This window comes from Xylanimonas oleitrophica, assembly GCF_003244315.1.
Lineage (GTDB): Bacteria > Actinomycetota > Actinomycetes > Actinomycetales > Cellulomonadaceae > Xylanimonas_A > Xylanimonas_A oleitrophica.
Genome location: NZ_QKWH01000012.1, coordinates 1 through 57,506, shown reverse-complemented (window position 1 = coordinate 57,506; position 57,506 = coordinate 1). Strand labels below are relative to the sequence as shown.

General features: G+C 74.8%; 48 protein-coding genes, 2 tRNA genes, 1 other RNA gene, 1 pseudogene and 1 riboswitch (1 of these 53 running past the window's edge). Of the genes and pseudogenes, 33 read left to right on the top strand and 19 right to left on the bottom strand.

Going from position 1 to position 57,506, the window contains the following annotated elements; all coding sequences use genetic code 11:
• Positions 1-598, bottom strand: the 5' portion of a protein-coding gene (locus DNL40_RS13145; protein ID WP_245885915.1) for a hypothetical protein. It extends 167 nt beyond the left edge of the window; the window shows 598 of its 765 coding nt (coding positions 1-598); the start codon lies at positions 596-598; its stop codon lies off the left edge, out of view.
• Between the two features lie 172 nt (positions 599-770).
• On the opposite strand from DNL40_RS13145, the gene DNL40_RS13140 reads away from it, so the two are divergent.
• Entirely contained in the window at positions 771-5,009 is a 4,239-nt protein-coding gene (locus DNL40_RS13140) for a sigma-70 family RNA polymerase sigma factor (protein WP_111251711.1), read from the top strand.
• A gap of 127 nt (positions 5,010-5,136) precedes the next feature.
• Here the strand turns inward: DNL40_RS13140 and upp are convergent, their stop codons facing one another.
• A complete protein-coding gene (gene upp / locus DNL40_RS13135) occupies positions 5,137-5,772 on the bottom strand; it encodes a uracil phosphoribosyltransferase (protein ID WP_111251710.1) in 636 nt (211 codons plus the stop codon).
• Positions 5,773-5,981: 209 nt separating this feature from the next.
• Between upp and DNL40_RS13130 the strand changes: the two genes are divergently transcribed.
• Positions 5,982-6,413, top strand: a complete 432-nt coding sequence (locus tag DNL40_RS13130) for a nucleoside deaminase (protein WP_111251759.1) — start codon at positions 5,982-5,984, stop codon at positions 6,411-6,413.
• A 51-nt stretch (positions 6,414-6,464) separates the two neighbouring features.
• On the opposite strand, the gene DNL40_RS13125 is transcribed toward DNL40_RS13130, so the two are convergent.
• The gene (locus DNL40_RS13125; protein WP_111251709.1) at positions 6,465-7,973 is read right to left on the bottom strand and encodes a phytoene desaturase family protein; all 1,509 of its coding nucleotides are present in this window, start codon (positions 7,971-7,973) and stop codon (positions 6,465-6,467) included.
• Positions 7,974-8,119: 146 nt separating this feature from the next.
• On the opposite strand from DNL40_RS13125, the gene DNL40_RS13120 reads away from it, so the two are divergent.
• Complete coding sequence (locus tag DNL40_RS13120) at positions 8,120-8,593, top strand: hypothetical protein (RefSeq protein ID WP_111251708.1); 474 nt, start codon at positions 8,120-8,122, stop codon at positions 8,591-8,593.
• A complete protein-coding gene (locus tag DNL40_RS13115; RefSeq protein ID WP_179951080.1) occupies positions 8,590-9,603 on the top strand; it encodes a hypothetical protein in 1,014 nt (337 codons plus the stop codon). The genes DNL40_RS13120 and DNL40_RS13115 overlap by 4 nt, the downstream gene beginning before the upstream one ends.
• On the opposite strand, the gene DNL40_RS13110 is transcribed toward DNL40_RS13115, so the two are convergent.
• The gene (locus tag DNL40_RS13110; protein ID WP_425450783.1) at positions 9,572-10,399 is read right to left on the bottom strand and encodes an NAD-dependent protein deacetylase; all 828 of its coding nucleotides are present in this window, start codon (positions 10,397-10,399) and stop codon (positions 9,572-9,574) included. The two genes, DNL40_RS13115 and DNL40_RS13110, sit on opposite strands and share 32 nt — an antisense overlap.
• Before the next feature lie 224 nt (positions 10,400-10,623).
• Between DNL40_RS13110 and DNL40_RS13105 the strand changes: the two genes are divergently transcribed.
• The 3 genes and pseudogenes from DNL40_RS13105 to DNL40_RS16815 all read left to right on the top strand — a co-directional run bounded on the left by DNL40_RS13105 (position 10,624) and on the right by DNL40_RS16815 (position 11,358).
• Positions 10,624-10,710: transfer RNA gene (locus DNL40_RS13105), tRNA-Ser, on the top strand.
• Positions 10,711-10,747: 37 nt separating this feature from the next.
• Positions 10,748-11,071: pseudogene (locus DNL40_RS16820) on the top strand (RNA polymerase sigma factor); the annotation flags it as partial.
• A gap of 77 nt (positions 11,072-11,148) precedes the next feature.
• A complete protein-coding gene (locus DNL40_RS16815; RefSeq protein WP_245885930.1) occupies positions 11,149-11,358 on the top strand; it encodes a hypothetical protein in 210 nt (69 codons plus the stop codon).
• Positions 11,359-11,422: 64 nt separating this feature from the next.
• Here the strand turns inward: DNL40_RS16815 and DNL40_RS13095 are convergent, their stop codons facing one another.
• The gene (locus DNL40_RS13095; protein ID WP_111251706.1) at positions 11,423-12,202 is read right to left on the bottom strand and encodes an SDR family oxidoreductase; all 780 of its coding nucleotides are present in this window, start codon (positions 12,200-12,202) and stop codon (positions 11,423-11,425) included.
• A 140-nt stretch (positions 12,203-12,342) separates the two neighbouring features.
• Here DNL40_RS13095 and DNL40_RS13090 point away from each other — a divergent pair, with 140 nt between their 5' ends.
• The 5 genes from DNL40_RS13090 to DNL40_RS13070 all read left to right on the top strand — a co-directional run bounded on the left by DNL40_RS13090 (position 12,343) and on the right by DNL40_RS13070 (position 22,832).
• On the top strand, positions 12,343-13,245 hold the full coding sequence (locus tag DNL40_RS13090; protein ID WP_111251705.1) for a macrolide 2'-phosphotransferase: 903 nt from the start codon (positions 12,343-12,345) through the stop codon (positions 13,243-13,245).
• Positions 13,246-13,324: 79 nt separating this feature from the next.
• On the top strand, positions 13,325-13,627 hold the full coding sequence (locus DNL40_RS13085; protein WP_218926069.1) for a hypothetical protein: 303 nt from the start codon (positions 13,325-13,327) through the stop codon (positions 13,625-13,627).
• A gap of 243 nt (positions 13,628-13,870) precedes the next feature.
• On the top strand, positions 13,871-16,330 hold the full coding sequence (locus DNL40_RS13080) for an AAA family ATPase (RefSeq protein WP_218926068.1): 2,460 nt from the start codon (positions 13,871-13,873) through the stop codon (positions 16,328-16,330).
• A gap of 375 nt (positions 16,331-16,705) precedes the next feature.
• Complete coding sequence (locus DNL40_RS13075; protein ID WP_218926067.1) at positions 16,706-21,412, top strand: choice-of-anchor G family protein; 4,707 nt, start codon at positions 16,706-16,708, stop codon at positions 21,410-21,412.
• Between the two features lie 82 nt (positions 21,413-21,494).
• Positions 21,495-22,832, top strand: a complete 1,338-nt coding sequence (locus tag DNL40_RS13070; RefSeq protein ID WP_245885914.1) for a copper amine oxidase — start codon at positions 21,495-21,497, stop codon at positions 22,830-22,832.
• Here DNL40_RS13070 and DNL40_RS13065 read toward each other — a convergent pair.
• From DNL40_RS13065 to DNL40_RS13050, 4 genes are all read right to left on the bottom strand, one after another.
• A complete protein-coding gene (locus tag DNL40_RS13065; RefSeq protein ID WP_179951077.1) occupies positions 22,829-23,869 on the bottom strand; it encodes an SGNH/GDSL hydrolase family protein in 1,041 nt (346 codons plus the stop codon). The genes DNL40_RS13070 and DNL40_RS13065 overlap by 4 nt on opposite strands.
• A complete protein-coding gene (locus tag DNL40_RS13060; RefSeq protein ID WP_245885913.1) occupies positions 23,866-25,038 on the bottom strand; it encodes a glycosyltransferase in 1,173 nt (390 codons plus the stop codon). The genes DNL40_RS13065 and DNL40_RS13060 overlap by 4 nt, the downstream gene beginning before the upstream one ends.
• 7 nt (positions 25,039-25,045) lie before the next feature.
• Positions 25,046-26,188, bottom strand: coding sequence for a glycosyltransferase family 4 protein (locus DNL40_RS13055; protein ID WP_111251700.1), 1,143 nt, complete (start codon positions 26,186-26,188; stop codon positions 25,046-25,048).
• A 134-nt stretch (positions 26,189-26,322) separates the two neighbouring features.
• A complete protein-coding gene (locus DNL40_RS13050; RefSeq protein ID WP_245885912.1) occupies positions 26,323-27,687 on the bottom strand; it encodes a glycosyltransferase 87 family protein in 1,365 nt (454 codons plus the stop codon).
• A gap of 151 nt (positions 27,688-27,838) precedes the next feature.
• On the opposite strand from DNL40_RS13050, the gene DNL40_RS13045 reads away from it, so the two are divergent.
• The 3 genes from DNL40_RS13045 to DNL40_RS13035 all read left to right on the top strand — a co-directional run bounded on the left by DNL40_RS13045 (position 27,839) and on the right by DNL40_RS13035 (position 31,457).
• Positions 27,839-28,405, top strand: coding sequence for a hypothetical protein (locus DNL40_RS13045; protein ID WP_111251699.1), 567 nt, complete (start codon positions 27,839-27,841; stop codon positions 28,403-28,405).
• A gap of 87 nt (positions 28,406-28,492) precedes the next feature.
• Complete coding sequence (locus tag DNL40_RS13040; protein ID WP_218926066.1) at positions 28,493-30,151, top strand: metallophosphoesterase; 1,659 nt, start codon at positions 28,493-28,495, stop codon at positions 30,149-30,151.
• A gap of 49 nt (positions 30,152-30,200) precedes the next feature.
• Positions 30,201-31,457, top strand: a complete 1,257-nt coding sequence (locus DNL40_RS13035; RefSeq protein WP_111251698.1) for an acyl-CoA dehydrogenase family protein — start codon at positions 30,201-30,203, stop codon at positions 31,455-31,457.
• Between the two features lie 52 nt (positions 31,458-31,509).
• On the opposite strand, the gene DNL40_RS13030 is transcribed toward DNL40_RS13035, so the two are convergent.
• The 6 genes from DNL40_RS13030 to DNL40_RS13005 form a co-directional block, all read right to left on the bottom strand.
• A complete protein-coding gene (locus DNL40_RS13030) occupies positions 31,510-32,013 on the bottom strand; it encodes an NUDIX hydrolase (RefSeq protein WP_111251697.1) in 504 nt (167 codons plus the stop codon).
• 8 nt (positions 32,014-32,021) lie between these two features.
• A complete protein-coding gene (locus tag DNL40_RS13025) occupies positions 32,022-32,714 on the bottom strand; it encodes a GOLPH3/VPS74 family protein (protein ID WP_111251696.1) in 693 nt (230 codons plus the stop codon).
• Between the two features lie 91 nt (positions 32,715-32,805).
• Positions 32,806-33,984, bottom strand: coding sequence for a Gfo/Idh/MocA family protein (locus tag DNL40_RS13020; protein ID WP_111251695.1), 1,179 nt, complete (start codon positions 33,982-33,984; stop codon positions 32,806-32,808).
• Positions 33,985-34,081: 97 nt separating this feature from the next.
• Positions 34,082-34,795: a nicotinamide riboside transporter PnuC gene (pnuC, locus tag DNL40_RS13015; protein ID WP_111251694.1), complete on the bottom strand. Its 714-nt coding sequence runs from the start codon at positions 34,793-34,795 to the stop codon at positions 34,082-34,084.
• 134 nt (positions 34,796-34,929) lie between these two features.
• A riboswitch (FMN riboswitch) is annotated at positions 34,930-35,059 on the bottom strand.
• Between the two features lie 42 nt (positions 35,060-35,101).
• Complete coding sequence (locus tag DNL40_RS13010; protein WP_111251693.1) at positions 35,102-35,890, bottom strand: TetR/AcrR family transcriptional regulator; 789 nt, start codon at positions 35,888-35,890, stop codon at positions 35,102-35,104.
• A gap of 44 nt (positions 35,891-35,934) precedes the next feature.
• A complete protein-coding gene (locus tag DNL40_RS13005) occupies positions 35,935-36,132 on the bottom strand; it encodes a hypothetical protein (RefSeq protein ID WP_111251753.1) in 198 nt (65 codons plus the stop codon).
• A 22-nt stretch (positions 36,133-36,154) separates the two neighbouring features.
• Between DNL40_RS13005 and DNL40_RS13000 the strand changes: the two genes are divergently transcribed.
• The 3 genes from DNL40_RS13000 to DNL40_RS12990 all read left to right on the top strand — a co-directional run bounded on the left by DNL40_RS13000 (position 36,155) and on the right by DNL40_RS12990 (position 39,350).
• Entirely contained in the window at positions 36,155-36,808 is a 654-nt protein-coding gene (locus DNL40_RS13000) for a mycothiol-dependent nitroreductase Rv2466c family protein (protein WP_111251692.1), read from the top strand.
• A 68-nt stretch (positions 36,809-36,876) separates the two neighbouring features.
• Entirely contained in the window at positions 36,877-37,800 is a 924-nt protein-coding gene (locus DNL40_RS12995) for an LLM class F420-dependent oxidoreductase (protein WP_111251691.1), read from the top strand.
• Positions 37,801-37,988: 188 nt separating this feature from the next.
• Positions 37,989-39,350, top strand: coding sequence for a uracil-xanthine permease family protein (locus DNL40_RS12990; RefSeq protein ID WP_111251690.1), 1,362 nt, complete (start codon positions 37,989-37,991; stop codon positions 39,348-39,350).
• Positions 39,351-39,441: 91 nt separating this feature from the next.
• Here the strand turns inward: DNL40_RS12990 and DNL40_RS12985 are convergent, their stop codons facing one another.
• The 3 genes from DNL40_RS12985 to DNL40_RS12975 all read right to left on the bottom strand — a co-directional run bounded on the left by DNL40_RS12985 (position 39,442) and on the right by DNL40_RS12975 (position 40,761).
• Positions 39,442-40,122 carry a LytR C-terminal domain-containing protein gene (locus DNL40_RS12985; protein WP_111251689.1) on the bottom strand — a complete coding sequence of 227 codons (681 nt, stop codon included), beginning with the start codon at positions 40,120-40,122 and terminating at the stop codon, positions 39,442-39,444.
• A gap of 115 nt (positions 40,123-40,237) precedes the next feature.
• On the bottom strand, positions 40,238-40,534 hold the full coding sequence (locus DNL40_RS12980; RefSeq protein ID WP_111251752.1) for a type II toxin-antitoxin system VapB family antitoxin: 297 nt from the start codon (positions 40,532-40,534) through the stop codon (positions 40,238-40,240).
• A 142-nt stretch (positions 40,535-40,676) separates the two neighbouring features.
• Positions 40,677-40,761, bottom strand: a tRNA-Ser gene (locus DNL40_RS12975).
• A gap of 152 nt (positions 40,762-40,913) precedes the next feature.
• Between DNL40_RS12975 and ffs the strand changes: the two genes are divergently transcribed.
• From ffs to DNL40_RS12925, 10 genes are all read left to right on the top strand, one after another.
• Positions 40,914-41,010: signal recognition particle sRNA small type (ffs, locus tag DNL40_RS12970), an RNA gene on the top strand.
• Between the two features lie 614 nt (positions 41,011-41,624).
• Positions 41,625-42,527: a MetQ/NlpA family ABC transporter substrate-binding protein gene (locus DNL40_RS12965; protein ID WP_111251688.1), complete on the top strand. Its 903-nt coding sequence runs from the start codon at positions 41,625-41,627 to the stop codon at positions 42,525-42,527.
• Between the two features lie 76 nt (positions 42,528-42,603).
• Positions 42,604-43,881: an ATP-binding cassette domain-containing protein gene (locus tag DNL40_RS12960; protein ID WP_179951076.1), complete on the top strand. Its 1,278-nt coding sequence runs from the start codon at positions 42,604-42,606 to the stop codon at positions 43,879-43,881.
• A complete protein-coding gene (locus DNL40_RS12955; protein WP_111251686.1) occupies positions 43,878-44,540 on the top strand; it encodes a methionine ABC transporter permease in 663 nt (220 codons plus the stop codon). Before DNL40_RS12960 ends, DNL40_RS12955 begins: the two co-directional genes overlap by 4 nt.
• A gap of 243 nt (positions 44,541-44,783) precedes the next feature.
• Entirely contained in the window at positions 44,784-44,993 is a 210-nt protein-coding gene (locus tag DNL40_RS12950; RefSeq protein WP_111251685.1) for a hypothetical protein, read from the top strand.
• A gap of 167 nt (positions 44,994-45,160) precedes the next feature.
• Positions 45,161-48,031, top strand: coding sequence for a DNA polymerase III subunit gamma and tau (locus tag DNL40_RS12945; protein ID WP_111251684.1), 2,871 nt, complete (start codon positions 45,161-45,163; stop codon positions 48,029-48,031).
• On the top strand, positions 48,028-48,462 hold the full coding sequence (locus DNL40_RS12940; RefSeq protein ID WP_111251683.1) for an NUDIX hydrolase: 435 nt from the start codon (positions 48,028-48,030) through the stop codon (positions 48,460-48,462). Before DNL40_RS12945 ends, DNL40_RS12940 begins: the two co-directional genes overlap by 4 nt.
• Positions 48,459-48,908: a DUF3592 domain-containing protein gene (locus tag DNL40_RS12935; RefSeq protein ID WP_111251682.1), complete on the top strand. Its 450-nt coding sequence runs from the start codon at positions 48,459-48,461 to the stop codon at positions 48,906-48,908. Before DNL40_RS12940 ends, DNL40_RS12935 begins: the two co-directional genes overlap by 4 nt.
• A gap of 151 nt (positions 48,909-49,059) precedes the next feature.
• Complete coding sequence (locus tag DNL40_RS12930; RefSeq protein WP_342766650.1) at positions 49,060-50,457, top strand: AGE family epimerase/isomerase; 1,398 nt, start codon at positions 49,060-49,062, stop codon at positions 50,455-50,457.
• Complete coding sequence (locus tag DNL40_RS12925; protein WP_111251681.1) at positions 50,454-51,389, top strand: PfkB family carbohydrate kinase; 936 nt, start codon at positions 50,454-50,456, stop codon at positions 51,387-51,389. Before DNL40_RS12930 ends, DNL40_RS12925 begins: the two co-directional genes overlap by 4 nt.
• Positions 51,390-51,399: 10 nt before the next feature.
• Here the strand turns inward: DNL40_RS12925 and DNL40_RS12920 are convergent, their stop codons facing one another.
• Positions 51,400-51,912: an NUDIX hydrolase gene (locus DNL40_RS12920; protein WP_111251680.1), complete on the bottom strand. Its 513-nt coding sequence runs from the start codon at positions 51,910-51,912 to the stop codon at positions 51,400-51,402.
• Between the two features lie 456 nt (positions 51,913-52,368).
• Between DNL40_RS12920 and DNL40_RS12915 the strand changes: the two genes are divergently transcribed.
• The 5 genes from DNL40_RS12915 to DNL40_RS12895 all read left to right on the top strand — a co-directional run bounded on the left by DNL40_RS12915 (position 52,369) and on the right by DNL40_RS12895 (position 57,484).
• Positions 52,369-53,526, top strand: coding sequence for a magnesium and cobalt transport protein CorA (locus tag DNL40_RS12915; RefSeq protein ID WP_111251679.1), 1,158 nt, complete (start codon positions 52,369-52,371; stop codon positions 53,524-53,526).
• A 128-nt stretch (positions 53,527-53,654) separates the two neighbouring features.
• Positions 53,655-54,641: an ABC transporter ATP-binding protein gene (locus DNL40_RS12910; protein WP_111251678.1), complete on the top strand. Its 987-nt coding sequence runs from the start codon at positions 53,655-53,657 to the stop codon at positions 54,639-54,641.
• On the top strand, positions 54,638-55,498 hold the full coding sequence (locus DNL40_RS12905) for an ABC transporter permease (protein WP_111251677.1): 861 nt from the start codon (positions 54,638-54,640) through the stop codon (positions 55,496-55,498). The genes DNL40_RS12910 and DNL40_RS12905 overlap by 4 nt, the downstream gene beginning before the upstream one ends.
• Before the next feature lie 109 nt (positions 55,499-55,607).
• Complete coding sequence (locus tag DNL40_RS16910) at positions 55,608-56,882, top strand: sensor histidine kinase (RefSeq protein ID WP_111251676.1); 1,275 nt, start codon at positions 55,608-55,610, stop codon at positions 56,880-56,882.
• Complete coding sequence (locus tag DNL40_RS12895) at positions 56,879-57,484, top strand: response regulator transcription factor (protein ID WP_111251675.1); 606 nt, start codon at positions 56,879-56,881, stop codon at positions 57,482-57,484. Before DNL40_RS16910 ends, DNL40_RS12895 begins: the two co-directional genes overlap by 4 nt.
• Positions 57,485-57,506 lie beyond the last annotated feature (22 nt).

Below are 57,506 nucleotides of genomic sequence, written 5' to 3'. Positions count from 1 at the left end.
CGCGCGGGCACAGCACCGCGTACAGGCCGTCGGTCAGCACACCCATCGGGTGGCCGTCGCCGAACACCTGGTCCAGGGTGCGGCCCACGGTGGCCGAGCGGGCCATGCGGCGCCAGGCGTCCAGGTCGTCGAGCGCGACGTCGAGCACCACGAGGCAGTGGGTCTCCGGCACGTCGGCGCCCGAGCGCAGGGCCTCGCCGTACGTCTCGCGCAGGCGCTCGCCCAGGTAGTCGGCCGTGGGCAGGCCGGTCGCGGGGTCGCGCACCGCCGAGTGCACGGGCAGGGACTCGTGCCCCTCGACCCAGCCCACGGACAGAGCGCGCAGCGCCTGAGGGTCGGCGGAGCGGCCGAGGGCCCGGTACAGGCAGCTCAGGTCGTCCAGGGACTCCCCGATGCCGACGCCGGCCGCACCGCGCGCGGCACCGAGCCGCTGCGCCGCCGCATCGGGCGTGCGGTCCTCGCTGACGGCCTCGACGAGAGCGTCCACGGCGGGGTGGTACCAGTCGCCAGGGCGCAGCCACACCTCGGCCAGGCTCGTGGCGCGCCATTGTTCGCGCAGGTCAGCGGCGTGTGGCACACCGGCTGCGAACCGGCTCACGATAGGTTCTCCCCCATGGACGTCCATCATTCCGCAGGAATGGGCCGCCAGGCACCCCCAGAAGGGCTCCGAAACCGGCTTTCACCCCCGGTGACCGGGTGACTTCAGCGTATAGTGAACGCGCGCCTCAGGGGAACGGGGGGCGCCAGCCACGCCAGGAACGGCAGGGGTCGTGACAGACGTCTACATCGACTCGGGTGACCAGCTCCCCGGTCCGAGTGACGCGGAGCTCATCCTCGAGGTGCGCAGCGGCGACCTCGACGCCTACGGGGCTCTGTACGAGCGGCACGCTGCCGCTGCACGTCGCCTCGCACGCCAGTACGTGCAGGGTGCGGCCGACGCCGAGGACGTCGTGGCGGACGCCTTCGCCCGCGTGCTGCGCGTGCTCCAGCAGGGCGGCGGCCCGGACCAGATGTTCCGCGCCTACCTGTTCACCGTGGTCAAGAACGTGGCCGTCGAGGTCTCCAAGGGCCACCAGCGCACCACGGTCACCGACGACCAGACCACGTTCGAGGCGGCCCTGCGCGCCGGTGCGCAGTCCGAGGACCCGGCCGTCCAGGGCTTCGAGCGCACCGTGGTCTCCCGCGCCTACCGCGACCTGCCCGAGCGGTGGCAGGCCGTGCTCTGGTACACCGAGGTCGAGGGGTACACCCCCGCCCAGATCGCCCCCATCCTGGGGTTGTCGCCCAACGGCGTCTCCGCCCTCGCCTACCGTGCGCGCGAGGGCCTGCGGGTCGGCTACCTGCAGCAGCACCTGACGCAGTCGTCCGCCGACGGGTGCCGCACCGTCAACCCGCTGCTCGGCGGGTACGTGCGCGGCAGCCTCGCCAAGCGGGAGATCGGCAAGGTCGACGCCCACCTGAAGACGTGCGGCGACTGCCGCACCCTCGTGATCGAGCTGTCTGACGTCGCGCACGGCATGCGCGCCGTCGTCGCCCCGCTGGTGCTCGGCGCCGTCGGCATGGCCGTGCTCGGCGCGCTGCCCGTCGGGCTCGTCGCGGCCGCCGGTGCGGGGACGACGGCGGCTGCCGCTGCGGGGACGACGACCGCGGCTGCCGCTGCGGGCGCCGGCACCACCGGGGCCGCCGCCACCGCCGGAGCGACCGGTGCCGCGGGCGCGGGTGCCACGGCAGGCACCGCGACCGTCGGAGCCGCGGCAGGCTCGACGGCGGCGGGCGCGGCCGGTGCCGGTGCGGCGGCCGGTGCCGGCGCGGCAGGCGCGGCCGGGACGACGGCCGGTGCTGCCGGTGCCGCCGCGGGGGCGAGCGCTGCCGCCGGCTCGGCTGCCGCAGGCTCCGCCGTCGCCTCCTCGGTCGTGGCCACCGCTGCCGGTGCGGGCGCCGTCGTGGGCGGGACCGGCGTCGTCGCCGCCGCGGGGGCGGTGGCGGTCGCCGCCGTCGGTGTGGTCACCGTGCTGCAGGCGATGGGCCCGGCCGCCTCCGCCCCGCCGGCGCGTGAGCCCGTCTCCGCCACCGCTCCCGCGGCGCCCGGGCGGGGCGCGGTGCTGGCACAGCCGGCCGAGGAGTTCGCCGACCCGACCTCCCCGGCCAACACCGTGCTCGCCCCGCCCGCGGTCCTGGACGTGACGCCGCCCGCCAAGCTCTACGTGCAGCCCGTCACCACCCAGGTGCTCGAGCCGCGGGTCCCCCAGCGGGTGGTGCTGACCGTGGTCAACGACGGCGGCCGGCCGGCCCTGGGCGCCAAGGCGCGGTTCGAGCTGGAGGACGGCCTCGACCCGGCGCTGCCGACGTCCCGGGGCGGGATGACCTCGCCGTCCGGCTCGTTGCCGCTCTCGGCGGACTCGCTGCGCTGCGCCGTCCCGGCGGACGACCAGCGCTCGGTGGTCTGCGAGCTCGGTGACATCCCGGTGGGCGGCACGCGCACCGCCGCGTTCGACGTCGTCGCCCACAACGGGGGGCAGTACGCCATCGACGGCGAGGTGTGGGCCCAGGGCGTGAAGAAGACGCCGGTCGACGTGCCGCCCGCCGCCGTCGACCTCTTCGGCGCCGAGCTCACCGCGCGCCTGGGCGCCGTCGAGGCGCTGCAGAACCCGGGGGCCGCGCTCGTGCCCCTGGCGGTGAGCAACACCGGCGACCGGCTCGCCACCGCCGGCTGGAGCGTCGAGACCGTCCTGCCCGAGGGCCTGGCCCTGGCCGGAGCCGAGGGCGACCTCGGGTGCGCCCCGGCCGAGACTCCCGGCAGCATCACCTGCGCCCCGCGCGAGGACGTCGAGCTCGCCCCCGGCGAGGCGCTCGGCACGCAGCTGCGCGTGGTGGCCACCGCGACCGAGGCCGTGGGCCGCCAGGTCCTGCGGGCAGTGCCGCGTGCCGCCGACGACGTGCACGTCGTCTCCGGCAGCGGCGCCGTGACCGTGGAGCCGCTGTGGCAGGGCGTCGTGCCCGAGAGCAGCACCCTGCAGGCCCGGTGCGCGGCCACCGGTGGCGTCGGCCAGGCGGACGCCGTGGTGGTGGGCCGCTACACCAACGGCACCGGGCGCGTGGTCACCGTGCGTCTCGACGCCGCGGGCAGCAGCTCGATCACGCAGACCCTCAAGCCGGGCGAGGCGCGCACTTTCCGTGTGCACGACGGGCTGCGGGTGCCCGGCGGCAGCGGTACCTGGGTGGTCGGCACGACCGTCGCCGGGACGCCCTACACGACCACCGTCCCCGCCGGCACCTTCGGCGCCCAGGAGTGCTACGCGCCGTCGTGGGACGTGACGCCGTCCGTGCGCGCCGAGAACGTGGGCGGGCAGGTCCGCCTCGTCGGCACCCTCGTCAACCACGGCGACGAGGCGCTGCAGGTGAGCGTGCGCACCGGGGCGTTCGCCACCGAGCGCACCACCGTGGCCGCCGGAGGGACGGGCACGGTCGCCATCGACACCGGTGAGCGCCGCGTCGGCTCCGGGTCGCTCACGTTCGACCTCTCCCGCTGGGTGGTGGACGCCGACGGCGACGAGCCCACCGCCCGCGCCAGGCCGGAGCAGTCACCCACCGCGCGGTTCGACGACGTCGTCATCGCCCCGGCGCTCGACCGGTTCGGGCCCGAGGGTCGGTTCCTGGCGGGATGCGTCTACGACCCGGCCACCGAGGTCTCCACGCGGACGGCCCGCGTGCCGCTCGACAACCGCGCCTCGACCCTGCCCGCACGGTTCACCGTGGCCGGCACCACCACCGAGGTGGCGGCCGGCGAGCGCACCGTGGTCACCGTCCCGGTGAAGTTCGGGACGCGCACGCTCGACGTCCTCGCCGACGGCCGCAAGGTGGGCACGCTCGACGTCAGCTTCGCCGGCTGCGCCAGCCTCACCTGGCCGGACGCCGTGCAGGTCTCCGTGCTCGCCGAGTGCAGCCCGACGGGCACCCCGCAGGCCACCGTCACGATCACCAACACCGGCGACCGTGCCTACGACGCCCGGGTCGCTCTGCGCGACCGGACCTGGAGCGAGCGCGTCACCGTCGCCGCCGGGGAGTCGCGCACCGTCTCCCTCGGGCTCGGTCACTGGCTGCGTGCCCGTGGCGGCCCCGCCACCGTGGAGCTCAGCCGGGCCGTCGAAGGGCGCACCCTGACGCGGACCGCCACGGTGCAGTACAACGCCGTCAGCTGTGTCGTCGTCGCGCCTGACGCCCGCGTCGAGCTCGGCGAGGTGGCCGTGGCCACGAGCAAGGGGGCGTCGTCCTCCTCGCGGCCCGCCGGGCTGGTCCTCGACAACACGCGGTCGAACGTCGCCGTCTGGTTTACCGTGGAGGGCGCTACCGAGACGTCGCGTCTGGTGCCCGCCGGCGGAGCGTTCACCGTGGACCTCGGGTCCGTCAGCGGCCGTGACGGTGCCCAGTACACCGTCCGCGCCGACGGCTGGAGCACCGACCTGACGATCGAGCCGTTCACGGGTGCGGCCGCCGGCTGGTGCTCGCCCGCCTGGGACGCCGCCACCGAGGCTCGCGACGGGTACGCCGTCGGGGACACGGTGCGCTGGGGCTGGAGCACCTACCGGTACGTGGGTCCGCCGGCCGCGGCACCCGCCGCCGGCACGCTCGCCCCCGCAGAGAAGGACGCCGACGGCAAGGGCGCTGACACCGCGCCGGAGGCGCCGGCAGCACCCGCCGCGCCGAGCACCCCCGCCGACCGTCCGTCGTCGTCCAGCAGGTCCGACGACGCCCGCACCGCGGGTGGCGGTGGCGACGCCGCGCACGACAGCAGCGGCAGCGCAGGCGGTGCCGGCAGCCGCGGCTCGGGCAACGACGGCTGGGGCCGCTCGCACGGGTGGGGCAACGGCTGGTTCGGCAGCTCGCTCGGCGGCAGCGGTGGTGGTGCCGGACGCGCCGTCGTCGGGGCGATCCCGCCGTACGGGTCCTGGCTCGCCGTGCCGCCCCGCAGCTCCGAGTGGGAGCTCGTCGGAGCGTGCGAGCCCCGCTGAGGGTGCGCCGAGGCGCGGCCCAGCCTGGCGCCGCGCCTCGGAGCATGACGAAGGCCGACGACGGAGATCCGTCGTCGGCCTTCGTCACACGGTCCGGGGCTCTCCCGCGCTGCCGCGCGGGGACCGGTCAGACGATGCCGTAGAGGCGGTCGCCCGCGTCGCCCAGACCCGGGACGATGTACTTCTTCTCGTTGAGGCGCTCGTCCACCGAGGCGACGACGACCTGGACGTCGACACGCTCGCCCACGGCCTGCTCGACGACCTCGAGACCCTCCGGCGCGGCCAGCAGGCACACGCACGTGACGTCCCGGGCGCCGCGCTGCAGCACGTAGTCGATCGCGGCCACGAGGGTGCCGCCGGTGGCGAGCATCGGGTCCAGGAGGAACACCTGGCGGTCCGTCAGGTCGTCGGGCAGGCGGTTGGCGTACGTGACGGCCTCGTAGGTGGTCTCGTCGCGCTGGAGGCCCAGGAACCCGACCTCGGCCGTGGGCAGCAGGCGCGTCATGCCGTCGAGCATGCCGAGGCCCGCGCGCAGGATCGGGATGACGATGGGGTTCGGGTCCGAGAGCTTGACGCCCGTGGTGGTGGTGACCGGCGTCTCGATCTCGTGCGGCTCGATCCGCACGTCCCGCGTCGCCTCGTACGCCAGGAGCGTGACGAGCTCGTCGACGAGCTGCCGGAACGTGGCGGAGGGCGTGTTCTTGTCACGCAGGACGGTGAGCTTGTGTGCCACGAGGGGGTGGTCGGCGACGTGCAGGCGCATGCCATCACGGTACCGGTCGGCGATGGGCCGGACGCGGGGAACCGGCGCCCGGGCGCTGTGAGTTAGCCCGCGACCGGGTGCGTGCGGGGGCCGGTTAGCCTGGCGCTGTGACGAACCACGCCGAGCCGCGGGGCCTCGCGCTGCCGTGGCCCGACGGCGCCTTCCCGCCCGCCACGCTGCCCGAGCGTCAGCAGGTGTGGGAGGCCCTCATGGGCATGGCGCTCCACGAGGCCACCCACGCCCTGGCCACCGGCGACGTGCCGGTGGGGGCGCTGGTGGTCGACGCGGCCGGCCGGCTCGTGGGCCTGGGCCGCAACCGGCGCGAGGAGACGGGCGACCCGACGGCGCACGCCGAGGTGCTCGCGCTGCGCCAGGCCGCGGCGACCCGGGGTGAGTGGCGGCTCGAGGGTTGCACGCTCGTGGTGACCCTGGAGCCGTGCGTCATGTGCGCGGGGGCGCTGCTGGCCTCGCGCGTTCGCCGGGTGGTGCTGGGTGCGTGGGACCCCAAGGCGGGGGCGACCGGGTCGGTGTGGGACCTGGTGCGCGACCGTCGTTCGAACCACGAGGTCGAGGTGGTGGGCGGTGTCCGCGAGGACGAGTGCGGCGCCCTGCTGCGCGGCTTCTTCGAGGGGCACCGCTGACCTGGTGACGCGGTCCCCGGGGAGCCGCGCACGGCGAGGGGGCGCCCGTGCTCAGAGGGCCGCGACGCGGACGCCGAAGACCTCACGCAGCGCCCGCCGGGCAGCGTGCCAGCCGGCCATCCCGTGCACGCCGGGACCGGGCGGGGTCGACGACGAGCACAGGTACACCCCGCCCGCGGCGGCGTACGGGTCGATCCGGGGCGTAGGCCGGGCGATCATCTGCCACATCGTCACGGCGCCGGCGGCGATGTCCCCGCCCACGTAGTTGGCGTTGTGCTCCGCCATGCGCGCGGCGGGCACGCAGCGGGAGGCCACGACGACGTCGCGGAACCCCGGTGCGAACCGTTCGATCTGCGCGGTGACGGCCTCGGTGACGTCGACGTCGGACCCGGCGGGCACGTGCGCGTACGTCCACAGGGGCCGCAGCCCCTCTGTCTCGCGCCCCGGGTCGACGACGGTGGGGTCGCTGACCAGGACGACGGGCCGCTCGGCGTGCCGGCCGGCGTGGACCTGCGCCTCGGCCTGCCGCATCTGCGCCCGTGTGCCGCCCAGGTGCAGGGTGCCGGCCTGGGCCACCGTGCCGTCGTGGTCAGGGTCTGACCAGGGCACGGGACCGGAGAGCACGAAGTCCACCTTGGCCGCGCCGTCGCCGTGGCGGAACCGCTCCAGCGCCTGGCGGGTGGCCGCGGGCACGGCGTCGCCGACGACGTCGAGCAGCGTGGCCGGCGTCGTGTCGAAGAGGTAGGCGCGGGCGGCGGGCAGGTCTGCGCGCGAGCGGACCCGGTGCCCGGTGAGGACGACTCCGCCACGCGCCTCGAGATCGGCCCGCAGCGCGGCGGTGATGGTGCCGGTGCCGCCGCGCGGCAGCGGCCAGCCGCCGTCGGCTCCCGACGCCGGCCCGGCGCCCTGGGGTTGCGGCCCGGCGTGGGCCAGCCCCGCGAGCAGGAGAGCGGTGCCCGCCGCCGCGAGGGACGGCATCGGCGTGATGGTGTGCGCGGCCACACCGGTGAGCAGGGCGGGCGCGGCGTCGTCGGACCACCGCAGGTCCCACGCCGGGGTGCCCTGCTCGAGGACGCCGAGGCCGAAGCGCGCCGCCCCCAGCAGCGCGCCGGGGGAGCCGAGGCCCGGGGGCAGGGAGCGCTTGTCGCCCAGCGCGGCGGCGGCCACGGCCTCCCAGTGCCGTACCGGGGCACCGAGCAGCGAGCGCCACGCCGGGCCGTCGGGCCCCAGCGCCTCGACAGTGCGGTCCAGGGAGCGGTAGGCGACGGCGGCGGGCCGCCCGTCCAGCGGCTGCGCGAACGACACCTCCGGGGTGAGCAGCTCGACGCCGTGGGCGGCGAGGTCGAACGCCCGGAAGAACGGGGAGGCCCACGCCATCGGGTGCACGGCCGAGCACACGTCGTGCACGACGCCGGGTGCGAGGCCGAGGTCCTGGGTGCGGGCGCCTCCGCCCACGGTCTCCTCCGCCTCGAGCACGGTGACCCGCAGGCCCGCTCGCGCGAGGGTGACGGCCGCGGCCAGCCCGTTGGGGCCGGAGCCGACGACGATCGCGTCCTCCATGCGTCCTCCGTACGTCGTCGCAGGTCAGGGACCGCTCGGGTGCCCGGGTGAAGTTCCATCCAACCACTCGTCAGGGGGCAGCGGCAGCCTGGCGGATGCTGCTAGGTTCTCGCAGCCGCCGTGACCTGCGGCTCGAGGAGACGACCATGTCGCAGAGCTCCACCCCCGTTCCCGCTGCGCCCGCTCCGGTGCGCGACGACGGCGGCGCGGCCGAGCGTCGCCGTGCACGCCGTGTCACCTACGGCAGCGTGGCCCTGCTGCTCGTGGTCGCCGTCGCGCAGGTCGAGCTGTGGCCGCTCACCTCGTTCCGGCTGTTCAGCCACGTGCGCACGGGAGAGGGGCAGACGCTGCGCCTGGTGGCGACGGCGCCGGACGGCCAGGTGGTGCCGGTGCCCGTGGGTGCCCGTTCGGGCGGTTCGACCGCCCACCGGCTCAAGGACCTGGCCGGGGCCGAGCCGGAGGCGGCGCGCGAGATGGTCGACGGCTGGCTCGAGCTCGCCGGCGTGGACCCTGCCGACGTGCGGACCGTACGGCTGGAACGGGAGCTGTGGGAGCTGGACCCGGTGACGCTCGAGCGCCGGACGGTGGCGGTCACGGTGCTCGTGGAGGTGGAGCGGTGACCGGTGCGGGCCCCGTGGTCGGGCCGGGACCGTCGCTCCCTGCGGTCCGGGGCCGGGCGGGGAGGCTCGTGCCTCCCGGTGGGCCGGCGCTGTGGCTGCACCGGCTCGACGCCCGCCTGGTCGCGCCCGCGCCCGCCTGGCGGGCCCGCTGGGTGCACGCGCTGGTGGCCGCCGTCGTCGGGCTCCGCCTCGCCACGCGGGACTGGACCACCATCGCCGACCGGCCGGCCGGTCTGCGCGTGCACGCCAACCTCGTCGGATGGGTGCCGGACCTGCCTGCCGGGGGGCTGCTGGCCCTGCAGGTGCTCGGCATCGTGGCCGCGGTGCTGGCCGTCGCGCGGGTGTGGCCCCGGGCTGCCTTCGCCGTCGCGTGGGCGTGCTACCTGGTGCTGGCCGGGCTGTGGGGCAGCTCGGGCAAGGTGCTGCACAACGACGTCCTGACGGTCACGGTGGGGTTCGTGCTCCTGTTCGCCGCGGTGCCGGCGCGGAGCGTGCCGGGCGGCGACCGGGACGTGCGGTGGGGCTGGCCGCCACGTGCCGCGCTCGCGGTGCTCGGCGTCGTCTACTTCCTCACGGGCGCCCAGAAGCTGCGGCACAGCGGCATCGAGTGGGCGCTCAGCGACAACATGTCGTGGATCCTGCGAGAGGGCACGTCACCGTTCGGACCCGGCCTGACGCACGCGATCGCAGACGCCCCGCTGCTGCCACAGCTCCTGGCGAGCGGAGCACTGCTGCTCGAGCTCACCGCACCCGTGCTCCTGGCGGTGCGGTGGACCAGGGTGCCGTTCGCGCTCGCCGTGGCCGCGATGCACACCAGCATCTGGGCGTGCCTGGGGCTCGACTACTCCGCATGGGTGCTCACCGCCGCAGCCGTGGCCGTGCCGGCCGGGCTGCCGATGGGCCTGGCCTGCAGGTGGCGGCACCGGGTCCTGCCCGGCGCGCGGCGGAGCCACGCTCCGTCCGGCGACGGTGCGACGGCTAGCGGGTCAGCAGGTCCACCAGCGCCGTGAGCGTCTCGGTGACCCCTGCCTCCACCTTCACGGTCGCGAGCGGGTCGCCGCGCGTCTCACCACGGTTAACGATGACGATCGGCTTGCCCGTCTTCGCCGCGTGCCGCACGAACCGCAGGCCGCTCATCACCGTCAGCGACGTGCCCGCCACGAGCAGCGCACCGGCATCGTCCACCATGGCGTACGCCCGCTCCACCCGCTCCCGCGGCACCGACTCCCCGAAGTAGACGATCTCCGGCTTCAGCACCCCGCCGCAGAACTCGCACGGGGCGGGGTTGAAGTGGGACGTCTGCTCGATCACCGCGTCGGCGTCCGGGGCCACCTCGATGTCCGCCACCGTCAGACCGCCGGAGAGCACCTCTTCCAGGAAGTGGGGGTTCAGCTCGTCCAGCCGCTGCGCCAGGTGGGCGCGCGAGATCACGCGCCCGCACTGCAGGCAGATCACCCGGTCGTACCGCCCGTGCAGGTCGATCACCCGGCGTGAGCCCGCGTCCTCGTGCAGCAGGTCCACGTTCTGCGTGATCAGCCCCCGCAGGACGCCACGCTCCTCCAGGGTGGCCAACGCCCGGTGCCCCGCGTTCGGCTGCGTGCGGTCCACGTGCTGCCAGCCCACGTGGTTGCGCGCCCAGTAGTGCCGGCGGAACGCCTCGTCACCCACGAACTGCTGGTACGTCATCGGGTTGCGCGGCGGCGAGTCCGGGGAGCGGTAGTCCGGGATGCCCGAGTCCGTGGAGACGCCGGCACCCGTCAGAGCGGTGACCGTGCGGCCCCGCAGCACCTGCGCCGCGTCCTCCACCGTGCCACGGTGCACGACGGCGCCCTCCGGCAGCGACCACGTGCGCTGCTGGTACGAAGGGGTCTTGAAGATCGGGCTCGGCCGTGCCTCGGACTGCACCTCTTGAGCCTAGGTCGCCCACGAGGCGCTCGCGGGAGGCGCGGCTCACACCGTCCCCTGCCGTGGCGGGATTTGGGGCGGGCGGCGAGAGCCGGTATCCTCGGACGGCCGGTGCGAACCGGCGAGGTAGCGTGTCCGAGCGGCCTAAGGAGCACGCCTCGAAAGCGTGTGTGGGTGAAAGTCCACCGTGGGTTCAAATCCCACCGCTACCGCACCAGCCGGAGGGTCCCACTCGCAGAAGCCTGCGGGATGGGGCCCTTCGTCGTTGCGACCTCGCTCCGCCGGTCACCGTCGGAGCCGGAGAGGTCGGCGCTGCGAGGCCTCCTGGCTCGTAACGCCGCGCCCTCGTCCGGACATGGGACAGTCGTCAGGCACGCGCTCTTCGACTCGACGCACCGTGCACTCCTCGCCTACACCGTCCGCCGTGTCACCGACCCGGCCGACGCAGCCGACGTCGTGGTGGAGACGTTCCTGGTGGCGTGGCACCGCCTCGACGACCTACCCGTCGGCGCTGACGCGCGGCCTTGGCTGTTCGGCGTCGCCCGCCGGGTGCTGAGCAACTTCCACCGAGGAGAACGGCGTCGGATCGCCCCCCGCGGACAGGGGCCGAGCGCGACGCCGTCGCGCTCGACGAGGCGAACGCTGGTCTCGTGGACCGGCTGCGCACGGGCATCACCGAGCAGTGCCTGTCGCTGGCCGACGCTCGTGCCGTGGCCGATGGCGTGCTGGACGAGCTGGAGCTCGAGCCGTTCCCGACGACGTCGATCGTGGACGAGGCGGCGTACTGCTCCCGGCTCGACGTGATGATCGGCGGCAACGCCCAGGTGACGGTGTACGGGCCGCGCGCGGCGAAGGGCTGACGCCAGGAGGGCCGAGCGGCGGCACGAGCCGACCGCTCGGCCCTTCCCGCGTGACGAGGGCCTGTCACGCGATGAGCGACTGGCCTCCGTCGACGAAGATCTCGGTGCCGGTGACGTGGCTCGCGGCGTCGGACACGAGGTAGGCGATGGCGTCGGCGACCTGCGCGGCCACGCCGGGCTGGTCGCCGGTGAGGGGGATCTGCCCGTCCGGGTACTCGGCCTTGACGCCGAGGTTCTCGGTGTTGCGCTGCTCGGTGTTGTCGTCGATCTCGGTGTCGATGGCGCCGGGGCACACGGCGTTGACGCGCACGCCGCGGGGGCCGAGCTCGACGGCGGCCATGCGCGCGAACGCGACCTGCCCTGCCTTGCTGGTGGCGTAGGCCGACGCGCCGGAGTTGCTGAAGGTGCGGGTGCCGTTGATGGACGAGACGACGACCACCGCCCCACCCTGCCGCAGGAGCAGGGGCAGCGCGTGGTGGACGGTGTGGAAGGTGCCGGTGAGGTTGGTGGTGATGGTGCTGGACCACTCCTCGGGCTTCAGCTCCTCGAGCGGGGCCCAGACGCCGTTGACGCCGGCGTTGGCGACGACGACGTCGAGCCGGCCGAGCTCCTGCTCCACCTGGGCGATGACATCGCGGACGGCGTCGGAGTCGCCGACGTCCGCGGCGACGGGCAGCGCCGTGCCACCTGCGCGGCGGATCTCCTCGGCGACGTCGTCGGCGCTCTCCTGCCGGTGGCCGAGCGGCACCACCGTGGCGCCCTCGCGGGCGAGGCGCACCGCCGTCGCTCGTCCGATGCCTGATCCCGCGCCGGTGATCAGCGCGACCTTGCCTTCCAGCGTCATCGTGCTTCCTTCCGTGGTCGACGCGATCGACGCTAGCCACGGTGCCGGGGCCTCGCCCGCCGAGAGGCGGTGGCCGGGTCTGGGGGCGCAGGAGCCGGAAACGGGTGGTTCCGGGCCGCGCTCGATGGGACCGTTCCTTCATGAGCACGATCGACGACGTCATCTCCCTGGCCGCCGCCCACGGCCTGCACCTGGCCCGAGAGGGGGCGGTGCTCAACGAGGCGGGCCTGGACTACAGCGTCGTCCTGGCCACCAGCACCGATGACGGGACGCGTTGGGTGCTGCGCCGCCCGCGGCGCCCTGACGTCGCCGCGGGCATGGCCGCCGAGACCCGCACGCTCGACCTGGTCGGCCCGGTCCTGGCCGCCGAGGGGGTCGCGGTCCCGGACTGGCGGGTCCGCAGCCCGGAGCTGATCGCCTACCCGGCCCTGCCGGGTGCTCCTGGCCTCACCTTGTCCGAGGCGGGCGAGCCGGTGTGGCACATGGACCCGGCCAGCCCGGACTATGCGGCCCGGCTGGGCCGCCTCCTGGCTCGCCTGCACTCGATCACCCCGGAGCAGGCCGGGACGGCCGGGGTCGAGGTCCGCACGCCCGCGCAGGTGCGTCAGTCGTGGCGCGACGACGTCGCGAGGGTCTGTGAGGGGTTCGCCGTGGCGCCGGCCCTCACGGAGGCGTGGGAGTCGTGGTTGTCCGACGATTCCTGCTGGCCCGACCAGACCGTCATGACGCACGGCGAGATCTACCCCGCCCACGTCCTGCTCGGCGAGGACGGCACGTTCACGGGAGTCCTGGACTGGACCACCGCCCGTGTGGACGACCCGGCCCGTGACCTGTCCGCGCAGTACGGGGCGGCGGGCGAGGACATGCTGCAGGCGACCCTGGAGGCGTACGAGGCTGCGGGTGGGCGCGTGCACGCGGGCCTGGCGGCGCAGGCGAAGCACCTGTGGGACGCCGCACCGATCGGGTACGGGCTGTACGCCCTGACCACCCGCGCCGAGGCGGACATGGCGGCGGCAGCAGCGATGCTGGATCCCGAGGGCTGAACGGCCCTGGCCACCACGACTGCGGACGGGGCCGCACCGGGTGATGCTGGGCGGGCACGGCCGACGTGGAGGAGGTGCTGTGCCGAACCGCGTGAAGAACGCCTCTGTCGCGGCGCCTGACGAGTGGACGGACCCGGACGACCACGTGCGCGCCCCGGCGGGAGAGGTCCACGCCTGGGTCCCGGGCACCAACCAGACGGTGTGCGGTCTGCCGCTGGCGCGTGCGGGGCTGCGGCGCTTCCCGCACATCACCTGGGCCGACGTCCAGCCGGCGACCGGCGGGTACGCCGACCGCGTCACGGGTCTGTGCCGCAGGTGCGCGGCGGGCCTGGGGGCGCGCCGCGACGAGAAGCCCTGGTCGCGGCGCGACCCGCGTCCCTAGGAGCGGAGCGGCCGACCCTGTGCTCGGCCGCGCCCTCTCCCTTTTCACGTGTGCCGAGCGCCGGCGGGGCGTCGACGTCGCCGGTGTGCATTCACTCGTGTCACCTGCTCACGGCTCTGGTGACACCTTTCATGGGGTTGAGTGCCTGAGGCAGATTTTCACCCCCTGTCTCGGTGCCGTGCGTGCCCGGCTCACCTAACCTCGGCAGTCCAGGGGGTTGCTGAGGTGAAGCAAGAGAGTGCAGTGCTGCACGCGACGAACACGGCGCAACACGGGCCGGACGTCCACGCGCTCGTCGGGCGCGACCGCGAGCTGAGGGCGATCAGAGCATTCTTCGAGGGCTACGACCGGCGCACGCTGGCCGTGACCGGCCTGAGCGGCAGCGGCAAGACGGCCCTGGTCGTCCGCGCCGTCGCGCAGCTCGGCCGTGACGTCGCGACGCTGCGCATCTCCGGCGTCCGCTCCGGCCAGCCGCACGCTGAGCTGGTCCACGACGGCGTGACGGAGGACGTGCGGCTGCAGCCGCGCGTCCCGCGTCCCGAGCCAGGGCAGCCCGCAGGCCCCTACGTCGACAAGGTGCTGCGCCTCCTCGAGCGCGTGCCCGCCGACGGCGCCTCCACCCGCGTGCTGTTCGTCGACGACGTCTGCCAGGTGCACCCGGCAGAGCGCGAGGAGATCGTCGAGCTCGCCGAGGCCGTCCGCACCCGCGGCTGGCGCCTGGCCATCACCCTCGTGACGGCCGACGGGCTCTACGAGGACGAGGCGTTCGACGTCCTCGAGCTCGCGCCGCTCGATCGTCTCGACGTGCGCGAAGTCCTCGCGCGCTCCTCCGCACCGATGGTCGCGACCGACGTCGCCGACAGGGTGGCCCGGCTCGGCGGTGGCGTCCCCGGCATCGCCCTCGACATCGCCAAGAGCCTCGACGACGCCGAGATCCGCGGCGCCGAGGCGTGGCCCGCCCGCTGGGCGGTGCCACCAGCCGTGCGCCGCGCCTACCGTCCGCTCGTCGCCAGGCTCAGCCCTGAGCAGCTCACCACCCTCGCGGCGGTCGCCGGCGACGTCTCCCGCGGCGACGGCCGTGCGTGGATCGAGGTGGGCGCCCCCGGCGCCGAGGGCCTCGCGTCCCTCGGCATCGTCGTCCCGGACCGCGGGCGGTGGAGGCTGCGGCACCCCCTGGTCGCCCTCCTCGCCCAGGACCTGCTCCCCGGCGGACCCGCCGTGCTCGACATGCTCGACGCCGCACCCGAGCGCTGGTCTCTCGAGGCCGCGATCGCGGGCCTGCACCTGCGCGCCGTCGCCCGCGGCCTGGCCCGAGGGCCGGCGGGCGACCCGCGGCTGACGGCGCTCCGCTTCCAGGTGGCGCTGCTCAGCGGCCAGGTGGAGCAGCCCGGGGCCGCCGCCCCGGTGACGCCCGACGACGCTCACGGCGGCTCGTGGACCGACCTCGTGTGGTGGCACGATCCCGCTGCTGTGCCCGTCCCGGCCCGGCAGGCTGGCCGGCGTCTGGCGGAGAGGTTCCGGGCGCTCGAGCAGACCGGTGCGCTCGACGACGCAGCCGCCTTCCGTCTCGACATCGGCGCGGTCGCCACCACCGGCGACCTCGACGGCGTCGGGGTCCACCTCCTCGTCCGTGGGCTGCTGGCCCTCGGCCGCCCCACCGAGGCCAGCGCCCTCCTGGCCCGGTGCGCAGCACCCGGTGCCTCGACGGTCGTCGAGCGGGTGGCGCTCAGCCTCGCGTCGGCGATGGTGGCCACGGTCGAGGGCAGGTGCAGCGACGCCGGCGACCACCTCGACACGGTGACCCGGCTGCGGCCGGACACCGCGGACTGGCTGACCGTGCGGGGTCTGCGCGTGCTGCAGCGCGCCATCTACGGCGGCGAGGTGCCCACAGAGACCGTGCCCTCCCGGTCGGGGAGCTGGTCGCCGCGTGCCCTCGCCGAGTACGCCGTCGACCTCGGTGCCTCGCACCTGGCGCTCGCCCGGCTGGAGGATGCCGCGGGCTTCCTCACCCTCGCCCTGGAGCACTGCTCGTGGCCGTACCAGGGGCGCGTCCACGTCCGCGCCGACCTGGTCGAGGCGGTCACGGCGACGCGTGGAGATCCAGGAGGTGAGGGCAGGGGCGCGACCGGAGACCTGCGGCGGCGCAGCGGCATGCGGCACCTGCTCCCGCTCCTGGCGGACGAGATCAGCCGCGACGAGCTCACCACGCCGGGAGCCGTGGCGTCGCACGCCCGCACGCTCGCGGTGCTGGCCGACGGGGCCGACGCCGAGCGCTGGTTCGACAAGGCGCTCGACGCCAGCCACCCGCCGGCACCGACGCGCGTGCGCATCCAGACGCTCGTCTCCGCAGCCAGATCTCGGGCCGCGCACGACGCGGGTGCGGCCGAGGTCATGCTGGACGAGGCCAGGATGCTCACCCGTCTCTCCGGCAAGGTCGGTTGGCTGCCGTGGATCGAGGCCAGCAGGGAGCTGGTCGGGACGACGGAGCCCGCCCGCGGCTGGGACGCGCTGAGCAGGGACGAGCGGGAGCTCGTCGCGCTCGTCCTGGCGGGCACCACCAACGCGCAGATGGCCGCGCGCCTGTTCCTCTCGGAGCGGACGGTCGTCAACCGGCTGCGGCACGTCTACGCCGCGCTGCGGGTGCGTGACCGCCGCGACCTGGTGCGCATCGCCGAGGAGGACCCGCCCGCCTGGCTCGGCTGAGCGTCTCTGGCAGCACTGCAGGGCCCGACCCCCACCGGGGGTCGGGCCCTGCGTCGTACGCAGACCGGTTGCCCTCCTGTGCCCTCGGGTGCCTTCCCGTTGCTCGCTCGCTGCCCGCCGGGTGCGCGGGCGTGCGCGGCCCCTGCGCCGACGCGTCCCACCGGTGCGTCCCGGCGTACCGGACCGCCCGGAATGCTGCGTTCCCATTCCCGGAAATTCCTTCGCGTGCATTCCTGGAAAGGCGCACGCACCTTCTCCGGAATCGCGTGACTCAGGCGCCTCGCGCGCCTTCTCCTAAGGCGACACCGGGTCCGCTCCACGCATTCGTGGAGAAGCCCCGCCTCATGCAGGCGATCACCGCGAGGAGTGAGTTCATTGAGCCAGAGAAAGTCAGCCCCGCCTCGGGTGCCCACGGGCGCCCGGCGCGGATGGCACCGGGCCGTCGGCACGTGCGCCGCCGTCGCCGTGGTGTCCACAGGCGCGTGGACGCCTGCCGCAGCCGTCGAGAACTACCCGGACGAGCCGTCGGAGGCGGCGGCGAGCATCCTCGCCTCCTCGCTCCTCGGCACCGCGCTTCTCGGTGCCGGCGAGACCACTGCCGGCCAGCTCTCGAACCCCGGGCCGAACGACGCCGCCCTCGACGTCGAGGTGCTCGGCGGCCAGGTCGTCCAGCTCGGTGACATCTCCCTGCCACTGGCGGAGCTGATCGACTTCGGTCAGCTCGGCCTGGTGGGCAGCCAGAGCGAGGCGTCCTCGCCGCGCGACGCCCGGGCCGTCTCTGGCCTGGTGGGCCCGGACGGGTCCGTGGACCTCAGCGACGACCCCGCCCGGTTCGGGGCCGCGTCGATCGACGTCCTGTCGATCGCGGACGCCACCGGCGCCTCCGCCATCACGGACCTGGCGATCGACCAGCTCGAGCTGCACCTCGGCGCGTTCGGCGCCGAGGTCGTCGCGCAGGACGGCGTCATCCAGGACCAGAACGGTGTCGGAGGCCCCGGCCAGTACGTCGTGGGCCAGGCCGACCTGCTGGTCGCGTCGCCCGTCGTCGAGGACGCGGCGGCCACGCTCTACGACGCCGCCGGCGCCGTCGACACCGCGATGGAGCAACTCGTCAACGAGAACCTCGACCTGGGACTGCTCACCGCGCTGCTCGAGGTGGTCCCCGGGATCCCGGAGCCCACCCTCACGGTGGACAGCAACATGCAGGACACGCTGTTCCAGCGTCTGACGCAACAGCCGCTGACCTCCGCCAACCAGCTCGTCACGCTCGACCTGTCGACCGGCGAGCTGCAGATCCACCTCGACAAGATCGCGGACGCCGCGAACGAGGGCGGCATCAACGACCTGCCTGCCAACTGGGAGCTCATCGACGACACCACCTACCCGCTCATCGCGGAGACGGTGCACGAGCTCATGCAGGAGGCCACCAACATCTTGGTGGGTGCGATCGAGGAGTCCCTCGACGCCGTCAGCCTCGAGATCGCCTTCTACGACGACAGCCCGCTCGGCACGCTCGACGTCCGGTGGAGCTTCTCCCTCGGACAGGCGCTGAGCGGTGACCTCCCGCCCGTCGTGGACGACAGCGACGGCGTCTCCGCGGTGCTCGGTGGCACGCTCGCCACGACGATCAACGGCCTGGGCGACGCGACGTCACCGATCTTCAGCGTGCTCTACGACCTCATCATCAGCGACGCCGGCAACCAGATCTTCGAGCTGGCGGTCAACGACCTGAAGTTCGCGGTCACCTCGTCCATCCGGGCGCTGCTGTCCCCGCTGTTCGACGTGCTCACCCAGCTCGTGTCCCTCCAGGTGAACCACCAGGTCACGGAGACGTGCACGACGGCCGAGGGTGAGGTGCTGAGCGGGCTCGACCTGTCGGCGCTCAGCCTCGGGCTGCTCCAGGCGGCCGACGGCGCACGCATCAACCTCGGCAACGCCGCCGTGCGCGTCGGGGCGTGCCTCGCCGCCGGGACGCCTGTGCTGGCGGTGGACCCGGGCCAGGTGGAGCAGGGCGGCACGGTGACCGTGTCGGGCTCGGGGTACACCCCGGAGTCGACGGTCACGGTCCAGCTGACCGACACGGCCGGTGAGCCGGTGGGTGCCCCGGTGACGGTGACGACCGACGCCGACGGTGCGTTCACGACGCCGCTGACGGTCCCGGCGGACACGGTCCCGGGTGACCTGACCGTCGTGGGCACGGACGAGGCGACCGGCACGCCGGCCGAGGCTCCGCTCACCGTGGTCGCGGTCGCCGGCGAGCCGGTGATCACGGTGGACCCTGCCGAGGTGGCACCCGGCGAGTGCACCGTGGTGGCCGGTTCCGGCTTCGGTCCCGGCGAGGCGGTCACGGTGCAGCTCACGGACGCCGTCGGTGAGCCGGTGGGCGAGCCGGTGACGGTCACGGCCGACGCCTCGGGCTCCTTCAGCGTCGAGGTGTGCGTGCCTGCGGACGCCGCTCCTGGCGACTACACGGTGGTGGCCGAGGACGAGTCGGGCAGCACCGCGGAGGAGAACCTCGTGGTGGTGGCCGCCGCGATCTCGCCCGAGCTCACGGTGGACCCGGGCCAGGTCGCCCAGGGCGGCACGGTGACCGTATCGGGCTCGGGGTACACCCCGGACTCGACGGTCACTGTCCAGCTGACCGACGCGGCCGGCGAGCCCGTCGGCGCGCCGGTCACGGTGACGACCGACGCCGACGGTGCGTTCACGACGCCGCTGGTGGTCCCCGCGGACACCACGCCGGGTGACCTGACCGTGGTGGGCACGGACGACGCGACCGGCACGCCCGCCGAGGCTCCGCTCACCGTGGTCGCGGCCGCCGGCGAGCCGGTGATCGCCCTCGACCCGAGCCAGGTCGCTCCGGGGGAGGAGACCACGGTGTCGGGTTCCGGGTTCGCGCCGGACTCGACGGTGACGGTGCAGCTGACCGACGCGGCCGGTGAGCCGGTGGGCGAGCCGGTCACGGTCACCACCGACGCCAGCGGTGCTCTCACCACACGGGTGACCGTCCCCGCCGGGACGACCCCCGGGCAGTACACGGTGGTCGCGGAGGACGAGGCCGGCGGTACCGCCCAGGAGGTCCTGACGGTCGTGGCCGCCGCGATCTCGCCCGAGCTCACGGTGGACCCGGGCCAGGTCGCCCAGGGCGGCACGGTGACGGTCTCGGGTTCTGGGTACACCCCGGAGTCGACGGTGTCGGTGCAGCTCACGGACGCGGCCGGTGAGCCGGTGGGTACCCCGGTGACGGTGACGACCGACGCGAGCGGTGCGTTCACGACGCCGCTGACGGTGCCGGCGGGCGCGGTGCCGGGCGACCACACCGTGGTCGGCACCGACCTGACGACGGGCACGCCGGCCGAGGCTCCGCTCACCGTGGTCGCGGCCGACGCGCCCGTGATCACCCTCGACCCGAGCCAGGTCGCTCCGGGCGGGGAGACCACGGTGTCGGGTTCCGGGTTCGCGCCGGACTCGACGGTCACGGTGCAGCTGACGGACGCCGAGGGCGAGCCGGTCGGTGACCCCGTGACCGTGACCACCGACGAGAACGGTGCGTTCGCCACGCCGGTGACCGTGCCCACCGACGCCGCCCCGGGTGACTACACCGTGGTGGCGGAGGACGAGTCCGGTGACACCGCGGAGGCTGGGCTGGCCGTGGTGGGGGCCGCCGAGCCCGAGCTGACGGTGGACCCGGGCCAGGTCGCCCAGGGCGGCACCGTGACGGTCTCGGGCACGGCGTACACCCCGGAGTCGACGGTCACGGTGCAGCTCACGGACGCGGACGGTGAGCAGGTCGGGGAGCCGGTCGTGGTCACCACGGACGAGGACGGCGCGTTCTCCGTGCCGGTGACCCTGCCCGCGGCCGCCGTGCCCGGGCAGCTCGTGGCGGTCGGCACGGACGACGCGACCGGCGTCTCGGACGAGGCCACGCTGGTCGTGGTCGACGTCGAGGGGGAGTCGATCTCCGTCAACCCGGAGCGTCTCCAGGCCGGTGGCTCCGCCGTGGTCCGCGGTGACGGCTTCACGCCACGGTCGACCGTCATGCTGCGGATGATCGACGACGGGCTCACCGTCTTCATGCTCGACGACGTCCCGACCGACGCCGAGGGCGACTTCGAGGCCGTCGTGACGGTGCCGGCCGGCGTCGACCCCGACGAGCTCGACGTGATCGCCACGGACGAGGCCACGGGTGACACGGCGAGCGACGATCTGGTCGTCTTCGCCGTCGCGGCCGACGACTGCACGGCTCCCACGCTGGTGGCGGCACCGTCGGTCGTGGAGGCGGGTGAGCAGGTCATCGTGACCGGGGCGGGCTTCCCCGCCGGGGCCGGTGTCGTCGTGCAGCTGCGTGACGCCGCCGGGAACCCCGTGGGTGCTCCTGTCACGGTGACGGCGACGGGCGCGGAAGAGGGTGGGTGCGGCGGTTTCACCGTCGTGGTCACCGTCCCGAGCGACACGCAGCCGGGCGCGCACGACGTCGTCGCCACGCCGTCCGACGGCGGCACCGGGGCTCGGACGCCCGTCCTGGTCCAGGCGCCGACCACCGGCTCCGCGCCGGAGCTCCGCGAGCTCGTCTCGTGGTTCGCGGCGAGCAGCGTGCCTGCCGGGGGCACCCAGGTGTTCTACGCCCGGGGCTTCGAGCCGGGTGAGCTCGTGGGTGCGGTGATCCGCTCCACGCTGCTGCAGCTGCCCGTCGCCGTCGCCGACGCCACCGGCACCGTGTCGTGGGAGTTCGTGGTCCCGGCCGGGTTCTCGGCCGGCACCCACACCGGGACGGCCACGAGCCTGGACCGCGGTGACGAGACGAGCGCGACCTTCCAGGTGCGCCTCGCGGGCACCGGCGGCGGGGCCGCAGTGGTCACGGCGGCCGGGGCCGGTGGCCCGACGGGGTCCGGTCCGGCGTTCCCCGGCTACGGCGACGGTGCGTTGCCGCGGACGGGCGCGGACTCGGTCCCGGCCCTGCTGGGCACCGCGCTCCTGCTCCTGACGGCCGGCGGGCTCCTCGTGGCCGACCGTCGGCGCCGGGTCGTGGCGGTCGGGGCCGCCACGACCCGCGGGGACGGATCGGGGGTGAGCGAGAGCTGACCTGCTGAGAGACCCGATCCCCAGGAGGTGCCGGCCCGGAGGCGATGCCGGGCCGGCACCTCCTCAGACGTGAGGAGAGTCCGTGCCGAGGAAGGTCACCGCCGTGGTCGTGGCGGTCGTCGCCGCTCTGGCGGTCGGCGGGAGCGCGTGGTTCGCCGCAGGAAGGGCGGGCCCTCAGCCCGGGGCGGCACCGGTGCCGCCCGTCGTGGCCGCGCCGTCGTGCGACCGGGGGGAGCCTCTGGTGCGGACCCTGTCCAGCGGTGCGGCCTGGTCGATGTGCTGGCGGGTCGAGCCGGACCAGGGGCTGGTGCTGGACGACGTCCGGTTCGCACCCGCCGGTCACGAGGCCGTGCCGGTGCTCGCCTCGATGACGATGGGCCAGCTCGAGGTGCCTTACGACACAGGGCTGCGCACCACGGAGGACATCACCACGCACGGGTTCGGCGGGCGCAACCTGCGTTCGCTCACGCCGACCGAGTGCCCCGGGACCCTGCGCTCCGTGGTGGTGCCGGACTTCGGGGACGTCGCGGTCGGTGACGGCGCGGCGCGCCCGGTGCTGTGCGAGGAGGTGGTGGACGGCGGCATCGCGTACCGGAGCGAGGAGGGCGGCACGGCCCTCGTCGCCCGCAAGGACGAGCTGCGCCTGTCGACGGTGTCGAAGGTGGGCTGGTACGAGTACGTCACCCAGTACACGTTCGGCGCGGACGGCTCGATCCGCCCCGAGCTGGGGGCCACGGGCGATCTGTCCCCTGACGACTACACGGACGACCCGGCGCGCGGCTGGCCCGTCGGCCCCGGCGGGACGGACCGCGCGGCGAGCCACGCGCACAACGCGGTGTGGCGGCTGCACTGGGCGCTCGGCGGCCGGGGCGGGCAGGTGGTCGAGCAGTACGACGCCGTGCCGACCGGGGAGCACGGGCCGCGGTCACCGGTGCTGGACGGCACGCTCGCGCGCCTCAAGACGGAGCAGGTGGTCACCAAGGCGGACCGGCGCTGGTGGCGCGTGGCGCGGCCCGGGCTGCGCAACGCCGACGGTCACCCGGTCTCGTACCAGATCGACCTCGGCCCCACGGCGACGTTCGAGCTGACGGCCGACCACGGCCACGAGGGTGCGGGCTACGACGTCGCGTTCAGCGAGGCGTCCGGCTGCCAGGTGTTCGCCTCGGCCAACGACGACGTCCGCTGCGGCCGCGGGGTGCCGGACTTCGTGGCCGACGCCCAGCCGCTCGACGACGTGGTCGCCTGGGTCGCCGTCGGCTTCCACCACGTGCCGCGCGACGAGGACCAGAGCCCGATGGAGATGCACTGGCAGGGGTTCACGCTGACGCCGCGCGACCTGGTCGCCCAGCGGGCGGACGTGCCGCCCGGGCGGGAGGCCGTCAACGGGGACGTGCAGGGCGAGCCCGCACGGCACCGCTAGGCGACACGGGTCGCGGGCGCGGCCTCGGCGCCCACGGCGTCGACCGGTGACAGGTGCACGGGCAGCGGGTGGGCCTCGGCCCGCCCGCGCAGGTCGTCCACGACGGCGCGCAACAGGCCGGGCACGAAGTCCCGGCCGCGGCGCAGGCACCAGGGCACGCCCGCGACCACGAGCCAGGCGGCGCGCTGCCGCATCGCGGGGGGTGGCGGCGAGGCGGGCAGGAGGGCCGCCAGGGCCCGGAAGGTGTCAGGGCCGGGCGGCGGTGCCTGGGGTGTGCCGGGCGGGGTGGGCCGCGCGGCGGGCACACCGGGCACGTCGATGACGCCGGCGCGGCCGAGGGTGACGGCGGCCTGCACGGCGAGGCTGCGGTGGCCGTGGGCGGAGGGGTGCACCCGGTCGGAGTGCCACGGCGTCGGCCCCGGGCCACGGGTGGCGGCGGCGATGTCCACCACGGTGACGGTGCCCTGGCGGGGTCGCCCGTTCTCGCCGCTGCGGGCGGCGGTGACCTGGTCGAGGGTGCGGGGCCGGGCGGCGAGCGCGACGGCGTCCACCGCCTCGTTGACGGCGGTGACGCGGGCACGCATGACGCGGCGCACGGAGGTGGGCATGAGCTCGAACAGGCCGATGGCGGGCAGCCGGGCGAGCACCACGGAGCAGCCGCAGTCGCGCAGGGCGGTCACGGCGGTGGACAGGTCGCGGGCGACGTCATAGGCGGAGAAGTCCGAGCGCAGCACGTCGTTGCCGCCCACCACGAGGGTGGCGACGTCGGGCAGCAGGGCGAGGGCGTGGGGGAGCTGCTCGTCGACGACGTGGCGAGCGCGGGCGCCGTTGCGGGCCAGGTTGGTGAAGGACGAGGCGCCGGCGAGGGTGGCGAGATGGGCGGCCCAGCCGGGACCGTGGGGGCTGTCGGGCCCGCACGCGTCGCCCACGCCCGCGCTGATGGAGTCGCCGAGGGCGACGAACCGGGGGCCGCGCGGGTCGACGGCGCGGAACGGGGTGCCCGCCGGGGTGGGGAGGACGGGCTCGAGGGCGCTCACGGTCGTGTCCCGGCGAGCACGGGTGCTCCGTGGAGGGCGAGCATCGCCTCGCCGGCGGCGGACCAGGGGAACAGCTCGGCGCGGGCCCGGGCGGCGTGGCGGCGCCCGGGCGTCGGCCGTTCCAGCACCTCGTGCAGGGCGAGGGCCAGGGCGGCGGGCACGGGGGCCCCGAGGGCGCCGGCGGGACCGACGATCTCGGGCACGGCGCTGGTCGAGCTGGCCACCACGGGGGTGCCGCACGCGAGCGCTTCGAGGGCGGCGAGACCGAACGTCTCGACCGGTCCGGGAGCGAGCACCACGTCGGCGGAGGCGAGGAGCGTGGCGACGCGGGCGCGGTCGGGCACGAACGACAGGAAGGTGGCGGGGACGCGCGCGGCGCGGGCGCGCTGCTCGAGCGCCCCGGCGAGGGGCCCGGCGCCGGCGACGACGAGCCGGGCGGGGCGCCCGGCCGCGCGCAGGCGGGCCACGGCGTCGACGGCGAGGTCCACGCGCTTCTCGCGCGAGAGCCTGCTGACCACGAGCACCACCGCCTCCTCGGCAGGGGCGAGGCGCGCGCGCTCGGCGGCGTCGTACCGGTCGGGGGTGAAGGTCTCGAGGTCGACGCCGAGCGGTACCCGGTGCAGCGGCGGCATGCCTTCGAGGCGGCCCGCGAGCCGCTCGGCCTCGGTGGCGGCGAACGACGTGGTGGCCACGAGGCGGTCGAACCGGGGCAGGGTGCGCGAGTTGTGCAGGTCGGCGACGGTGCGCAGCCCGGCACCCACGGGCGGGGACACCCGGGCCGCTCCCCAGCCGGGGCCGAAGGCGCGGAGCACGCCGTCGACCCGCTCGTGCAGCCACAGCACGGACGGCACCCCGGCTTCGCGGGCCCACTCACCGAGCCCGGTCAGGGTGGTGCGGTCGCTGACCTCGAGCAGGTCGGGGGCGAGGGTGTCGAGGAGACGGCGGACGCGGTCGGGGCGCAGCACCATCCGGTAGCCGCCGGTCCCGGGCACCTGCGGTGCGGGCACGGTCACCACGGGCACGCCGGCCCGCCGGGTCACCGAGGACGTCGGTCCCGGGACCACGAGCACCGGCTCGTGGCCGTGCACCTCGTACTGGTGCGCCAGCGCATGCATCGCGGTACGGATCCCGCCCGAGCGAGGCCCGTAGAAGTTGGCGACGTGGACCACCCGCACCTCATACCCCCGATGCCGTCCGGGCACGTGCGTGCGAGGCGATCGCGTCCCGGTAGTGGCCCAGCAGCTCGTCGCAGACGGCGGCCCAGGTGCGGCCGGTGGCACGCTCGCGCGCGGCGACGCCGAACGCCTGCCGCTTGCGGTCGTCGCCGAGGAGGTCGACGACGCGCTCGCGCATGGTGTCCAGGTCGCCGGGCTCGTAGAGCCAGCCGGTGCGGGAGTGGTCGACGACGTCGAGCGGACCCCCGGCGGCCGGGGCCACGACGGGCACGCCGCTGGCGTGCGCCTCCTGGAGCGTCTGACCGAACGTCTCGAGCTCGCCGGGGTGGACGAGCACGTCCAGGCTGGCCATGGCGCGGGAGAGCTGCTCGCCGCGCAGCAGGCCGGTGAAGACGGCGCCCGGCAGCATCCGCTCGAGCGCCTCGCGCTCCGGCCCGTCGCCGACGACGACGAGCCGCACGCCCGGCAGGTCGGCCAGGACGCGCAGGTCCTCGACCTGCTTCTCGGGGGCGAGCCGGCCCACGTAGCCGACCAGGAGCGGCCGGCCGCTGCCGACCGCGGTGCGCCACCGCTCGTCGCGCGCCTGGGGGCGGAACGCCACGGTGTCGACGCCGCGGCCCCACAGCCGCAGTCGCGGCAGCCCTCGCTCGGTGAGGCTCGCCAGCACCGACGACGACGGCGCGAGGGTCAGCGTGGCGCGCTCGTGCACGTTGCGCACCCGCCGCCACAGCAGCGGTTCCAGGTGCCGCATGCCGTATCGGGCGGCGTAGCCCGGCACCTCAGTCTGGTAGACGGCCACGGTGGGCAGGTCGAGGGCGTCGGCGGCGCGGATGCCGTGCCAGCCGAGCACGAACGGCGACGCCAGGTGGACGACGTCGGGCCCGAACGCGGCCAGCGTGCGCTGCAGCCGGGCGCGCTGCCCGACGACGAGCCGCACCTGGGGGTAGCCCGGGAGGCCGACGGCGCCCATCTCGACCACCGGGGCGCCGGAGACGAACGGGGGCACGACGCCGTCGTCGGCGTCGGGCGCGAGGACCAGCGCCTCGTGCCCCTGCCGCTGCAGGTGCTCGAGGACGCGCAGGACGGAGCCCGTCACCCCGTTGACGTGGGGCAGGAAGGACTCGGCGACGATCGCGACCTTCATGCTTGCAGGTCACCAGGGCGTGGTGACCATACGACCCCTGCGCGGCGTCCTGTCGAGGAAGTGTCGGAGAAAGATGGCGGAACGTCAGGCAAACGGCTGGCGCCGCGGACCGTGGGAGCGCGGGGGCGAGCGCCTCAGCGCGAGCCGGGCTCGGCGGGCCGCTCGCTCAGGGCCAGGCGGCCGAGCTGCCACACCGCTCCGACGAGCAGCACCACCAGGCCGACGTTGCGCAGCGCGGCGACCGCCACCATCCACGGCTCGCCGGCCAGGAACGGCCCGTAGGCCAGCGGGTAGAGCACCTGGGTGGCCAGCGCCACGGCCAGCACCCCCAGGGCGGGCGGGGACCACAGACGCCGCGCGCCGGGCCCGGCCAGGGCGAGGGCGGCTGCGACCGGCGGCCCGATCCACGCGACGAACTGCGGAGAGCCCACCTTGTTGAACACGATCAGGGCGAGCAGCGCGGCGGCTGCGGCCAGCAGCAGCACGTCGGGCACGACGTCGGGCCGGCGCCGTGCAGCCGCCCAGGCGAGCAGCCCCAGCAGCAGCACCGCGGCCACGAGCGTGCCGTCGAGGGCGCCCGCCACGGCGCGGGCCGCGTCACCCTGCACCTCGTAGGTGAAGATCTCGTCGTTGTAGGCGATCACCACGGACGGGTCCCACAGCCGGGCCACGCTGAACGCCGTCGCGGCCACCGACTCCGCCTGCAGCGTGCGCGCCTCCTGCTGGCCGAACACGCTCCAGGCCCGCTCGCCGGCGCCGCCGGCCAGCGCCAGGCCCACGACGACGACGCTCACCAGGGCGCCCGGGGCCACGACGTCCCGCAGCAGGTGGCGTCGCCGCCGGGCCGTGGCGGCCAGGGCGACGACGACGGCGCCGGGCGCCACCTTGATCCACGCGCCCAGCGTGGCCACCGCCACGGCCACCGCCGGGCGGCGGGCCGCCAGCAGCAGGGAGACGAGGATCAGCGGGGCCACCACGCCGTCGAGCCGGCCCACCGAGATGGGGCCGAGCGCCACCAGGAACAGCAGCCACCACCAGGCGGCGACCCGCCCGCGCGGCGCGGTGCGCGCCAGCATCCACAGGGCCAGCGCATCGAGCGCGACCACCCCGGCCGTCCACACGGCCTGGTAGGCCACCGTCCCCGCGGTCACCAGCGCCGGCGCCGTCACCGGGACGAGCGCGGCGGCCGGGTACACCCAGTCGTAGTCGAGCACGGGCCACAGCCCGGAGCGCAGCCCCTCGCGCGCCCACCACTCGTAGAGCGTCACGTCGCCGAAGATCTGCCCGCGCCACGTGACGGCGTCGAGCACGATCCACGTGTGGGCCAGCACGAACCCGGTCAGCAGCCCCCAGCGCGAGAGCAGCACCGCGCGCACGGCCGTGACGGTGCTGCGGGCGGGACGGTCCGCCCCGGTCCTGGGCGCGATGCCCGCGTCGTCGGTGCGGGCCGGCTCGCCGGTGCGGTCCTGCGCGGCGTCGGGGGCGTGGTCGGCGGGCACCGCCTCATGGTGTCAGACGCTCCTGGGCACCGGCCGGAGGCCCGGCGGCCCCGGACGATGCCCCGGCTCGCCGCCTGCGCTCCCGGGGCCGGCCCCTGGGGTTCAGGTGCAGTTCACGGGCACGTTCCCTGCCCGTGGGAGGGTCGCGGCCATGCGCCCGACGCCGTCCGCCCCCGCACCGCAGCCCACCGTCGCCGGCCCGACGTCGCGCTCGCCGCGGCGGTGGCTCGTGCCCGCCGCCTGCGTGCTGGTGGTGGTGGCCGTCGGCATGGTGGCGTGGCAGCTGCTGGGCGGGGCGCCGTCGCCGGCCGAGCACAAGGACGCGACGTTCCTCGACGCCGAGCACCCCGGCGTCCGCGGCTTCGAGAACGGCGACTGCTTCGAGGACCCGCTGATCGCGCGGGCGCGCGGAGAAGAGCTGCTGGCCACCGTGGAGTGCGTCGGGGCGCAGAACGAGGTGATCACGTTCGTCTCCCTCGACGATCTCCCGGGGTGGGACCAGGCTGCCGTCGAGCGGGAGGCCGACGCCCGGTGCGCCGCCGAGATCCACGAGACGTTCCCCGCGGCGCACGGGGCGGGGTACCGGGTCTACGGGGTGCCGCCCAGCCCGGGCACGTGGGCCGGCGGCGACCGCGACGTGATGTGCGTGGTGTACCGCCCCGGGGAGTCGTTCGAGACGGAGCCTCTGATCGGGATGAGCGGGGGAGCCCAGGGCTGAGCGGGCGGCCACGTGTGCGCCGCGAGTTCATCCAGACTTCGCCCACGCAAGTCTCAGGATTCACCCGGTCGACCTAGCGTCGCCGGCGTGAGCACACACACCGCACCTGCCCCCCGCCCCTCGTGGCGCACCGGCTCGCGCCGGACCGTCACCTTCGTCGTGGCCGCCGCCCTCGCCGCCGGTGGCGCCGCGACCGCCTCCGCGGTCACCGCGGCGTCGGCCGACGTCGCAGTCCCCGCGGCCGAGCGCTACCGCCCCACCGCGCTGCCCGACCGCCTGGCGCTCATCCCCACCGACACGCCGGCCACGAGCCAGCGGGTGAACTGGCGCTCCACCGCCACCACGCCCCGCGCGCAGATCGTCGAGGCGCCCGAGGCGTTCGGCGACGTGTACCGGGCCAACCCGGGCGGCTACGAGCTGCGCACGGTCGACGCCTTCCGCACCGCCGAGGCGCCGGCCGGGTCCGCCGGGTACACGAACACGTACCACACGGTGGAGTTCACCGACCTCAAGCCCGGCACCCGCTACGCCTACCGCGTGGGCGACGGCACGGACCCCAACACGGGCGGCTCCGGTGCCGGCTCGATCTCCAACTGGTCCGCCTGGCAGCACTTCACCACCGCCGCCGACGGTGCCGAGCCGTTCTCCTTCATCTACTTCGGCGACGCCCAGAACTACATCGACTCGGCCGTGCCGCGCGTGTTCACCGAGGCGCTGCTCGCCCGACCCGAGGCGCGCCTGACGCTGCACGCGGGCGACCTGATGAACCAGACCGGCACCTCGGCGTCCGCGCTGGCGGTCCAGGACAAGGAGTGGGCGGAGTGGTTCGCCGCCGGTGAGCTGTCCAACGCGACCCGCAACGTGATCGCCACGCCGGGCAACCACGAGTACAACAGCTCCACGGACATCTCCTCGTTCTGGAAGCCGCAGTTCCCCTTCCCGGAGAACGGCCCGAGCGACGAGAACGACCCCACGATCGCGGAGAAGACGCGGCACAGCGTCTACCACGTGGACTACCAGGGCGTGCGGTTCATCTCGCTGGACTCCTCGCCCCTGCAGAACGGGCCGGTCCAGACGGCGGTGCGTGACGCCCAGACCGAGTGGTTCCGTGCCCTCCTCGAGGACCCGGAGCGCCCCAAGTGGACCGTGGTCACGTTCCACCACCCGGTGTACGCCGGCACGGGCACCCGCAACAACGCCGAGGTGCGCAACCACTGGAACCCGCTGATCCAGGAGTACGGCGTCGACCTGGTGCTCCAGGGCCACGACCACGTGTACAACCGCGGCAACGCCACGGTGTCGGACGACGCGAACGACCCGGCGCTGTCGAACGGGCCGGTCTACTCGATCTCCGTCTCCGGCGGCAAGATGTACGCCCTCAACGACGGCCGGAACTGGACGCAGAACGGCGGGCACCTGCGCGTGTCCGGCGAGAACCAGCAGCTCTTCCAGCTCGTGGACGTCGACGGTGACGCGCTGACCTACCAGGCTCGCCTGGCGGACGGCACGTTCTACGACGGCTACGTCATCACCAAGCAGGGCGAGGGCTGGGACGGCACCAAGGTGGTGCGCGACCTCGACACCGACCCGGACGCCCCTGTCGAGGCCCCGGCTGCCTGGGACCGCACGGAGATCTACGACCGCGGTGACCGCGCGACGCACGCCGGTGTCGTCTACGAGGCGCAGTGGTGGACGCGCAACCAGGAGCCGGGTGACCCGTACGGCCCCTGGGTCCGCGTCGGCTGAGACTCCGTATCGCTTGACCTGAGACGCCGTCACGCCGGAGCATGGAGGCATGAGCGCAGCGAAGCCTCCGATCATGCCCGGCGTGACGGCGCCCCACTACGACGTCGCCCAGCCGCTGGACGTCGACTACGTCGGCGCGTTCGCCGACGCCACCGCCGAGGAGCGAGCGCACCAGCTCAAGGTGCGCCAGTTCGTGCAGGACCAGGTGCTCCCCGTCATCGACGGGTACTGGGAGCGCGCCGAGGTGCCCTTCGACCTCGTCAAGGCCATGGGCGAGCTCGACCTGCTGCGCGACGGCGTCGACGTGCCCGGCCGCCCTCACGTCACCCTCATGGCCGAGGGCCTGGCCAGCATGGAGATGTCCCGCGGTGACGGCTCCATGGCCACCGTCTGCGGCGTCCAGGGCGGTCTCGCCCTGCGCTCCATCGTCATGCACGGCTCGCCCGAGCAGGTCGAGCGCTACGCCGAGCCCATGGCCCGGGGCGAGATCCTCGGCGCCTTCGCCCTGACCGAGCCCACGCACGGCTCCGACTCGGTCTCCCTGGAGACCACGGCCCGGCGCACCGTGCGCGACGGCGTCGAGGGCTACGTCATCGACGGCGAGAAGAAGTGGATCGGGTTCGGCTCCTGCGGCCACGTCACCGTGGTGTGGGCGCGGCTCGTGGACGGTGACGGCGGCCCGGGCGACAACCAGGTGCACGGGTTCCTCGTGCCCCAGGACGCCCCCGGCTACCGCGCCACCACCATCGAGGGCAAGGTGTCCCTGCGCGCGATCTGGCAGGCGCACATCGTGCTCGACGACGTGTTCGTGCCCGCCGACGCCGCCCTGCCCGGCGCCACCTCCTTCAAGGCGACCTCGCAGGTCCTGTTCGCCACCCGCCTCGGCGTCGCCTGGTCCGCCGTCGGGCACGCCCTCGCCTGCTACGAGGCCGCCGTGCAGTACGTGGGCCAGCGCATCCAGTTCGGCCGGCCGCTCGCCGCCAACCAGCTCGTCCAGGAGCGCCTGACCCGGATGCTCTCGACCCTCACGCAGATGCAGCTCCTGGTGGCCCGCACCACCCGGCTCGCCGAGGCCGGGGAGCTGACCGGCCCGCAGGCCTCCCTCGCCAAGCTCACCTGCACCCGCGGGGCCCGCGAGATCGCCGCCACCGCCCGCGACATGCTCGGCGGCAACGGCATCCTGCTCGGCAACCGGGTGGCCCGGCACTTCGCCGACATCGAGGCCCTGCACACCTACGAGGGCACCGAGTCGATGAACGCCCTCATCGTGGGCCGCGACATCACGGGCGTCTCCGCGTTCGTCTGACGCGCCCCGCTCCCACGAGCCAGGCCGGGCGGGTTTCCCGCCCGGCCTCCGCTCAGCCGTCCAGCGCCTCCAGCAGGCGGTCGACGAACGCCGCCTGGGCGCTGACCACCACCGCCCGGGCGGCGTCGGGCGCGAACCACGCGGCCCGGTCGACCTCGGGCACCTCGATGCGGCGCCCGGACCGGGGCGGCCACTCGACCTCCACGGTGTTGCTGCGCACCGCGCCGACGTCGACCGCGTCCGGCGCCACCTCGCGCGCCCACACCAGCACCCGCTTGCCGGCTCGCTGACGCACCTCGCCCAGGTCGAGGTCGGGGCGTCGCGGGGCCGGCAGCGGGAGCCCCAGCTCCTCCGCCGCCTCCCGCAGCGCAGCGGCGTACGGCTCCTCGCCGGGCTCCGGCTCGCCCTTGGGCACCGTCCACGCGCCCGCGTCCTTGCGCGCCCAGAACGGGCCGCCCATGTGAGCGAGCAGCACCTCCACGCCCGTCTCACCACGGGGACCCGAGCCCTCGGGGGCGCGCCGGTAGAGCAGCAGCCCCGCGCTCGTCGTCGGCACGGCGGCCCTCAGGTGGTCGCCGCCGGGATGATGACCGCGGGCACGATCACCGCGGCCACGATCGTGGCGGTGAGCTCGTCGATCGCCTTGCCCGCCGCAGCGCTCGCCCACCCCGACTCCGCCAGCTCGCTCGCCCGACGCTCCGCGTCCTTGCGGCGCTCCCTGGGCACCAGCCGGGAGACGAGCCCGGAGCCCTGCAGCACCGCCAGCAGCGCGGCCTCGCGCGGCGCGGGCGCCACGCCGTCGAGCAGCACCGCCCGCAGGTGCTCGCGCAGCGCCGCCTCGTGCGCCGAGTCCTCCGCCGGCCACCGGGTGGTGCGGAAGAACCGCAGCACGGTGCGCTCCTCACGGCGCAGCACCCCGCGGTCCACCAGGCGCTCCAGCAGACGGTCCTCGAGGCCCCCGGCCAGCGGCTCGACCAGGTCGGCCGGCTTGCGCGGCCGCTCTGCCACCTGGCCCAGCGCCGCGTCGAGCTCCGGGTGCCCGGTGGGGGAGGCGTCGCGCACGACGACGCGACCCTCCTTCACGGCGCCGCCGTCCGCGGCGGTCTCGCCCGGGCCCGCCAGGTCGACGCGGTGCTCCAGCGCCAGCTCCACGAGCAGAGCCCCGGCCAGCCGGTAGTCCAGGTTGTTCACCCAGGCGTCGGGGGCGCCCGTCTCGTCGTCGTACGCGAGCAGCAGCACGTCCTCGGCGATGATCATGAGCCCACGCTGCCGCCCCGCCGCGCTCGCGGCAAGGGCACCGCCTGGAACGACCCGCCCTCGCTCCGTGCCGGGCGGCGGTCCGTGGAGGTCAGGCGGTGGGACGCGCGGCATGGCGGCACCCGGTGCCGTCGGCCCACGGCTGGCGCACCGCCCGCACGGGCACCGCGGCCGCTGCCGCCTCGCGGGCCACGAGCTGCAGGTACTGGTCCTGCGCCGCCTCGGCCACCTCGTAGGGCGACGGCGCGCCGGCCAGCACGTGCTCTCCCGCGCGGGCGAACAGCTCGGCGACCGCCAGCTCCTCGTCCGCCAGCCGTGCCGGCCGGAACCGGTTGCGCCACACCCAGCCGCCGTCGAGCGTGTACCCGCGCAGGAACAGGCCCTCGTGGTTGCCCGCACCCCCGGCCGCCACCCGCTCCAGCCGGGACACCAGCGGCTGCGGCGCGCCGTCGTCGGATGCGCGCACCGAGCGCACGACGTCGTCGCGCAGCTCGCCGTACGGCCCCCGCACCACCAGCGACGGCGAGCGCACCCAGGAGCGGTACTGGACGTCGTCGAACTCGTAGACGCCCAGCCGGTCCCCGTAGTCGAGCCAGGCCAGTGCGTGGACGCTGGCCACAGGATCGACCGAGACCGGGTCGGCGTAGCGGGACGGGCTGGGCAGCACCTGCCGCACGTCACGGCGGGCGGTCACCAGCGGCTCCTCGAACGTGACGCCCAGCGCCCGCCGCAGCACCGAGAGCCCGTGGTAGTCGTGCGCCAGGTTGACGTGCGCGTCCGTCACGGCGCCCAGGCGGCCCGACGCCGCCACCTCGAGCTGCGCCGACACCAGCGGCTCCAGGTGGTACTGCTCCGCCACGTGCACGCACGCGCCCGACTCCACCAGCCCCTGGAGCTCGACCAGCTCGGGCACGGTACCCGCGGCCGGCGTCTCCAGGAGCGCCGGCACCCCGGCGGCAGCCAGCTCACGGACGACGTCCTGTGCGGCGTCGGCGGGCAGCGTGACGACGACGAGGTCCGGCGCCGGGCGCTGGGCCGAGCCCGCCAGCAGCCCGTCGAGCCCGGGATGGGCGGCGAAGCCGTGCGAGGCCAGCAGATCACGGTCGGCGGAGCTGCGGGCGGTCACACCCGCGACGTCGAACCACCCGGGCAGCGCCGCCGCCACCCGCAGCATGGTCCGGGCGCGGAAGCCCGAGCCGACGACGCCGATGCGGACCGGCCGGGGCAGCGCGTCGTCGCGCGGGGCCGGCGTCAGGAACAGGTCGCTCACGTCGGCGAGCCTAGGGCGGTGGCCCGCTGTCGGCCCGCGCGCGGCCTCCCACCGCCTCCCACCGCCTCCGACGGTCGCACCGACGGGCAGGCCGGGGTCAGGCCGAGGTCGTCGGCACCGCCGTCTCGGACTGCTCGCGCCGGTGGATGCGCCACCACACGAAGAACCCGACCAGCGTGAACGCTCCGTAGAACACGTACATCGCGGCCGACGCCCAGTAGCCGGCGCTGAACAGCAGCGGCACACCCACCACGTCGACGGCCACCCAGACCAGCCAGAACTCCACCCATCCCTTGGCCATGCCGTACGTGGCCAGCAGGGAGCCCATGAAGATCCACGCGTCCGCCCACACGGGCTCGTACGAGCCGAGCGCGCGGAAGAGCGGCGTCAGCGCAAGGGTTCCGCCCACCATCGCCACGACCAGGCCCGCGCGCGCCCGCCCGGACGCCCAGCGCGGGTGCACCGCGGCGCCGTCGTCGGCGGGCACGGTGCCGTCGGCGCGCACCTCGAGGTTCTGCCTCTTGGTGGCACGCCACTGCACCCACCCGTACACGGAGACGGCGATGAACATCACCTGCCGGCCGGCCTGGCCCAGCATGTCCGGCAGGGGCGACCCGCCGAAGTAGGAGCCCATGAACACGGTGAACAGCAGCAGGTTGCCGACGATCCCCACCGGCCAGGCCCACACCTTGCGCCGCATGCCGCCCAGCGCCGAGGCCAGGCCGAACACGTTGCCGATGACCTCGCGCCACAGCAGCTGCTGGTCCCCGATGTGGAAGGTGGCCGAGAACAGCCACTCGATGACGCTCATCCCTCGTCCTCTTCTCGTCGTGCACCCGGTGCGCCGGGGCTGGACGAGGGGAGGGGTCGGCGGCGTCACGGGGCGGCGCACAGCACGCCGACGGCCCGCGACACGCCACGACCGGCGTCACCCGCAGGCGACGCCCGTGCTGCCTCCCATCCGGACTTTGACCGTCGGCCCTGGAGTTCCACCAGGTCAACCGGCCGCCACGGAGGGAGGCGCGGGTCGCGGGCTATACCGCCGGCTCGGAATTTCACCGACCCCGGAGCACGTCGTGCGTGTTCTTGCTCAGCGGCAAGGATGCCACAGCCCGTCCTATTCCCAGCCGGCCGAGCGCTTCCTGCCCGTGAGGGCGTCGCGCACCGCGTGCGCCACGTCGTCGGGCCCCGCACCGGGGTCGACGACGGCGACCACCACGCGCGACGTCGAGACGTCGGCAGGGCCGGACCCGGCCTGGGCCGCCGCCTCGCGGCGGCGCACGAGGTCGGCGGTGGCGCCGCGCCGCAGCTCGGCGAACGCCTCCTCCAGGTCGGGGCGCAGGTCGAGGTCCGGGTTGCGCAACCACTTGCGCAGGATGGCGTTGTGCACGGCGACGACGCCGGCCGCGAACGCGATGGACTGCACCGTGGAGGAACGGTCCGGCGGCAGCGTGTCGCGCAGGTACTTGGTGAAGGCCCGCTCGTACCGGTGGGTGGTCACCAGCTCGCGGTCGCGCAGGGCGGGCACCTGCTGGAGCAGGTGGTATCGAGCCAGCGACGTCTCCTTCTGGCCCACGTGGTGGTCGAACACGAGCCGGGCGGCCCGGCAGACCTCGAGGTAGGGGTCGGTGGCGGGGTCCCACGAGCGCTCGGGCAGGTCGGCGTCGTCGAGCGCGTCGGGACGGGTGGCGGCGAGCATCACCACCACCTCCTCGAGCAGGAGCTCGTGGTCGGCGAAGACCACGTCCTCCTTGGAGCGGAAGCGCCGGAAGAACGTGGCCCGGCTGACCTGGGCGGCGTCCGCGATCTCCTCGACCGTGGTCTGCTCGTACCCCTGGCGGGAGAACAGCTCGATCGCGGCGTCGACGGCTTGTGCGTGGGTGTGCGACGTCCGGACGGCGGTCATGCCCGGCAGGCTAGCGCGGTCGTCGCGACCGACGCGCGACGCGGTCAGCGGCGTGGCTCGTCGAAGCCGGCCTCGGGCCGGCGCCGCCGGCGCGACCAGCGCACCTCGCGGACGACGATGCCCGCGGCCAGCACGCACGGCACCCACGCCCACGCGCGGCCCCGGAGCGCCGCAGAGAGGAACGCGAGCGCGACGACGGACGCGCCCAGCACCGTCCACACGCTCGACCAGCGGATGCCCACGGCCGGCAGCGTACGGGACGGGATGAGGGCGCGGCTCGGCGCGGGTAGCGTCAGCGACGTGACCACCGAGACCCCCGTCCCCACCGTGGACGTCTACGTCGACCCCCTGTGCCCGTTCGCCTGGATCACCTCCCGCTGGGCGATCGAGGTGGCCGAGCAGCGGCCCGTGAACCTGACGTTCCGGCTGATGAGCCTGTACCTGCTGAACAAGGACCGGGACATCCCCGCCGACTACCGCGAGCGCATCGAGGCCTCGCGCGGCATCGGGCGCGTGGCGGCCGCCGTCCAGAGGGAGCACGGCCCGCAGGCGTTCTCCGCCTTCTACACCGCTGCCGGCACCCGCATCCACAACGAGGGGGACAAGGACTTCGACGCCGTCGCCCGGGGCGCCCTGGCCGAGGCCGGGCTGCCGGCGTCGCTGGCGGACGCCGCGACGTCGGACGCCTACGACGAGGCGCTCGCGGCCTCGCACGAGGCAGGGATGAAGCCGGTCGGGGAGGACGTCGGCACGCCGACGATCCACATCGACGGGGTGGCGTTCTTCGGGCCGGTGCTGACCAGGATCCCGCGGGGCGAGGAGGCGCTGCGGGTGTTCGACGGCGCGGTGGCTCTCGCGTCGTTCCCGCAGTTCTTCGAGCTCAAGCGCAGCCGCACGGGCGACCTGGACTTCAGCTGACGCGCGGGGCTCCGTCGGCGGGCGCCGTCGGATCGCATCGCTTCGACGGCGCCTGAGAAGATGACCGCATGACCCTCGATCTGCGCATCTTCACGGAGCCCCAGCAGGGCGCCACCTACACCGACCAGCTCGCGGTGGCGAAGGCTGCCGAGGAGCTGGGCTTCTCCGCGTTCTTCCGTTCGGACCACTACCTGGCGATGGGTGGCGACGGACTGCCCGGTCCCACCGACGCGTGGACCACGCTGGCCGGCCTGGCCCGTGAGACGACGTCGATCCGGCTGGGCACGCTCGTGACGTCGGCGACGTTCCGCCACCCGGGTGTTCTGGCGATCCAGGTGGCCCAGGTGGACCAGATGTCGGGCGGCCGCGTCGAGCTGGGCCTGGGGGCGGGCTGGTTCGCCGAGGAGCACTCGGCGTACGGCATCCCGTTCCCGGCGAAGCGGTTCGGCATCCTCGAGGAACAGCTCGCGGTGATCACGGGCCTGTGGGGCACGCCGGAGGGGGAGCGGTTCAGCTTCGCGGGCGAGCACTACACGCTGTCGGACTCGCCGGCGCTGCCCAAGCCGACCCAGGCCAAGATCCCCGTGATCGTGGGTGGTGGCGGGCCGAAGCGCACCCCGGCGCTGGCTGCCCGCTTCGCGGACGAGTACAACCAGGCGTTCCCGGAGTTCTCGTCGATCGCGGCGCGCATCGACGTCGTGAACCAGGCGCTGGCCGAGGCCGGGCGCGAGGCGTCGTCGATCACGCACTCGGCCGCGCTCGTGGTGGCGGTCGGCCGTGACGAGGCGGAGTTCACGCGCCGTGCCGAGGCGATCGGTCGTGAGCCGGCCGAGCTGCGCGAGCACGGCATCGCCGGCACCGTCTCCGAGGCCGTCGACCGCCTGGCCCAGGTGAAGGCGGACGGCGTCGAGCGCGTCTACCTGCAGGTGCTGGACCTGGGCGACCTGGACCACCTGGAGCTGATCGCGCGCGAGGTCGCCACCCGGCTCTGACCCCGTCGCCGCACGCGTGTGGGCGGGAGACTCGCCGCAATCCGCGCAGGATTGCGGCGAGTCTCCCGCCCACAAGCGTGACGGGGTGGGCACCGTCACCGAGCCGTGACCGCCAGGGAAGGTTGCCGGAAACAGCAGGGGACTACTCTCCTCCCTGACATTCACACGACCTCCACGGACGGAGCGCCATGGCCGGCACCCCTGAATCCCCATCCACCCTGGGCTGGAAGCTCCACGGGGACGGGCGCACCCTGGCGCCCGGCGCCGTCGTCGCCCCCGAGGAGCGGCTCAGCTGGCCGCGCACCGTCGGCATCGGCCTGCAGCACATCGTCGCGATGTTCGGCGCCACGTTCCTGGTGCCGCTGCTGACCGGCTTCCCGCCGTCCACCACGCTGTTCTTCTCCGCGATCGGCACGGTCGCCTTCCTGCTGATCACCGGCAACCGCCTGCCCAGCTACCTCGGCTCCAGCTTCGCGTTCATCGCCCCCATCGCCGCGGCCACAGGCGCCGACGGCGACCTCGGCGTCGCGATCGGCGGCATCCTCGTCACCGGGCTCCTGCTCGCCGCCGTCGGCGCAGTCGTCCACTTCACCGGCGGGCGGTGGATCGACGCCGTCATGCCGCCCATCGTCACCGGCACGATCGTGGCGCTCATCGGTCTCAACCTCGCCCCGGCCGCGTGGGGCTCCTGCGACGACGACGGCGTCTGCTCGGGCTTCCAGGGCGCTCCCCTGACCGCCGTCATCACCCTGGGCGCGATCATCCTCGTGTCGGTGCTGTTCAAGGGCATCGTGGGCCGCCTGTCCATCCTCGTCGGCGTCGTGGTCGGCTACGTCGCCGCCGTGGTCCAGGGGCAGGTCGACTTCACCGCCGTGCGCGAGGCCGCCTGGGTGGGCCTGCCCACCTTCCACGCCCCGTCGTTCGACGTCGCCGTGCTCGGCCTGTTCCTGCCGGTGGTGCTCGTGCTCGTGGCCGAGAACGTGGGGCACGTGAAGTCCGTGGCCGCGATGACCGGCCGCAACCTCGACCGGATCACCGGCCGGGCGCTGCTCGCCGACGGCGTCGCCACCAGCTTCGCCGGTCTCGGCGGCGGTTCCGGCACCACCACGTACGCCGAGAACATCGGGGTCATGGCCGCCACGCGCGTCTACTCCACCGCTGCCTACTGGGTCGCGGCGGCCGGCGCGCTCGTGCTGTCGCTCTCGCCCAAGTTCGGCGCCCTCATCAACACCATCCCCGCGGGCGTGCTGGGCGGTGCGGCCACGATGCTCTACGGCATGATCGGCATCCTCGGTGCGCGCATCTGGGTGCAGAACAAGGTGGACTTCTCCAACCCGGTGAACCTCACCACCGCCGCCGTGCCGCTCATCATCGGCATCGCCAACTACACCTGGGTGGCCGGCGACCTGCGCTTCGAGGGCATCGCTCTCGGCACGGCCGCCGCGCTGATCATCTTCCACGGGATGCGGTGGGTCTCGAAGGCCACGGGTGCTCACCAGGAGCCCGCGACGCCCGCCTCGGCACCCGCGGGCACCGAGCTCGAGCGCTGACGGAGCTGGGCTGACCGAGCTCGAGCGCTGACGACGAGAGGGGCCCGTCGAGGTGGACGGGCCCCTCTCGTGGTCGTGCCAGGTCCGGGGATCAGCCCTCGGCCGGAGCCTCCTGCGGCTCCTCGTCCTCCGGCTGCGACTCCTCCGCCGGGGTGGGCACGGGCGACGGCTCGATCTCGTCGGCCGGCTCGCACCCGGGAGCGTTGGTCAGCGGCGTCTCGGCCGACACCTCGACGTCCTGCTCGTCGTAGGGGCGCACGTAGTGGTCGCCCACCAGCAGGTCGACGCTCGCGTCCTCGCGCGTGTCCAGCACCATGCGCATCGGCGGGTAGTGCGCGGCCAGCGTGTAGGCCGCGACGATGCCCTGGGTACCGAACCGCAGCTCGTTCTCGGGGATGGTCACCGAGTAGTTCGCGGTGCCCTCGACGGCGAACCCGCGGCGCGAGAGCACCGTCTGGTTGGCGCCGGCCACGCCGTTGAACTGGGAGGCGTTGAAGATCCGCACGTGCACCTGGTCGTAGGGCAGCGGCAGGGCACCGTCGGGCTGCCCCTCCACGGCCGGCAGGCACGGCGGCGTCACGGGGGCCTGCTTCTCCTGGGCGGACGTGAAGTCCCGCGCGAACGGCGCCTCGATCGCGCCGGTGTACACGGCGAGCGCGCCGAGCCCCGTCATGACGAGCAGCACGATGAGCACCCCGAACACGACCGCCTGCCGCTCGTGCTCGCGGCGGCGGCGCGCGATGCGGGCCGGGTCCTGGACGGGAGAGGTCACGCGACGAAACTACCGGAGGCCGTGACCCGGGGGCGGGCAGGCGCGGTGGGTCGCAGGGTCAGGCGTGTCACGCCGGTGCTGGGGGCAGCGCTCGCGCCCGTGCTCACGGCGCCGCTCACCGCACCGTCAGGACGCGCGCGTGGAGCACCGGCCGCTGCTGGAGGGCGGCGCGCACCGCACGGTGGAGGCCGTCCTCCAGGTAGAGGGTGCCCTCGAACTCGATGACGTGGGCGAACAGGTCGCCGAAGAACGTGGAGTCCTCGGCCAGCAGGCGGTCGAGGTCCAGGGTGCGCTTGGTGGTCACGAGCTCGTCGAGCCGGACCTGCCGCGGAGGCACGTCAGCCCAGTCCTTGGCGCTGACGCGCCCGTGGTCCGGGTAGGGGCGTCCTTCCCCCACGGCCTTGAAGATCATGGCGACCATCGTAGGGGTGCCCCGGGCGCCTCTCCTGGGCAGCGGGGGCGACGCACACCGGGCGGTCACGACCTCGCCACAAACGACGGGTGACCGGGGACGACGAAGGCCCCGGAACCGTGTCCCGGGGCCTTCGTCACTGCGGAGGATGGGGGATTCGAACCCCCGAGGGCGTGAACCCAACACGCTTTCCAAGCGTGCGCCATAGGCCGCTAGGCGAATCCTCCTGGTGGTGCTCCCTCGTCCGTCGGCGTACGCCTCCGGGCTCGGGCAGCCCCAGAAGGATACCGGACGACGGCGGGTGCCTCGGCATCGTGCTCGCGGCGGCGGCGGGGAGCGGGCGGATTTCGGCAGGGCGGCGGCCTCGGCTAGTCTGGGGGCAGACCCCTCGTGCGGCGTCATCGCACCGAACTCCCCCAGGGCCGGAAGGCAGCAAGGGTAGGTGTGCTCTGGCGGGTGTGCGAGGGGTCCTTTTCTTTGCCCGAAGACCCCCGCGGGCCCGGGCTCGGGCGGTCTGGCCGGGTGCTCGGCTGCGGTGAGGTCGCGGTGCGGCGGCACGGAGGGCCGGAGGCGCCCGGCGGTGGTGCGGGAGCGGCGCCGGCGGGGCGGGCTGGGCTGCTGAGCCTTCCGAGGCGTGGACGTCGCCCGACGCTCTGACCTGCGGTTTCTCAAGATGTGAGCGGCTCGGCGTCCGCATCGCAGGATTTCCCGTGCTCCGGTTGGCCCTCGACGACGCCGCCTGCTCATGATGGAGCCATGTCCCGCACCTCGACGCCCGTCGCCACGACCTCGCGCTCCTGCCTGCGCGACGTCATGCGCTGTCGTGCCGCGTCGACCGGCCGAATGCCGCGCCCGGCGGCCTGTCGGGCCTGCTGACCCGCTCCTTGAGCAGCCGCCGTCCGTCACGGACGGCGCCCGACGTCCGCCGGTACCCCGGCGTGCACAGCCTCACACCCGCAGGGCCCGCCCTCCAGCACCGGCTCTCCAGCACCGGCTCTGCGAGCCGCGCGCCCTCGTCCCACCCACCGCAGCACCCCACCGCAGCACCGGACCCGGCACCGCCGTCGTCCGACACCGGAAGGAACCACCCATGCGCAACCGCCTCACCCTCGCCGCCCGCTCGTTCGCGGCCGTCGCCACCACGGCCCTGGTCCTGTCGGCGTGCGGCAGCGGGGACACGGAGGTGTCGGCCGGCAGCGCCGAGGACCCGATCGTCGTCGGCGTCGTCGGTGCGGGCGACCCGTACTGGCAGACCTTCACGGACCTGGCCGAGGCCGAGGGCATCCACGTGGAGCTGCGGAACTTCTCCGACTACCAGCTGCCCAACCAGGGCCTGTCGGACGGCGAGCTGGACCTCAACCAGTTCCAGCACCTGCAGTTCCTGGCCGGCTACAACGTCAACACCGGCAGCGACCTGACGCCCATCGGCGCCACGGCCGTCTACCCGCTGGGCCTGTACTCGACCAAGCACGACTCGGTCGAGGCCATCCCCGACGGCGGCGAGATCGCCATCCCGAACGACGACACGAACCAGGCCCGGGCCCTGCTGGTGCTCCAGGAGGCCGGCCTGCTCACGCTGCGCGACGGCGGCAACTCGTTCTCCACCCCGGCCGACATCGTGGCCGAGGAGTCCCGCGTGACGGTCACGCCGGTGGACGCCGGCCAGACCGCCATCGCGCTGCAGGACGTCGACGCGTCGATCATCAACAACGACTACGTCGGCCAGGCCAACCTGACGGCCGAGGACGCCATCTACTCGGACGACCCGAACGCGTCGGCCGCCGAGCCGTACATCAACGTGTGGGTCTCGCGGGCCGAGGACAAGGACAACGAGACGTTCAAGAAGCTCGTCGAGATCTACCACTCCCCGGAGGTCACCGAGGGCGTGCTGGAGGCATCCGGCGGCACCGGCGTCATCAAGGACAACGACCCGGCCGACCTCGAGCGCATCCTGGCCGAGATCGAGGAGAACCTGCAGGACCAGCAGGGCTGAGCCCTTCTCCCTACTGTCAGAACCAGCGCACGCCACGGCGTGCGCTGGTTCTGACACGTCTACCGGACGGAGCACCGTGAGCCAACCCATCATCAGCTTCCGCGACGCGTCCAAGATCTTCCCGGGCCGCGGGCGCCGCGCCGAGGTGCGTGCCGTCGACGGCGTCACGCTCGACGTCGCCGAGGGCGAGATCTTCGGAGTGATCGGCTACTCCGGCGCCGGGAAGTCCACGCTCGTGCGCCTGGTCAACGCCCTGGAGAAGGTGACCGGCGGCTCCGTCGTCGTCGACGGCACGGACCTGACGGGCCTGAGCGAGGCCCGCCTGCGGGGCGTGCGCGCCGGGATCGGCATGATCTTCCAGCAGTTCAACCTGCTGTCCTCGCGCACGGTGGCCGGCAACGTGGCCTACCCGCTCGAGGTGGCCGGGTGGTCGCGCGAGAAGCGGCGTGAACGCGTGCGCGAGCTGCTCGACTTCGTGGGCATCGCGGACAAGGCCGACGTCCACCCGCGCCAGCTCTCGGGCGGGCAGAAGCAGCGCGTCGGCATCGCCCGCGCTCTGGCCACCAACCCGCGCATCCTGCTGGCCGACGAGGCCACCAGCGCCCTCGACCCGGAGACCACGCAGGACGTGCTGGCCCTGCTGCGGCGCGTCAACCGCGAGCTGGGCATCACCGTCGTCGTCATCACGCACGAGATGGACGTGGTGCGCGCCATCTGCGACCGCGTGGCCGTCATGGAGCACGGCAAGGTGGTGGAGCTGGGCGACGCCTACCAGGTGTTCAGCGCGCCGCAGCACGACGTGACGCGCCGGTTCGTCTCGACCGCGCTGAAGGACCGTCCCTCGCCCGAGGTGCTCGCGCGCCTGCGCGAGCGCCACCCGGGACGCATCGTCACCGTGGGCGTGGACGAGGTGGCTGGGTCCTCGGCCCTCATCACGCGCACGCTGCGGGAGCACGGAGTGGACGGCACGGTCGTCTACGGCGGCATCACCGAGGTGGCCGAGCGCCCCTACGGGTCCCTCACGCTCGAGCTCGTGGCCGCGTCGCCCGGTGTGCGCCCGCTGCCCGACGGCGTGGCGCCCGCCGACGGCGTGGACGCGGCCGTGGCCGCGCTGCGCCGGGTCACCGACGTCGTCGACCTGGGCACCGCCGCCGACCCGCACGAGGACCCGTCGGTGGTGCGGCGCGGCGTCGGGCAGGCGCCCGACGACGGACCCGGCGGCGAGGAGCGCCGGGCCCGCGTCATCGGCGGGCCGGCGAGGCAGGTCGGCGGCGGTCCGTTCGGCGGCCCCTCGGGCATGACCGGCGGCAACGACCTGACCACCGGGATCATCGACGACGGAGGCAAGCGATGAACCTCGACTGGGACCGTCTCGGCCCCCTGCTGTGGCAGGCCGGCGGAGAGACGGCGTACATGGTGCTCATCACCCTGGTGGTGGGCGGGTTCCTCGGGCTGCTCCTGGGGCTGGGGCTGTACCTGACGCGCCCCGGCAACCTGCTGCAGAACCGGGCCGTGTTCGCGGTGCTGAACGTCGCGATCAACGTGGTGCGGCCGGTGCCGTTCCTGATCTTCCTCGTGGCGCTCGGACCGCTGACCCGCGCCGTGGTGGGCCGCACGATCGGCATCGAGGCGTTCACGTTCGCCATGTGCTTCATGGCGACCTTCGTGTTCGCCCGCCTGGTGGAGCAGAACCTCGTGTCCATCGACCCGGGCGTGGTCGAGGCGGCGCGCGCGATGGGCGCCTCGCCCCTGCGGATCGTGCGCACGGTGCTGGTGCCCGAGGCCCTGGCCCCGCTGATCCTCGGGTACACGTTCCTGTTCGTGGGCGTGCTCGACATGTCGGCGATCGCGGGCTACCTGGGCGCCGGTGGTCTGGGCGACTTCGCCATCGTGCACGGCTACCGCCAGTACGACTGGGCCGTGACCTTCGTCGTCGTGGTGATCATCGTGGCCGTGGTGCAGGTGGTGCAGCTCCTGGGCAACTACCTCGCCCGTCGTGCCCTGCACCGTTGAGCGCCGTCATGCCGGTCCGGTGCGGCGGGGGCTTTTTCACCCGCAGCGGGTGACGAATCCGGCTCTCTCCAACTGACACGTGACGGCATCTCTTGCTGAGATGGGGGACACAGGGCGAGGCCGGAGGCCTCGCCGACGAGCAAGACAGGTACCAAGCCCGGCCGTGCACCGCGGTCCGGGTCCGTGACCCCGTCCGGAGCGGCCCCCTGCTCGCTCCCGGTCGGTGACAGCGAGGAGCATCCCGTGCCCGCAAACGCCAAGAACCGCAAGGCTCTCGTCCGCCGCGCCCGCCTGACCGCCGTGGCGACCTCCGCAGCCCTGGCCCTGACCGTCGTGCCCGGCCTGGCCGCGACGGCCTCGGCCGCCCCGGCCTCCGAGGACACGGTGTCCACCCAGGGCATCGTGCTGTGGGGCGCAGAGAAGGGCGCCGAGCGGGGCATCATCATCTGGTGACGGTCCGATGAGACCCGTCGGGCGGGTGCCGGCAGACGCCGGCGCCCGCCCGACGTCGTCCCCGGGGGGGGGTGCAGGGCAGGGCTCGAGGCGACGTCGTCCACAGGCTCGCCCGCGGCCGCGGAAGGCAGTCGAGAGCGTGGGCGGGTCCGTCTAGAGTTGCCGGGGTGACCACCGCTCTGTACCGCCGCTACCGGCCCGAGACGTTCGCCGAGGTGATCGGCCAGGAGCACGTCACGGGGCCGCTCATGCAGGCGTTGCGCAGCGGTCGTGTCAGCCACGCCTACCTGTTCTCCGGCCCGCGCGGCTGCGGCAAGACGACGAGCGCCCGGATCCTGGCGCGCACCCTCAACTGCGCCCGCAACACCCCCGAGAACCCGCTCGACACCCCGTGCGGCGAGTGCCCCTCGTGCGTCGAGCTGGCGCGCGGAGGCCCCGGCTCGCTCGACGTCGTCGAGATCGACGCCGCCAGCCACAACGGTGTCGACGACGCCCGCGACCTGCGGGAGCGGGCCACGTTCGCCCCGGCCCGCGACCGGTACAAGATCTTCATCCTCGACGAGGCCCACATGGTCACCCCGCAGGGCTTCAACGCCCTGCTGAAGATCGTCGAGGAGCCCCCGGCGCACATCAAGTTCATCTTCGCGACCACGGAGCCGGACAAGGTCATCGGCACCATCCGCTCCCGCACCCACCACTACCCGTTCCGCCTGGTGCCGCCGGACGTCCTGGGGCCGTACCTCGAGGAGCTGTGCGCCGCCGAGGGCATCACCCTGGGCGGGGGAGTGGTGCCGCTCGTGACCCGCGCGGGCGGCGGGTCCGTGCGTGACTCCCTGTCCGTCATGGACCAGCTCATCGCCGGCGCCACCGACGGCCAGGTCGACTACGACCTCGCCGTCGGCCTGCTGGGCTTCACGCACGCCGGCCTGCTCGACGACGTCGTCGACGCTCTCGCCGCGCGCGACGGCGGGTCGATCTTCCGCGTGGTGGACCACGTGATCGCCTCCGGGCACGAGCCGCGGCGCTTCGTGGAGGACGTGCTCGAACGGCTGCGCGACCTCATCGTCATCGCCGTCTCGGGAGACGCCGCCGAGGCCGTGCTGCGCGGCCTCCCGGCCGACCAGCTCGAGCGCATGCGGGCCCAGGCGTCCAGGCTCGGGGTGGCCGAGCTGTCCCGCGCCGCCGACCTCGTCAACGCGGCACTGACCGAGATGACGGGGGCGACGTCGCCCCGCCTGCACCTCGAGCTGCTGTGCGCGCGCCTGCTGCTGCCCGGGGCGGACGAGGGGACGGCGGGTCTGGCCGCCCGCGTCGAGCGTCTCGAGCGTGGGGTCATCACGGCCGGGTCGACGGCCGCCTCCTCCGGCGCTGGGGTGGCACCCTCCGGCGCAGGGGCCGCGCCCGAGCGCCGTGTCTCGGCCGACGACGACGTTCCCGGTGCCGTGCCCCTCGGCGGGCTGAGCGGGGCCGCCGCGGCGCGGGCGGCGCTCCAGGCCAGCCTCGGGGGCGGGCCCGCTGCGGCGCGGTCCGGTGGGGACGTCGCACCGGCGGCGTCCTCCGCGCCTGCAGCGCCGTCCGCGCCGGCGGCCCCGGAGCCTGCCGCGACGGTCGCCGCGGCGGACGAGACCACGGGCGGGGCGGACGAGCCTCTCGCGAAGGGCCGTGCGGACGACGCGGACGGGGCGAGCCAGCCCGAGGTCGCAGAGCCGGCGCAGCTCGGGCACGACAGGGCCGAGGAGGCCGTGCAGAACGCTGGCGCCGTGCCGGGCGCTGAGGACGTGCGCGGTGCTGACGACGCGGACGGTGACGAGCTGGGCTCGACCGGTGTGGCCGAGCCTGCCGAGGCCGCGCTCGTCGACGCCGACGGCGAGCACGCCGTCCTGCAGACGCCCAGCTCCGGCTCCGGTGCGGCTGCTCCCGAGACGGGTGACGCCCGGCCGGAGGCGCCAGCGGCGGCCCCGCCCGCGGCGACCCCGCCCGCCGTGACCACCGAGATGGTGCGCCGTCGCTGGCACGAGGCCCTGCAGACCATTCAGAGCCCTGCGGCCGTGGCGTTCCTGACCGAGAACTCCGAGGTGCTGAGCCTCGAGGACGGCGTGCTTCGCGTGGGCTTCCCGTCGAGCGTGGTCGCCTTCGCCCGCCGCGGCCGACCCGAGACCATCGCGGACGCCGTGTACGGGACCCTCGGGGTCGCAGTGCGGGTCGAGATCGTCGAGGTCGAGTCCCCGACCGGTGCCCGTCCGCGAGACGCCGCGCCCGCCCGTTCCGCCGACGAGCCGCCTGAGCAGGACGACCCCGCGCCGGAGGCGCGCCGCGACGACCCTGCGCCGGAGGTGCACCGCGGGGCGGCGGGTGCGCCCGTGGCGCAGGGCCACCTGCGCGAGGCGGCCGCCGTCGTGCGGGCTCCTGCGCCAGCGGCCGGTCGCCCGGCCGCCCCGTCGGCCGGTCGCCCGGCCGCCCCGTCGGCCGGTCCCGCGCCCGCTCACGCCTCGCCGCCGGCCGTGGACGATGCCGACGCCGCCTGGCTGGCCGGAGTCTCGATGTACGAACCGCCGGCGGACGACGAGCCCGAGCCGCCCGCTGACGACCTGGACCCCCGCCCCGCGCGAGCCGCCGTCGGGCTGGGGCACGTGAGCGCGCCGGCAGCTGCTACGCCGTCGGCCCCAGGGCCGCTCTCGGCGAACCACGCCTCGGGCGTCCCCACCTCCGAGACCGCGGCCGTGCAGTCCGCCGCACCCGCTCCGGCTGCCGCGCCCTCCGGCCCTGCCCCCACCGGCACGGCCCCCGCGACCCCGTCCCCCGGCGGTCCGCTGCGCCGGGAGAGCCCCGTCGAGGCGGCCCAGCGGCACGCCCTCCAGGCGCGCGGGCAGGGGCGGGTCGCGCCTGCGACGGCGGTCGCTCCCTCGGGACCGGACCCGTACGACGACTCCTCGGCCGACGACCCGGACATCGCGCAGACCGGCCTGGTGGGTGTGCCGCTCGTCGTCAAGGTCCTCGAGGGGCAGATCATCGACGAGCACGTGGACCAGGGGCTGTGACCGGCACGGGGGCGGCGCCCGCCGTCCTGCGGATCGTGGCGGCCGTGGTGGTACGCGAGGGACGCTTCCTGCTCGTCCGCAAGCGGGGGACCCAGGCGTTCATGCAGGTCGGCGGGAAGATCGAGCCGGGCGAGGAGCCTCTGGCGGCCCTGGTGCGCGAGGTGGCGGAAGAGATCGGCGTGCTGCTCGACCCTGGGGCGGTGCCGGCCACGGTGCGCCCGCTCGGGCGGTTCACGGCGGAGGCCGCGAACGAGCCGGGGCACGTGGTGGACGCCCACGCCTTCGAGGTGGACCTCCCGGCCGGCTCCGACCCGCAGCCGCAGGCCGAGCTGGAGGACCTGGTCTGGGTGGACCCGGCCGCGCCGGTGACGCCGTACCCGATCGCACCGCTGTCGCTCGACCTGATCGCCCGGGCGGGTGGCGTCCGGTGACGCTCGTCGTGGTCCCGTGGGTCCTGGGCGTCGGGTTCACCGTGGTCGGGGGGCTGCTCGCCGTGACAGGGGCACGCATGGCGGCCCGGCGTCGCCGCCACGCCGAGATGCGGGCGGCACGAGGCGTGCAGGTGACGGGCAGCGTCGTCGACGTGTCCTGGCGGCGCGGCGGCGAGAACCGGATCGGCTTCCCGGTGGTCGAGTTCACCGACTCGCGCGGCCGGGCGCGGCGGTTCCGCTCCGACGTGGGCACGAGCGTGCCTCCGCTCGAGGGCAAGGAAGTCACCGTCTGGTACGACCCGTTCGACGACGACGCGGCACCGGTGGTCACGGGTGACTGGCGGGAGGGGCTGCAGCACTGGGTGCTGACGGTCGTCGGAGCGGTGTTCGCACTGGTGGGCGTGGCCGTGCTGCTGTTCACGATCGCGAGCCTGTCGGAGGGCTGACCACGCACCCGTGGCGGTGCACCCGTGGCTGTGCGTCCGTGGCAGTGCTGCCCGGGTGGGTGCGACCGCGTGGTGGATGGTGGGATGGTCACGTCGACCGCGGCGCCGCCGTCACCGTGCGGGCGCCGACGACCTGCGAAAGGACCGGCGAGTGAGCACCATCTCCGCACCCCTGACCGTCCCGGTGCCGTGGCCCTCCCTGCCCACGCATCGTGCGTGGCTGGACGCCGAGGCCCGGCGCCTGCTCGCCTTCGGCGCTGCCGCCGCGCTGCCGGCCGGCCCGCACGGCGGGGGTGGCGCCGCCTACCTGGACGCGGCGGGCCGCCCGGACCCGGCGTTCGGCACCCAGGCGTGGATCACGGCCCGCACCGTGCACTCCTACGCCCTCGGGCACCTCATGGGCGTCCCCGGCAGTGCCGCCGTGGCCGGCGCAGCCCTCGGCGGGCTGCTGGGCGAGGGAGCACCGCTGCGTGACGCCGAGCACGGTGGCTGGTTCCACGCCGTCGGGCCGGACGGTGCCCCGGACCGCGAGTCGGGGAAGAGCTGCTACGACCACGCGTTCGTGATGCTCGCCGGGGCGAGCGCCACCATGGCGGGGCTGCCCGGCGGGCCTGAGCTGCTGGCCGAGGCCACCGCCGTCTACCTGGAGCGGTTCTGGGACGACGGCGCCGGCCGCCCGGTGGACACGTGGGACGTGACGTTCACCGAGCTCGACGACTACCGCGGCCTCAACGCGACCATGCACTCGCTCGAGGCCCTGCTCGCCGTGGCCGACGCCGTGGGGCTGAGCTCGGAGGGCCAGGCACGCGAGTGGCGGGGCCGTGCCGCGCAGATCGGCCGGTTCGTGACCGGCCTGGCGGCGCAGCACGAGGGCCGGCTGCCGGAGCACTTCGGCCCCGACTGGGTGCCCGACCTGGAGCTCAACCGCGACCGGCCGGGCGACCAGTTCAAGCCGTTCGGCGCCACGCCGGGGCACGGGCTGGAGTGGGCGCGGCTGCTGCTGCACCTCGAGGCGGCCACCACGCTGCCCGCGGCGTCGCCCGCGGTGCCCGCGGAGCCCACGCCGGGGACGGCCGAGCGCGGTGGTGCCACGGCGGCCACGACCCCGCTGGCGGAGACCGCGGCGCTGCTGTTCGAGCGGGCGGTGACCGACGGCTGGGCCCCGGACGGAGCGGACGGGTTCGTCTACACGACGGACTGGCAGGGTGATCCGGTGGTGGCCACCCGCATGCACTGGGTGGTGGCGGAGGGGATCGCCGCCGCCGCGGCGCTGCACGCCCGCACCGGTGACGAGCGCTACGCCGGGTGGTACGCCACCTGGTGGGACTACGCGGAGCGGTACCTGATCGACCGCGACAACGGCTCGTGGCACCACGAGCTCGACCCCGCCAACCGCCCCGCCGACACCGTGTGGCCGGGCAAGCCCGACGTCTACCACGCGCTGCAGGCCACCCTCGTGCCCCGCCTCCCGCTGGCGCCCATGCTGGCCGGCGCGCTGCGCCAGGGCCGGCTGCGAGCCGGTGACGTGCCGTCCGGGGCGCTGGCGTGAGCGCATCGCCGCGGGTCGTCGTCGTCGGCGAGGCGCTGGTCGACGTCGTGCCGGGTGACGACGGCGCGCCCCGCGACCTGCCGGGCGGCAGCCCCGCGAACGTGGCCGTGACGCTCGGGCGGCTCGGCCAGGAGCCGACCCTGGTCACCACCCTCGCGCCCGACGGGCGGGGTGCCGCGCTGCGCGAGTGGCTCGCGGCCTCGCACGTGGAGGTGGTGGCGACGGTGCCGGCCAGCGGCCGCACCTCGACCGCCACGGTGGTGCTCGACGCGCACGGCGGTGCCACCTACGAGTTCGACCTCACGTGGGACCTGCCGCCCGGGGCGCTGGCGGCGGCCGAGCAGGCCGACGTGGTGCACGCCGGGTCGATCTCCACCGTGCTCGACCCCGGCGCTGCCACCGTGGAGGCCGTGCTGCGTGCCGCGCGCGGGCGGGCGCTCGTCTCGTTCGACCCGAACGCCCGCCCCCAGATCACGCCCGACGTCGAGGCGGTGCGGTCCCGGGTCGAACGGCTCGTGGGCCTGAGCGACCTCGTCAAGGTGTCCGAGGAGGACCTGGGCTGGTACCACCCGGGTGCGGACCCGGTGGACGTGGCACGGGCGTGGTGCCGGGGGAGCGGGGGAGGGCCGGTGCTCGTGGTCGTCACCCTCGGGGCGGACGGCGCGGTGCTGGTGCGCGGCGACGACGTGGTGCGCGTGCCCGGCGCCCGGGCCCAGGTGGTGGACACGATCGGCGCGGGGGACACCTTCATGGGCGCTCTGCTCGACGCGCTCGTGGGTCAGGGCGCCGCCGGGCCGCGGGCGCGCGAGGTGCTGACCGGGCTGGAGGAGGAACGGCTGGCGGAGGCGGCGTCGTTCGCCGCGCGGGCCGCGGCGGTGACGGTCTCGCGGCCCGGTGCCGACCCTCCGACGCGGGCGGAGATCACCGGGTAGGGCAGGGCGGTCAGGACGGCGCAGGGCCCGCCAGGGTGCGCAGCCAGCCGCCGAGCAGGGCGGGCGAGTCGGGTACGAACGGCACCTCGCCGAGCATCCCCAGCAGGCGCTGCGGGGTCACCCACGCGCCCCAGGCCACCTCCTCGGGCTGCCAGGTGACCGGGCCGTCGTAGGCGCAGGTGAAGCAGAAGGCCCGGTACCGCGTGCGGGCGTCGGCGTAGTCGGCCTCCCCGAGCGGCTCCAGCGGCACTCCTGTCACGCCCAGCTCCTCGGCCACCTCCCGCAGCGCTGCCGCGTGCGGGTCCTCGCCGGCCTGCAGCACGCCGCCGGCGCAGAAGTCGTGCAGCCCGGGGTACACGTCCTTGGAGGCCGTGCGACGGTGCACGTAGATCTCCCCGGCCCCGTTGCGCACGACGACGGCGGTGGCCGCGTGCCGCAGGTTGCGTGCCCGGACCTCGGCGCGGTCCGCCACCTGCCCGCTCGGCCTGCCCGTGTCGTCGTACAGCGCCACCAGCTCGCCCATGAGCCGATCCTGCCAGGCGGGGGATCTCGCCAGGTGGTGAGGCGGGGCGGTACCGCGGGAGACGGCGTGGCCCGTCTCGTGGGGGTCGCCCTCCGGGGCCTGCCGCTCAGCCGTCCGGTGACACCGCGCCGTCGCGGACGACCGTGCTGCGCGGCCGTCAGCGAACTGCGGGCGGCCATCCCCGCGAAGTGACGCGGCAGACATGGGCGTGTGGCGTCCCGCGGGCGTAGGATCCTCGACGGCCCGACGTGGGTCTTCGCACTGAGCCGGCACCGCCGGCGACCGGGACGAAGGGAGGTGGCACGCATGCAGCGCAGCGAGCCCCCCAGTAGTCCCCGCCGCGGCTGACGCCCAGCGGTCACTCACCGCACGGCGCGCCGCGGCCTTCCGCGCCCCCCTTCCCTCGCACGACGGCAGCGTCCTGCCCTGCCCGTGCGCGCCCTCGCGGAGGTTCTCATGCCCACGTCCCTGCCCACCCCTGCCCGCGACACCCGCCGTCCCGGCTCCCGCTCCCTGCGGCCGCTCAGCGGGGTGCTGCGCCAGCGCCGCCCCGCCCCGCCCAAGAAGCAGGACGACACCCTCCCGGCCGAGACGCGCGCCCCCGGTCCGCGCCGCTCCGCCGTCGTCGCCTCCGCGATCTACGTGGACGGCGTGCGGACCTCGAGCCACACGCGGCTGGCCGAGACGTTCCGGGCGCTGCGCTCGCAGCCCGGCGGCATGGCGTGGATCGGGCTCGATCGGCCCGACGCCCAGGAGCTGGCCTCGCTCGCCGCCGAGTTCGACCTGCACCCGCTGGCCGTCGAGGACGCCATCCAGGCGCACCAGCGGCCCAAGCTGGAGCGGTACGGCGACACCCTGTTCGTGGTGCTGCACGCAGCCCGGTACGACGACGCGGCCGAGCAGGTGGAGTTCGGCGAGCTGCACGTGTTCGTGGGTCCCGACTTCGTCGTCACGGTGCGGCACGGCGTCTCCCCGGACCTGCCGGCGGTGCGCGGACGCCTCGAGGCCGACCCGCAGATGCTCGCCCGCGGACCCGAGGCGGTGCTGTACGCGATCCTCGACGCCGTCGTGGACGGTTACGCCCCGGTGGTGGCGGGCCTGGAGAACGACATCGACGAGATCGAGTCGCAGGTGTTCGACGCCGACGCCGAGGCGTCGCGGCGCATCTACGACCTGTCCCGCGAGGTGGCCGACTTCCAGCGGGCGGTGCGGCCGCTGCGCCAGGTCTGCCACGCCCTCACGCAGGGGTTCGGCAAGTACGACGTCGACGCCGAGCTGCAGGCGTGGCTTCGCGACGTCGTCGACCACCTGACCGAGGTGGCCGAGCGGATCGAGACCTTCCGCGGCGCGCTGCGCGACATCCTCACCGTGAACGCCACCCTCGTGGCCCAGCGGCAGAACGAGGAGGCCAAGGCCCAGAACGAGGAGATCAAGAAGATCTCCGCCTGGGCGGCGATCCTGTTCGCCCCCACGCTGGTGGGCACGGTGTACGGCATGAACTTCGACGTCATGCCGGAGCTGCACTGGGCGTACGGCTACCCCTTCGCGCTGCTCGCGATGCTGCTGGTCAGCGCCGGCCTCTACGGGGTGTTCCGCTTCCGGCGCTGGATCTGACCTCCCCTTCTCGTTGTGGGCGGAGGCGGGGCGGGGTGACATCTGTCATGGCGGGGGCGTGAGCCGTGCACGCGAACCGGTGAGCCCCCGCACTGCCCCCGGCCCCGGACCGCGGGGAGGCTGGAGGCATGACATCCCAGGCACTCATCTCGGTCAGCGGTGCACGGCGCCGCTACGGCAGCTTCGAGGCGGTCCGCGGCGCAGACCTCGTCGTGCGGCGCGGCGAGCTCGTCGCCCTGCTCGGCACCAACGGTGCCGGCAAGACGTCCCTCGTCGAGCTCATCGAGGGCCTCGCCCCGGCCGACGGCGGCGAGGTGCGCGTGCTCGGCAAGGACCCGTACGCGCAGCGCCGCGAGATCGTGGGGCAGCTCGGCGTCATGCTGCAGGAGGCCGGGTTCTCCCCGGACCTCACCGTCGTCGAGACCGCCCGCATGTGGGCCGGCACCCTCACCAGCCCCCGGCCCGTGGCCGAGGCGCTCGACGTCGTCAACCTGGCCCACCGCGCCGACGTGCGCGTCGCCAGCCTCTCCGGCGGGGAACGCCGCCGCCTCGACCTGGCGCTCGCCGTCATGGGGCGCCCGCAGGTGCTGTTCCTCGACGAGCCCACCACGGGTCTGGACCCCGAGAGCCGCCGCGCCACCTGGGACCTGGTGCGCGGCCTGCTGGCCGAGGGCACCACCGTGCTGCTCACCACCCACTACCTCGAGGAGGCGGAGGAGCTGGCGGACCGCATCGCGATCATGCACGCAGGCCGCATCGTCACCGAGGGCACTGTCGCCGAGATCGTCGCGGCAGAACCCGCCCGCATCGAGTTCGTGCCGCAGGACGCCGAGGGTCGCCTCGTCGAGGTCGCGCCCGCCGACCTGCCCGCGCTCTCAGGAGCCGTCGGGGCGCCCGAGGTTGAGCGCTCCCGGGTGCGCCTGCGCACCGACCGCCTCCAGGACGACCTGGAGGCCGTGCTCGCCTGGGCTCGTGCCCGCGGTCTGCGCCTGGCCGACCTCGACGCCCGGTCCGCCTCGCTCGAGCAGGCGTTCCTCTCCGTGGCCGGCACCACCGCCGGCACGGCCGGCCCCGACACCCCCAGCCCCGACGCTTCCGAGGAGGTGGCGGCATGAGCGCCGCGACCACGCCCACCACCGCCCGCGACGAGCGGCCCGCCCCGCAGCGCTCCCCGCTCGCGGCGTCCGCGCGCCGCGTGGGCTCGCTCGCCCGCGCCGAGCTGCTCCTGCTGGTGCGCAACCGCACCGCCCTGTTCAACGCGCTGCTGCTGTCCCCGCTGACGGTGGTGTTCCTCGCGGCCGTCACCGGGCTGCCCGACGACGACGCGGGCGCGCAGGCGCTGTTCGGGGCGAGCCTCATGACGATGCTCGTGGCGTTCTCGCTCCTGTTCGTCGTCTACTACAACCTCACGACGGCGCTCGTGGCCCGCCGTGAGGAGGTGGTGCTCAAGCGCCTGCTGACGGGGGAGAGCAACGCGGCCGAGATCCTCACCGCCACGGCGGCCCCGGCCCTCGCGGTGATGCTGGGGCAGGCCGTGCTCGGCACCGTCGCGGTGGTGGCCCTGATGGAGCCGCCCGCGTTCACCAACCCGGTGCTGCTGCTCGTGGCGCTGCTGGGCGGCACGGTCGTGTTCGTGCTGCTGGCTGCCGCCAGCACGGGGTTCACCCGCACGGTGGAGTCGGCGCAGCTCACCACGTTGCCGGTGCTGCTGGTGACCCTGCTCTTCTCGGGCCTCTCGCTGCCGCTGAGCATGCTGCCGGACCTGGTGCAGCGCCTGGCGGCGCTGACCCCGCTGCACCCGGTGGTGGCTCTGATGCGGCTCGGTCTCTCCGGCACGGACGCCGACGGCGCGGTGCTGACCTTCGCGGAGACGTTCGCCGCCGCCGTCGGCCCGCTCGCGGTGCTGGTGGCCTGGGTGCTGGTCGGGGTGCTGGCCATGCGCCGGTGGATGCGCTGGCAGCCGCGCCGCTGAGCGCCGCCCTACGCCCGCCCACCCGACCACCCGTCGCCCCTCGCCGGCCCGGCACCCCGCGTCCCCGCGGGTGCCGGGCCCGCGCCCGACCCCGTGGGAGGCTGACGCCATGAACCGCGTGCGATCCCTGCTGCCCGCGGCCCCGTCCCTGCCGGGCGGTGTGCGCGGCGTGGAGACCTACACCCGCGTGTCGCTCTACGGCGTCGCGCTGGTGGAGCTCCCGCTGGTGCTGACGGCGGTGTCCGTGCTGCTCCACCCGGAGACCGCGGGCGGCTCTCAGCAGGGGCTGGCCCGCACCGTGCTGGTGCTGGGTGTGGCGCACACCCTCGCCTGCCTGGCTACGCTGCGCGTCGACCTGGACCGCCGGCCGCTGACCGATCGCTTCCGGCAGGCCGCCCTGGTCGCGCTCGGCGGCACGACGCTGGCCCTGGTGGTGCTCGCGCTCGCCGCCCTGCCCTCGGGCGGGCAACCGTTCTTCCAGGAGGACGCGCGCAGCGCGGTGCTCATCACGGTGGGGACCTTCACGGTGGGCACCCTCGCCGTCGTCGTGCCCTTCCGCCGCCTGCTGTGGTGCGTGCTGGCGGCGGGGCTGCTGGCGGGCGCGGGCAAGGTCGCGGCGGGCGCGGCGCAGGACGCCCTCGGCATCGTGCTCGGCGCGCTGTTCTTCGCCTTCGCCCTCGCCGGCACCGTGCGCCTGTCCGTCTGGATCCTCGACGTCGTCCGCGCTCTGGACGCCGCTCGGGACGCCGAGGCACGCCTCGCCGTCGCCGAGGAGCGTCTGCGCATCTCCCGCGACATGCACGACGTCGTCGGGCGGGCGCTGTCCGCCGTGGCGGTCAAGAGCGAGCTGGCCGCCGAGCTCGCCCGCCGCGGCGACGAGCGGGCCGTGACCGAGATGCTGGCCGTGCGGGTGCTCGCCCAGGACTCCCTCAGCGAGACCCGCGAGCTCGTCGCCCGCTACCGCGCCCCGGACCTCGCCACCGAGCTCGTGGGCGCCCGCTCCCTGCTGACCTCGGCCGGCATCGCCACCCGCGTGGTCGGCGACGCCGCCGTGCTCCCGCCGCACGTCCAGGACACCCTCGCCTGGGCCGTGCGCGAGGCGGTCACCAACGTGGTGCGGCACACCGAGGCGTCCACGTGCCTGCTCGAGATCGCCGACGACGGCGACGGCGTGCTGCTGCGGGTGGTCAACGACGGCGTGCGCCCCGACCCGCCCGGGGAGGACGACGCGGAGCGCACCGTGCACGGCTCCGGGCTGGCCGGGCTGCGCGAACGGCTCGCCGGCGTGCACGGCACCCTGAGCACCCGGCGTGACGGACCCCGGTTCGTGCTCGAGGCACGCGTGCCCGTACAGGTGGACGAGACGACGGAGGTGGCCCCGTGATCCGGGTGGTCCTGGCCGACGACGAGGCGCTGATCCGCGACGCCGTCGCGGCCCTGCTGGGCCTCGAGGCCGACATCGAGGTGGTCGGTGTGGCGGCCAGCGGCACCGAGGCCGTGGCGCTGGTGCACAAGGTGACGCCCGACGTCGCCGTGCTCGACCTGCAGATGCCCGGTCTCGACGGCATCGAGGTGGCCGAGGAGCTCGCGCGCAGCGCCCCCGGCACCGCCGTCGTCATGGTCACCAGCCACGGGCGGCCCGGCTACCTCAAGCGGGCGCTCGCGGTGGGGGTGCGGGCGTTCCTGCCCAAGGCGGCCTCGGCGTCGACGCTCGCGGGGGCGGTGCGGCAGGTCGCTGCCGGCGGGCGGTACGTGGACCCCGAGCTGGCCGCCGACGCCATCTCGGCGGGCGACTCGCCGCTCACGGCGCGCGAGACGGACGTGCTGGAGCTCGCGGCGGACGGCGCCCCGGTGGACGAGATCGCTCAGCGGGCCGCCCTCGCGCCCGGCACGGTGCGCAACTACCTGTCCTCGGCCGTCGCCAAGCTGGGCGCCGCCAACCGGCACGAGGCCGCCCGGGTGGCACGCCGGCACGGCTGGCTCTGACAGGGGCGGTCGGGGGGGGGGG

Excerpts from the sequence above, each read along its gene's own strand:
- upp (WP_111251710.1), bottom strand. The coding sequence starts at position 5,772 with ATGCGCCTGCACGTCGCCGACCACCCCCTCGTGGCACACAAGCTCACC.
- DNL40_RS13130 (WP_111251759.1), top strand. The coding sequence starts at position 5,982 with ATGGGCATGGCGCTCCACGAGGCCACCCACGCCCTGGCCACCGGCGAC.
- DNL40_RS13125 (WP_111251709.1), bottom strand. The coding sequence starts at position 7,973 with ATGGAGGACGCGATCGTCGTCGGCTCCGGCCCCAACGGGCTGGCCGCG.
- DNL40_RS13120 (WP_111251708.1), top strand. The coding sequence starts at position 8,120 with ATGTCGCAGAGCTCCACCCCCGTTCCCGCTGCGCCCGCTCCGGTGCGC.
- DNL40_RS13095 (WP_111251706.1), bottom strand. The coding sequence starts at position 12,202 with ATGACGCTGGAAGGCAAGGTCGCGCTGATCACCGGCGCGGGATCAGGC.
- DNL40_RS13090 (WP_111251705.1), top strand. The coding sequence starts at position 12,343 with ATGAGCACGATCGACGACGTCATCTCCCTGGCCGCCGCCCACGGCCTG.
- DNL40_RS13055 (WP_111251700.1), bottom strand. The coding sequence starts at position 26,188 with ATGAAGGTCGCGATCGTCGCCGAGTCCTTCCTGCCCCACGTCAACGGG.
- DNL40_RS13045 (WP_111251699.1), top strand. The coding sequence starts at position 27,839 with ATGCGCCCGACGCCGTCCGCCCCCGCACCGCAGCCCACCGTCGCCGGC.
- DNL40_RS13035 (WP_111251698.1), top strand. The coding sequence starts at position 30,201 with ATGAGCGCAGCGAAGCCTCCGATCATGCCCGGCGTGACGGCGCCCCAC.
- DNL40_RS13025 (WP_111251696.1), bottom strand. The coding sequence starts at position 32,714 with ATGATCATCGCCGAGGACGTGCTGCTGCTCGCGTACGACGACGAGACG.
- pnuC (WP_111251694.1), bottom strand. The coding sequence starts at position 34,795 with ATGAGCGTCATCGAGTGGCTGTTCTCGGCCACCTTCCACATCGGGGAC.
- DNL40_RS13010 (WP_111251693.1), bottom strand. The coding sequence starts at position 35,890 with ATGACCGCCGTCCGGACGTCGCACACCCACGCACAAGCCGTCGACGCC.
- DNL40_RS13000 (WP_111251692.1), top strand. The coding sequence starts at position 36,155 with ATGAGGGCGCGGCTCGGCGCGGGTAGCGTCAGCGACGTGACCACCGAG.
- DNL40_RS12995 (WP_111251691.1), top strand. The coding sequence starts at position 36,877 with ATGACCCTCGATCTGCGCATCTTCACGGAGCCCCAGCAGGGCGCCACC.
- DNL40_RS12990 (WP_111251690.1), top strand. The coding sequence starts at position 37,989 with ATGGCCGGCACCCCTGAATCCCCATCCACCCTGGGCTGGAAGCTCCAC.
- DNL40_RS12980 (WP_111251752.1), bottom strand. The coding sequence starts at position 40,534 with ATGATCTTCAAGGCCGTGGGGGAAGGACGCCCCTACCCGGACCACGGG.
- DNL40_RS12965 (WP_111251688.1), top strand. The coding sequence starts at position 41,625 with ATGCGCAACCGCCTCACCCTCGCCGCCCGCTCGTTCGCGGCCGTCGCC.
- DNL40_RS12955 (WP_111251686.1), top strand. The coding sequence starts at position 43,878 with ATGAACCTCGACTGGGACCGTCTCGGCCCCCTGCTGTGGCAGGCCGGC.
- DNL40_RS12920 (WP_111251680.1), bottom strand. The coding sequence starts at position 51,912 with ATGGGCGAGCTGGTGGCGCTGTACGACGACACGGGCAGGCCGAGCGGG.
- DNL40_RS12915 (WP_111251679.1), top strand. The coding sequence starts at position 52,369 with ATGCCCACGTCCCTGCCCACCCCTGCCCGCGACACCCGCCGTCCCGGC.
- DNL40_RS12910 (WP_111251678.1), top strand. The coding sequence starts at position 53,655 with ATGACATCCCAGGCACTCATCTCGGTCAGCGGTGCACGGCGCCGCTAC.
- DNL40_RS12905 (WP_111251677.1), top strand. The coding sequence starts at position 54,638 with ATGAGCGCCGCGACCACGCCCACCACCGCCCGCGACGAGCGGCCCGCC.
- DNL40_RS16910 (WP_111251676.1), top strand. The coding sequence starts at position 55,608 with ATGAACCGCGTGCGATCCCTGCTGCCCGCGGCCCCGTCCCTGCCGGGC.